Consider the following 56137-nt stretch of genomic DNA (forward strand, 5'->3'; position numbering starts at 1 on the left):
GGCGGGCAGATTCTTCGCCTCCTTCGTCATCGACACCGACCCCGCCGCCGACCAGGCACGCATGCCCGAAACCGACCGCACCATCGGCATCGACCTCGGCCTCACGCACTTCATCGTCCTCTCGGACGGCACGAAGATCGACTCCCCGCGCTTCCTGCGGCGGGCGGAGAAGAAGCTGAAGAAGGCCCACAAGGATCTGTCCCGCAAGCAGAAGGGGTCCAAGAACCGGGCCAAGGCCCGCCTGAAGGTCGCCCGCGCCCACGCCAAGGTCGCTGACGCGCGCCATGAGTTCCACCACCAGCTCTCCACGGAACTGATCTGCGAGAACCAAGCAATCGCCGTGGAGGACCTGTCGGTGAAAGGACTCGCGCGCACCAGGCTGGCCAAGTCCGTGCACGACGCCGGATGGGCATCGTTCATCAGCATGCTGGAGTACAAGGCGCAACGGTACGGCCGCACCCTGGTCACCATCGGCCGCTTCACACCGACCTCCCAGACCTGCTCCACCTGCGGCGCCGTGGACGGCCCCAAACCCCTGAACGTCCGGGCATGGACCTGTGCCGCCTGCGGCACCGTCCACGACCGGGACACCAACGCCGCACTCAACGTCAAAACGGCCGCCGGACTGGCGGTGTCAGCCTGCGGAGCGCCGGTAAGACCAGGAGCAATCCCGGCACAGCGCGAAGAAACAGGAAGCCACGGATTCCCGACCGGAAACCGTGCCGCCTAGCGGCACGGCAACCGGTAGAGAAGGCCAGAATCCTCGTCCTTCAGGACGAGGAGCATGTCAATTCTTCACGTCGCCGGTGAAGATCGACGTCTCCGACTCGTAGTCGGGCGCCACCTCGACCTGGAGGAACGTCTCACCCTTGGGGAGTTCGCAGCCCCACGCCACCGAGAGGGACCGGCCGGCGAGGACGCTGGTGTCGGGCAGGCCGTCGAGTCCGTCGTCGTAGATGGCCTCGCCTTCCTTGCCCTCGTCGCCGTAGGCGCAGTTGACGGTCATCTGGCCGGCGTCGAACTTCTTGCCGGAGTTGTTGACGATCTTGATCGTGAACTTGGCGTACGGGGTGTTCTCGGGGGACGCGTAGTCGCTGGAGACCGCGCGGGAGAACTTGGCGAGGCTGATCTCGATGTCGTTGTCGTAGACGATCGTGTCGTCGAACGTGTAGGAGTCGTCGCCGGAATCCTCGGCGGGCTCCTCGGTGGCTTCGTCGGACGCGGTGTCCGAGACCGTGTCACCGGTCTCGGCCGGCACCGTCTCGGTGACGGTCACGGTCGGCGCGGCCTCGGCCTTGTCGTCGCCGCCGAGACCGGCGGTGACGACGGCGCCGAGGACGGCACCGACCACCGCCGCGCCCGCGGCGATGAGGATCGCGTTGATCTTCTTCTGCTGCGGCTGCGGCGGTTGCGGCGGCAGATAGCCGGGCGTCGGCGGCGGCGTGTACTCCGGCATGGGCGGCGGAGTGGTGTGGTGGCTCATGGTCCCCCCAGGGATGGTGCTGTTGCGTTTTCAATCATCACCTGTGGGACGCCTGTTGTGGAGGTGTCGTAATGAAAACGTGCTGATGGAGCGGCTATTCCGTGCGCAGGGCCGTCGCGGTACGGGCCTTGGCCGCCCAGCCCGCCGGGAGCAGCGCGCCGAGCAGTGCGATGGCGAGGCCGCCCAGTCCGAGCAGGATCAGCTCCGTGGGCGCGTACACGTCGAGCACGGACCGTGGCAGTCCGGTACCCACGGTCTCCGCTATCTTCGGCAGCACATAGCCGTGCAGCGCGTATCCGGCGGGTACACCGGCGAGGCCGCCGAGCACGCCGATCCCGGCCACCGAGGCGAGCACGAGGCTGACGGCCTGCCGGGGTGTCATACCGAGCGCCTTGCAGACGCCGAGGTCGTGGACGCGTTCCCGGGTGTCGAGGACCACGGAGTTGAGGACGCCGAGCCCGGCCACGGAGACGAGCATGAGGGTGAGGAGTGCGGCCATCGCGTTGAGGACGATGAGGAGGTTGTCCTGTCCGGAGGGGGCGTTGGCGAAGGCGTCGCCGCCGAGGGGCCGCACGGCCGCGGCGAGTGTCTCGGCGTACGCGGCCGGGGTGACCCCGTCCTTCACGTCGACCCGGAACATGGTGGGCTGCACGGCCGGGAAGTCGGCCATGTCCGCGTGGATCTCCAGGACGTCGTCGGAGGTGTCGAAGGCCTCTCCGACGATCTTCAGCGTGGCCGACTCCTTGCCCGCGGTCACACGTACGGTGTCGCCGATCCCGGTGCCGGTGGTGTCGAGGAACTGGGTGGACACCACGACCTGGCCCGGTCCGGTGACCCAGTGGCCGTCGATCATCGCGTAGCTGCCGGAGCGCGAGTCGCCGTCGTAGAGGGTGACCCGGACGGTGCCGGACACCCCGGGCACGGTGGCGTCCTCCTGGGCCACGCCGTAGTACGCGGCGGTGCCCTCCTGCGCCTTGACGGCGGCGCGTATCTGCGCCGGGTCGGCCGGCGCGGGGGCGGGGTTGTTCTCGGCGGGGACGCGTTCGCCGCGGCCGACGGTGGGGCCGCCGGCGAAGACGCTGACGTCGTTGCGGCTCTCGGGGTCCCCGGCCTCCGACACTTTGTTCAGGGAGGACGTCAGTCCCAGCGCGAACGTCGCCGCGACCGTGCCGAAGGCCACGGCGAGGAGCATCGCGAGAGTGCGGACGGGGTGGGCGAAGGGGCTCGCCAGTCCGTAGGTCACCGCGCGCGGCAGCGGCAGCCGGCCCGCCGCCCGGTGCGCCCACTGACCGCGTCCGGTGCGGGGTGCGCGGCCGACGGCGATGGCCTCGACGGTCCGCAGCCGCCCGGCCCGCAGCGCGGGGACGAGGGCCGCGATCCCCACGACGAGCAGGGCGCCGCCCGCCACCAGGACGTCCACCCACCACGCGACCGTCAGCGAGACGGTGCCGTAGACGGTCTCGGTGTCCTCCAGGAGCGGCAGGGCCATCAGGTTGCCCAGGACGACACCGAGGGCGATACCGGCGCCGGCCGGGACGAGGGCCTGGGCGACGTAGGCGCGGACGACTTCGGAGGGGGTGAAGCCGAGGGCCTTCAGGATGCCGATCCTGCGCAGACCGGTCCCGACAGCACCGCTGATGACACTGCCGACGATGATCACCGACATGACGATGCCGAGCACACCGAAGGCGATCAGGAACGGGATCGTCGGGGCCGCACTCTGGTCGGCGGCGCGCTTGGTGTCCAGGTAGGACTCGGAGGCGAGGAGCGCACCGGCCGGGACGGCGTCCGTGAGCTTCTTGCGGGCCGCGGCGATCTCGCCCTTGCTGCCGGCCGAGTCGAAGCGGTACAGCATCTGACGTGTGAGCGGGCTTTCCGGCCCGGCAAGTGACGTCACCTGGGCGGGAGTTGCCCATGCCTGTGCCGTCCGGCCGACGGACAGGGCGAAGCCGACGACGGTGAGCGTGGGGCTGTTGTCGGCGTCCGAGGCCCTGAGGGTGGAGCCCAGGGCGAGGGCGGGGCCCTGGAAGGACTCCGCGAGCACGATCTCGCCGGTTCGCGTCGGCCACCGGCCCGACTTGAGTTCCAGCCGGTCCACGTCGGTGGCCGGGTCGGACCGGCCGACGAGGGTCATCGACGGCAGGTGCCGCCCCTGGTCGTCCACCGCGTTGACGGTGGTGGACGGGTAGGGCCCCGCGGTCCCGGTGACGCCGTCGAGGCGGCCGGTGGCCTCCAGCTGGGCCGTGCTCACCTTGGCGGGGTCGTAGTCCACGGTGAGATGGGCCCCGTTCTGCCGGGCGAAGGCGCGGTCGAAGGGGGCGCTGGTGGCGACCATCAGGGATCCCGCGACCACCGCCGAGGCCACGGCCATCATCGTGGCCAGTGCGATCACGACCGTCTGGACACGGCGTCGGCCGACCCCCGAGCGTACGACCCGGGTGAGGGCGCTCATCGCACGGCCTCCGTCCGGGTGTCGAGGGCGAGGTGGCCGTCGACCAGGTGGATCGTGCGGCTCGCGCAGGCCTCGGCGAGGGCCAGGTCGTGGGTGACGAGGACGATGGTCTGTCCGCCGCGGTGCAGATCGACGAGGAGCTGGCGGACGTCCTGGCCCGAGGCGCTGTCGAGGGCGCCGGTCGGTTCGTCGGCGAGGAGCAGGGCGGGCCGGTTGACCAACGCCCGTGCCACGGCGACCCGTTGGCGTTCGCCTCCGGAGAGCCGGCCGGGGTAGGCGCGGGCGTGCTTCTGGATGCCGAGCACCTCCATCAGCTCCCCGGCGCGGGCGGCCGCCTTGCGTCGGGCGGTGCCGGTGAGCTGGGCGGGGAGCTGGATGTTGTCGGCGACAGTGAGGTCGTCGAGGAGGTTGAAGAACTGGAAGACCATGCCGATCTGTTCGCGGCGGAAGCGGGCCAGGGCGTGCTCGCTGAGCTGGTCGATGCGGCGGCCCGCGACGGTGACGGTCCCGGTGGTGGGCTTGTCGAGGCCCGCGACGAGGTTCAGCAGGGTGGACTTGCCGCTGCCGGAGGGGCCGGTGACGGCGAGGGCCTCCCCGGGGGCGACGCCGAGGTCGATCGGACCGAGCGCGGGGGCGCCGGAACTGTCGTAACGCTTGGCCACGCCCGCCAGTTCGATCAGATGGGTCATGGGAGTCCGTCCTCGCGGTCTGAGTGGTGGTGAGGGCTTCTGGCTCAGCGAAGGTAGGGGCGTGGCCCGGTGCCCCGCGTCGGCCGGGGCACCGACTTCCGGCCCTCCGCCCGAAGGACCCGGGCACGGGTCATCCCTGCGAAGTACGCCTGGAGGACAGGTCGTCGACCGCGCAGAGGGACGCGGGTTCAGCGGGGGCGACCCCACAATGTGCCGATGGAGACCGTGAACCGTTGGCTGCGTCAGGTGTGCGCGGCGGTGCGGCCGGAGCCGAGGCGTGCCCCGCTGTCGCGGCGGGCGGTCGGTGTCGATGTCGTCCTGGCGGTGCTGCTGACCGTGGTCGCGCTGGTCGTGGCGGCGCGCTATCCGGGCGACGGTCCGGCCAGCTTCGGGAAGTCGGAGTTCAGTGCGCCGGACGTGCCCAGGCCTCCCGTGCCGCCGGGACCACGGTTCGTCCCGGAGGAGCCGTCCTCCCCGCCCTGGCCGCTGATCGTGCTGTCGGCGCTGCCGCTGGCCGTCCGGCGCAGGTATCCGCTCGCCGCGTTCGCGGTGCTGATGACCGCGGTGCTGGGCATCGGCGACGACGCCTCCTGGATCAATGTGCTGACCTGTGTCATCGCCGCGTACAGCGCCGTCATGCACAGCCGGCACCGGACGGTGGCGACGGCCGCGATGGTCTTCGCTGCGGTGCTGGCCGGCTTCGCGTTCCGGGAGACCGAGCCCATCCTGCCGGGCTGGTCGAGCCCCGCGGTGGTGCTGCTGATCGCGGGGGTGGTGGCCGGTCTCGTCCGGTACTGGCGGCGGCGTCTGTCGGCCGACCGCGAGCGGCTCGCGCAGCTGGAACGGGACCAGGAGGAGGCGACGCGCCGGGCCGTGGAGGAGGAACGGGCGCGCATCGCGGCCGAGTTGCACGATGTGGTGACCCACAATGTGAGCGTGATGGTCATCCAGGCGGGCGCGGCGCGCAAGGTGATGGACGTGGCGCCGGAGCGGTCGAAGGCGGCGCTGCTGGCGGTCGAGGCGGGCGGCCGGGCCGCGATGGCCGAACTCCGCCATGTGATGGGCCTGTTGGCGGCCCCCGACCTGGACCAGCCCGACGCCCTGGAGCCCCAGCCCGGCCTGGCCCGGCTGGACGCGCTGATCGTTCGGGTACGCGCCGCCGGAACCCCGGTGGGCGTCGCGGTGTCCCTCCCGCCGGACCCGTTGCCGCCCGGCATCGACCTGACGGCGTACCGCGTCGTGCAGGAGGCGCTGACCAACACGATCAAGCACGCACCGGGCGCCGAGGCCTCGGTCACGATCGGCTATGCCGAGGAGGTCCTGCAGATCGAGATCACCGACACCGGAGCGGTCCGGGACGCTGCGCCGGCGGAGGGCAACGGCCGCGGGCTGATCGGACTGCGCGAGCGACTCGCGGTGTACGGCGGTGAGTTGACGGCCGGGCCGACCCTGGCGGGCGGCTATCGCGTCAAGGCTCTCCTCCCCTGGCGGTCGGCATGAACGGGCCGAAGCTGCGTGCCGTCATCGCCGACGACCAGGCTCTCGTGCGGACCGGCTTCGGGATGATCCTCGCCGCGGACGGCATCGAGGTGACGGCCGAGGCCGCCGACGGGGCGGAGGCCGTCGCCGCGGTCCGGGACACCCGCCCCGACGTGGTCCTCATGGACATCCGGATGCCGGGGATGGACGGCATCGAGGCCACCCGCCGCATCCTGACCGACGAGCGCGCGGACGGCACCCGGGTCATCATCCTCACCACCTACGACCTCGACCACTACGTGTACGCCGCGCTCACCGCCGGTGCCAGCGGCTTCCTGCTCAAGGACGTCACACCGGAACATCTGGTGGCCGCCGTACGCCTGGTGCAGTCCGGCGACGCCCTGCTCGCCCCCGCGATCACCCGCCGTCTGATCGAGCGCTTCGCCCATCGCGAGGAGGCCCGCCCGGCACCCGGCCCGCACCGCGACCTGTCCGGCCTGACACCGCGCGAGCTGGAGGTGCTGCGCCTGCTGGCGACGGGACTGAGCAACGCCGAGCTCGCCGACCGGCTCTTCCTCAGCCAGACCACGGTCAAGACCCACATCGGCCGCATCCTGTCCAAGCTGGACCTGCGGGACCGGGTCCAGGCGGTCGTCCTCGCCTACGAGACGGGGCTGATCACTCCCGGCGGAGCCGACTGAGGAACCGGCCGGCCGAAAACCCGGAGGTCATTCCCGGGGCCGCCGGTTACCGTTGAGCCATGAAGGTCATGGAGCACACCCACACCGCAGCCGCGCGAGCGACCAGCTCCCCGGCTGCCCACGCCTGACCTCACCTCTCCCCCGGCGGCCGGAAACGGACCGCCGGTGCAGCGCGCGCCACCCCTCTGGATTCCGGCGGTTCTTTCCGGTCCCACGACCCGAAGGAACACCGCCATGAACACCGACCGCACCCTGCGCACCTTCACGGACTTCTACGTCGAGCGCGGCCACCATCTGATCACCGGCAGCACCCTGCTCCCACCCTCCTCGGACCCGGTGCTGTTCACCACGTCCGGCATGCACCCCCTCACCCCGTACCTGGAAGGCCGCCCGCATCCGCACGGCCGCCGACTGGTCGACGTACAGCGCTGTCTGCGCACCACCGATCTCGACGAGATCGGGGACCGGACGCATCTCACGGTCTTCGAGATGCTCGGTTCGTGGTCGCTGGGCGACTACGACCACTCGCAGAGCCTGCGCTGGGGGTACGAGCTCCTGCGCGACGGATTCGGCATCCCTGACGGGGAGTTGTACGTCACGGTCTTCGGCGGCGACGAACAGCTCGGCCCCGACACCGAATCCCTGTCCACCTGGCGCGAGTTGGGCATCCCCGTGGAGGAGACCCGCGAGGACAACTGGTGGTCCAACGGCCCCACCGGACCGTGCGGTCCCGACTCGGAGATCTTCGTCTGGACCGGCGACACCCCGCCGGAGGGCACCCCCACGAGTGACCCGCGCTGGGTCGAGGTCTGGAACCACGTCGACATGCGCTACCGACGCCATGACGACGGCCGCCTCGAACCCCTCTCACAGCGCAACATCGACACGGGCATGGGCCTGGAACGCCTGCTGACCGTCCTGCAGGGCCGCGATTCGGTCTACGACACCGACCTGTTCGAACCCTGGATGCGCCTGCTCCCGCCCCTGTGGGACCTCGACGAGCCGTCACTGCGGCTGGTCTGCGACCACCTGCGCTCCGGGATCGTCGTCATCGGCGACGGCGTACGGCCGTCCAACACCGGGCGCGGCTACGTCCTGCGCCGCATCGTCCGCCGCCTCCTGACCACCCTGTGGCGGCACGACCCCACCCGCACCCTCGGCGACCTGCCGCCGGAGCTGATCGAGCACACGGTGGACCACTTCCGGCTGCCCGGCGGAACCGGCCCGGTCCTCGATGTGCTCCTCGACGAGGAGCGCCGCTTCGGCGAACTCCTCGTCCGGGGCCGCCGCATCCTCTCCGGCCCGCGGTACCAGGGGCAGTTGAGCGAGCAGGACTACCACTACCTGCACGACACCCACGGCCTGCCCCGTGAGCTGGTGGTGAGCCTGCACGAGGTGAGCTGACCCCAGGTCAGATGTCGCGCTGCTCCAGGGGTTTGGTGGCCGGCCCCTGCACGACGTTCCCGTCCGGGTCGAAGCGGGAGCCGTGGCAGGGGCACTCCCAGGTGCGTTCGGCCGCGTTGAAGGCGACGAGACAGCCGAGGTGGGTGCAGCGCGCGGACACCGCGTGGAGCTGCCCGTCCTCGTCGCGGTGGACGGCGCGGCGATGACCGCCGGTCCCGATCACCGCGCCCTCCCCGGGTGCGATCTCCTCGACCGTAAGACCCGGGGTGCGGGGCATCCGGTCACCGACGAAGTGCCGGGCGACCTGCGCCTGGTGCTTGAGGAACGCCGGCGCCTCGCGCACGGCCGGGCCGATACGGCGGGGGTCGTACAGGTCGGCCCAGGGCAGCTTGTGGCCGGCGATCAGCTCCGCGAGGAGCCGGCCCGCCATGATGCCGCCGCTCATTCCCCAGCCGCCGAAGCCGGTGGCGACGTAGGTGTGCCGGCTGCCCGCGTGGAACGGGCCGACGAGCGGCACGCCGTCGGTGGAGTCGTTGTCCTGGGTGGCCCAGCGGTGAGTGAAGTCGAGCTCGCCGAAGTGCCCGGTCGCCCAGGCGGCGAGCCGGTCGAAGCGTTCCCGCACATCGGCGGTGCCCGGTGTGAAGTGCTCCCCGGTGACGATCAGCAGCCGCCTGCCGTCCTGGTACGGGGCGGTGCGCACGGAGCGGGTGCCCTCCTCGGGCGTGATGTACATGCCGTGCGGATCGCGGTCGGCCGGGATCGGCGCGGCCACGACGAGCTCGCGGCGCGGGGAGAGCCGGGTGAAGAGCAGCGCACGGTCGAAGATCGGGTAGTGGGTGGCGACGACGACGTCCGTGGCCGTGACCGTGGAGCCGTTCTCCGTGGTCAGGCGGCAGGGTTCGCCCTCCTTGAGGCCGACGACCCGGGTGCCCTCGTGGATGCGTCCGCCGTGCCGCAGCAGGTCCTCGGCGAGGGCGAGAAGGTATTTGCGCGGGTGGAACTGGGCCTGCTCGGTCACCCGTACCGCGCCCGCGACGGGGAACGGCAGGCCGGTCCCGGTCACGTACTCGGCGGGCAGCCCGGCCTCACGGGCGGCGTCCGCCTCCGCCTTCAGCTCCTCGACGTCCGAGCCGTCCTGGGCGTAGGTGAAGGCGGCCGTCTCCTCCCAGTCGCAGTCGATGCCGAGCTCGTCCGCGAGGGCGGCGGCCTGGCGGATGGCCTCGCTCTGGGAGCGCGCGTAGAGGTGGGCGGCCTCGGCGCCGCGGGTACGGTTCAGCCGCGCGTACACGAGGGTGTGGAGCGCGCTGAGCTTGGCGGTGGTGTGGCCGGTCACCCCGGCGGCGATCCGCCCCGCCTCCAGGAGCGCCACACTGCGGCCGGCGCGGGCCAGCTCCCACGCCGTGCTGAGCCCCGCGATGCCCGCGCCGACGACGGCGACGTCGACCGTGCGGTCACCCGTCAGGTGCGGGTGGGGCTCGGCCGGGGGTGCCGTCTCGATCCAGTAGGACTTCGGAACGTCTTCGTATGTGCTCACCGGGACCGAGTCCCCCTTGCGCGCAGGACGACGCATACGGCGTTATCCGCCTCGGGTGCGGGGCACTCGGGTGCCGCGGCGGTGCCCGTTCCGGAACCGCCTGGACCGGCCGGAGGTGGAGAAGATGGGGCATGGTGGAAACGTCATCGACGAGCTGGTGACCGATCACCGCGAGGTCGAGGAGCTCTTCGGCAAGATCGAGGGCCTGCCCTCCGGTGACAAGGACCGCAAGGTGTACGCCGACCAGGTCACGATGGAGCTGGTGCGGCACTCGGTGGCCGAGGAGGCCTATCTCTACCCGGCCGTACGGGAGCATCTGGCGAACGGGAACACCGTCGCCGACCGGGAGATCGAGGACCACTCCAAGGCCGAGCAGCTGATGAAGGACCTGGAGTCCTGTGAGCCGGGGGACGCGGAGTTCGACCGGATCGCCGGTGAGCTGATGGCTGAGGTCCGCTCCCACATCGCCGACGAGGAACAGAACCTGTTCCCGCAGCTGCGTGCGGTCTGCCCGCCGGAGACGCTGAACGAGCTGGGCGAGAAGGTCCGCATGGCGAAGAAGGTGGCGCCCACGCGTCCGCACCCCTCGACCCCGTCCACGCCGCCCGCGAACAAGCTGCTGGCGCCGGGCGTCGGCATGGTCGACCGGCTGCGGGACGCGCTGACGGGCCGCGGCAAGAAGGACTGACGGTCACCGCACTCAGGCGACGAGCGTCTGTCCCGGCTTGAGCAGATCCAGCAGCCGGGCGTGATGCAGTTCCGCCACGGGCGCGACCAGGTCGGGATGGCGCAGGAGAGGCGCCGCCCGCCGGTCGTGCTCGTCCGGTGCGACCAGTCGCCGGAACTCCGCCGGCACCCCGGCGAGATGGTCGCTCTCGCCGACGGCCGCGACGGCGAGCCGGGCCAGTTCCGGGACGGTGAGCAGGGACACGGCCCAGCTGGCGACGACCTCGTCGACCCAGGTGCGCCAGGCGCCGTCGTCCCCGTTCGCGCTCCCTTCCCCGCCCCCGTCGACGCCGGTGATCCAGTCGAGCCGCGCCGAGCCGCCGGGCCCCGCCATCTCGACGAGGCCGGCGTCCATCGCCGTCGGGTAGCGCAGCCATGCCGCGACCGTGACCGCCTGCCGCGCCTGCACCTCGCACAAGGCTGCCGCGAGGGCTCCGCCGGACGCGGGATAGGCGCAGGTCAGCCACTGGGTGGTGGCCGCGATGACCGGGGAGAGAGCTGCTAGCACTGCCGAACCGTCCGGATTGCCGTGTCAGGGGGATGCGGAAACGGTAGCCCACATGAAGGTCAGCGCTGCTCCTGGAGGCGGGCGAAGAGCGGCTTCGCCTCCGGGAGCGTGCCGCCGACGGAGGTCACCTGACCGGAGATCCGTGCGGCCGCCCCGGGGACGAAGGGCCGCAGTTCCTCCCCGAGGACCCGGCACGCCGTGACCAGCGCGGCGAGGACCGCGTCGAGGCGTTCGGCCGCGCCGGCGTTGCCCTGGCGCTGCGCCCTGGCCAGTTCCCAGGGGCGGGTCGCGTCGATGCAGCGGTTGGCCTCCTCCACGATCTCCCAGGCCGCGTCGACGGCCCGGCGGAAGTCGTACGAGGCCAGCGCGGCATCGATCCGTCCGGGTGCGTCGCGGCACACGTCGAGCAGCGTCGCCACGGCGAACCGGTCCGCGCCGAGACCGGGGACCGTGCCGCCGCGGTAGCGGTGGACCATCGTGACGATCCGGTGGACCAGGTTCCCCAGTCCGCCCGCGAAGTCCGCGTCGGCGCGGGCGATCAGCCGCTCGACGGTGAAGTCGGCGTCCCCGACCCGCGGTACGTCCCGCAGCAGCCACCAGCGGACCGCGTCCGTGCCGTGGGCGGCGGCCAGCGCCACCGGGTCCACGGCCGTCCCGTTCCCGGACTTGCTGATCTTGCGGCCGCCGACGGTCAGATAGTCGTGGACGAGGATGTCGGTGGGCAGCGGCAGTCCCGCCGACAGCAGCATGGCCGGCCAGTACACCGCGTGGAACCGCACCACTCCCTTGCCCACCAGGTGGGTACGACGGCCCCTGGCCGCCCACCATCGTCCGTACGCCGGATCGTCGCTGCCGTAGCCGAGGCTGGTGATGTAGTTGCCGAGGGCGTCCCACCACACGTAGACGACCTGGTCGGGGTCGTCGGGCACCGGGATGCCCCAGCCGCGGGCGCGGGTGTGGGAGCGGGAGACGGAGAAGTCGTGCAGTCCGCCGGCGATGAGGGAGAGGACCTCGTTGCGGCGAGCGGCTGGTTCGATGCGCAGGGTGCCGTCGGAGATCAGCTCGTGGAGGCGGTCGGTGTAGCGGGACAGCCGGAAGAACCAGTTCTCCTCCGCGACGAGCCGGGGCTCGGTGCCGTGCTCGGCGCAGCGGCCGTCGACCAGCTCCTCCGGGGTGTAGAACTGCTCGCAGCCGACGCAGTACAGGCCTTCGTACTCCTTGCGGTAGAGGTCGCCCGCCGCCGCGCAGCGACGCCACAGCCGCTCCACACCGGCGCGGTGCCGTGGGTCACTGCTGGTGCGGATGAAGTCGTCCAGGGACAGGGCGAGCGGTTCGCGCAGCGCCGCGAACGCGTCGGCGTTGCGGTCGACGAATTCCCGCACGTCGACGCCCGCGGCGTCGGCGGCCAGCACGTTCTTCAGGGAGTTGTCGTCCGTGCCGCTCAGCAGACGTACGTCATGGCCGCGTCGGCGATGGTGCCGGGCCAGGGTGTCCGCCTGCACCAGCTCCAGGGCGAAGCCCAGATGCGGGCGGGCGTTGACGTACGGAATGGTCGTGGTGATGTAGTGGCGTGGTGTCGTCATGGGTCCTCCTGCCGGTGAGGGGACCTGCTCCGCTCCACGCGTCGAGGCCCCTTCCCGGGGCCTCGGTATCGGTGCGCGTCCGCGCTCAGCAGCCCCTGTGCGGGGGCATCATCCGGTGCTGAGTCGAAGGCGTGATCATGTGGACGAGGGTAGCGCCGGACTGCGGCGGCGGGCACCTCATTTGTTCGGGACGTGCTTCGCCGACGCGCGCGGCGGCGCCCCGGCCTATGCCTCGACCGGTGCGTAGAAGTGCGCGCGGACCCGGTGCAGCCATGCCTCCACCGGCGCCTCGTCCGGGCGGTCGGGCAGTACCGTGCGGGTCTCGTCGAACGCCTTCTCGTAGTACGCGAGCAACGGGCGCGCCACGGAGGCGTCGGCGGCGACGCGCTCACCGAACTCCCGGTATTCCTGCGGGTTCTCGACGCGGAGCGTGAGTCGGCCGGTGGTGTACAGCTCCAGCCCCTGGTGGCACAGCCGCTTGAGATGGCGGGCGTGCTTCGCGGTGCGTCTGTGGGTGTCGCCGGCGGTGTGGTCGCGGTTCTCCAGGCGGCGGAACTGCTGTGTGGCATAGCCGAGATAGGCGTCCCGGACCCGCTTGGCGCTCAGGAACGACGTACGCACGCCGATGAGTTCGTCGCCGAGCGGGGTGCGCACCTCGTACAACTCGTCCGGGAGCCAGGCGAGTTCCATGGCGGTCGGGTTGCAGCTCAGGGCGAGGCGGCACCACTTGGCGGCCTCGTGCAGGGTGCTGTCCGGGTGGGTGGTGACGTGGGACTCCTTCGGGCCGTGCAGGCCGTGCAGGGCCTCGGTGGGAGCGGCGAACATGCCGAGACGGTCCACGTCCGAGCCCGCGTGGGCGAGGCCGTAGGCGGTGGAGCCGACGATGCCGGACAGCAGTACGTTGGCGACGGTCACGGTCGGCCACCTTTCCTGTCGGGCTCCGTGCCGCTTCATTGTGCTGACCTGCGGGGATGAGGTCACGCGGTTTTCTGCGCGGCCGCCTCTGGCCGGGAGGCGGCGAAGGGGCCTCCCGTGCACGGTCTGTCGGTGCCCTCGGCTAATCTGTGCCGCCGGAACCGAGGGGAGACACGAGAGTGCTGGTCAGGGCGGGGAATGCGGGGCGTCGGATGGCTTGTGCGGCCATGCTGGCGGGGGTTTTGGCGGGCTGCTCCGAGTCGACGGAGAAGGGGGACGCCACGTCGGCCTCGAAAGCGTCCTCGAAGGCGTCCGCGAGCGCGTCGGCGGCGGGCGGCGTCGAGAGCGGTGGCTCCGTCGGGGCGGCCGGGTCCGCGTGCGAGCTGCCCGTCGGCTTCGACATCGCCGAGAAGTGGAAGGCGGAGGCCGTCGACAACGCTCCCTCCGGCACCGGGCAGGCGGAGGACGAGCTCGCCGACCTGGTCCTCACCCAGGGACCGGTCAGCCTCGTGTGCGAGATCGACGCCAAGCCGGCGGGCAACATCGGCTTCCTCCGGGCCTGGACCGGCAAGCCCGGCGGCGCCGACGCCCGCACCGTGTTGGAGGAGTACGTCGCGGACGAGCCCGGCGCGAAGGTGAGCAAGGAGCGGTTCAGCACGTTCAAGGCGGGAGACCTCGCGGGCGTGGAGGTGAAGTACCTCACCACCGTCGAGTTCCTGGACGAGACGAAGGAGAACAGCGCACTCGCGGTCGTCACCCCCGACGGTCCGGTCGTCCTGCACCTCGGCGGATTGGACTCCGACGAGCATCAGGGGATGCTCCCGGCGTTCGAGCTCGCGAAGAAGACGCTGCACACGGTCTGAGCAAGCGAAAAAAGGGACAAGGTGCAACCTTTTATTCAAGGCGGTTGTCTCACCAGATAACAGGCACATGAACATCCTGGGGGACGTCATGCGACGAAGCAGAACGACATGGGCCACCGTCGCTCTCATGGGTGCGACGCTCGGCGTGGCCGCCGTACCCGCGCAGGCGAGCACCACCTGCCCCACCGGCTGGGGCAGCCTCGCCAAGAGCCGTGCCGTCGGCACGGCGGACCCGGTGACCGACGTCAGGACCGGCCGGCACACCTGCTACGACCGGCTGGTCGTGGACGTCCCGGGCGCCGGCAAGGACAGCCTCGGCTACTACGTCCACTACGTCGACCGGCTCCACCAGGACGGCTCGGGCCGGCTCATACCGGTCGCCGGCGGTGCCGTCCTGGAGGTGCGGGTGGCGGCACCCGCCTACGACCCCGAGACCGGCGCCCCCACCTATCCCGCCCGGTCGGGCCGCCCCCTGCCCGGCGTCGACCTCGACGGATACCGCACCTTCCGGGACGCCCGGTTCGCCGGCAGCTTCGAAGGAGACACCCAGCTCGGTCTCGGCGTACGCGCCCGGCTGCCGTTCCGGGTCCTGCGGGTGGACGGCCGGGTCGTGGTGGACGTGGCCCACTCATGGACCGCCAAGCCCTGACGTCACACGCGGCAGGCCGACGGGTCGACCCGGCCATGAGGGTTCACTCGTCGGCCTCACGCCGCAGGAACCAGAGGATCGCGGCGACGGCCACCAGCCACAGGGCCGTCACCGCGACCGGACCGCCGATCAGTTCGCCGTAGTGGTAGGCCGGGATCGCGAAGACCATGGCCGACCAGGCCGCCAGGAACCACAGCGAGAACGAGCCCGGCAACTCCCCTCGCGCCCGGCGCACGACAGCGATCCCGGCGGCAACTCCGTAGAGCCCCGCGGCGAGTTCGGCGAGTCCGGTCGCCGTGGAGAACCCGGCTTCCGCCGTGCCCTCGACCACGGCCGCCAGCTCCAAGGCGCCCACCAGCACCACGAACGCGCCCAGCAGCACGGCCCCCGTCCCGTAGACCCGTCGCCACAGGGCGCGGCGACGCCGCCGGATCTCCTGGTACGTCAGTCCCTCGTTCCGGCGCCGCTCGGCAGCCCGTCGGGACCTGCGCGCTGCCTGCAGCCGGGCCCTCCTCGTACGGATCGCACGCCGTCGGCGCCGCTCGGCCGTGTCTCCCCGAAGCATCGGCACAGTCCCCCCGTCGTCCCCATAGGCAGAGACCCCGGGCCGTGCCGTGATTCAGGCCGGGACGGTCACGAAACCCTCCACCGCCCTGGTCAGTTCCTCCGGTTTCTCGACGGGGAGTTCGTGGCCCGCGTCGATGACCCGGACCATGGCGTCCGGATAGGCCTTCGCCATGCGCAGCATCTGCTTCAGCGGGAGCTGGATGTCGTGGTAGCCGTGCACCATCAGCGTGGGCACCTGGATCTCACCGACCCGGTCCAGGACGTCGAAGGCGCGCATGGCCCCGTACAGGGTCATGACGACCTCGCGCGGGGTGTCCGCCGAGGATCTGACGTAGGCGCGGATCTCCTCGCGCGGGTGGCCGGGGGCGAAGGCGCGCTGGATGTTGGCGGCGACGAAGACCTTGAACGGGGCGAGCGTGGAGGCCGCCATCAGCAGGCCCCGCCCCCGGCTGTAGGTCATGCGGCCGATCGAGTTCACCAGCACCATGCGTGCGACGCGGTCGGGGTGGGCCAGGGCGATGGTCTGCGCGATCATCCCGCCCATGGAGTGTCCGACGAGCACGCAGCGCTCGATCTCCAGATGGTCGAGGAGGGCGAGGACGTCCTCCGCCAGTTCCGCGATCGTCCCGACCCCGGCCCCGGTGCTGTCGCCGTGTCCGCGCAGATCGAGGCGGACGACCCGGCGCTTCTTTGCGAAGTGCTCGACCTGGTGGTCCCAGCGGTGCCGGTTCGCCGTCCAGCCGTGGACGAACACCAGGGGCACGCTCGCGCTGTCGCGGGGGCCCTCGTCGTCGTACGTCAGCACTGCGCCGTCGACTTCGAGCTGCGGCATGACGGCCTCCTGGGGCACGATCCGGTTACTGGCCGGTAGGGTAGCCGCCGAACCACGCCCGGGCCAGAGCCGGCAGGGTCCCTTCGGCAGGACCCTCCAGCTCCCGCAGATACCAGGCCAGATTGCTGTAGACGTGCAGCAGGGTGTAGGCGAGCGCCTGGGACGGATCGACGCGGTGTCCGTACGCCGTCGTCAGCCGGTCGAGCAGATGCGGGTCGCCCCGCGTGACGAACAGCCCTACGCCCACGAAGTCATAGGCCGCGTCCCCGATCATGGCGGGCTCGAAGTCGAAGAGGCCGGTCAGACGCCAGCCGTCGGGGTCGACCAGGAAGTGCTGCCGCATGACCTCGGTGTGCAGGAGTGAGCGGCGTGGGGCGCGCGGCAGGGGGACCGAGGCCAGGAAGTCCGGGATCTGTTCCAGCCAGGAGTCCGCGAGTCCGTGACGGTGTTGCCGCGCCACGGCGTTCTCGCACTGCCGGTCGAGGAAGGCACCCCAGTCGCCCGGGCCGAGGACGTCCTCCAGGGGTGCGGGGTCGAGCGAGTGGAGGACGGCGAGGGCCTCGCCGATCTCGGTGACGATCCGTTCCCGGTCGGGCCGCGGGATGCGGTCCCAGACGTGGGCGAGGTTCTCCCCGGGCAGCCGGGACATCAGGACGTACCGCCAGCCGTTCTCGTACGGCCCGAAGCCGTCCACGCGGGGTGTCGGTACCGGGAGCAGTCCGTGCAGGTGGGTCAGGACCCGGCCTTCGGTGACGCCGTCCTGGGCGGCGGAGGTCGGGAAGAGCTTGAGGACCTGGCCGTCGCCGACCGCGTAGACGGGCTGCGAGCCGTCGGGGAAGCGGGTCAGGGGTGCGCCGGCGAGTCCGAGGCGTGCGCAGAGGTCCTCCGCGCCTGCCCGCATCAGCTTCTCGTCCTCGACGACCGTGTTCCACTCTTCGTCGGTCTCCACCACGGGCAGCATGATCGCGACCGTAGGCCGACAAGCGGCGGCCGGGCAACCGGTTTTGGAGATGCGTGGTGCCCGGCCGGACACCCCCGGCCGGGCACCCGCACGAACCTGCGGTCAGCCGCCGCTCAGCCGCGCGCGCAGCAGTTCCTTGCCGAGTTCGGCGCCCTTGCGGCTGTCCGCCTGCGCCTTGCGGAACAGGTCTGCGACCTGGGTGTCCTTGCTCCGCTCGGCGTCCTGGATGTACGTGTCCAGGCGCAGCGCGTTGTTCAGGCACGCCTCCACGTACCAGATGAGGTTGTAGTCCTTGTCCGGCGTACCGGTCACGCCGCCGGTCTCCGTACTGCTGGTCATGCGGGCCTCCTCCAGCGGTTGTCGTTCCGGGGCCGCCCGAGTACCCGTCCTGCGCAGGTCAATCAGCCGACGTCCCACAGGAAGCGGTGCGTGTGGATGCCGAAGTACGGGAACGACCGGACCTCGCTCACCCCCTCGACGTTGCGTACGACGTCGTTGACGAAGTCGAGCAGGTCGCGCGGGCCGGGGGCGACCACCTCGACGAACAGGTCGAAGCCGCCGGAGGTGAGCACCGAGTAGACGACCTCGTCGCGCCGGGCGAGTTCGTCGGCGACGGCGCGCGGGTCGCCGTCCACGCCGATGCCGAGCAGGGCCATCGCCTGGCCGCCCATGGCCATCGGATCGGTGACGCCGACGACCTGGACCGCCTTGGAGTCCAGGAGGCGTTGCAGGCGCTGGCGGGCGGCCGACGCCGACAGTCCGACCTTGGGGCCGAGGTCGGCGTAGGCGATCCGGCCGTCGGTCTGGAGCTCGCGCAGGATGGCCCGGTCGATCTCGTCCACGTGGTTCCTTTCGAGGGCTCTCATCCGGCCAGTTCGGCCAGGGCGGCGGCGAAGAGCCCGGTGTGGGTGTCCACGTCCGCCTCGGTGGTGTCCGGGCACATCAGCGCCATGTTGTGGAAGGGGGTCAGCAGGATGCCCCGGTTGGCGAGGTAGATGTGCAGGAAGTCCTCCAGCTCGGCGTCGCCCGCGGCTTCGGACGCGGTGCCGGTGCGGGGTGCCGGGGAGGCGAAGCGGTACTCGGTGCGGGCGCCGAGCCTGCTCACCGACCAGGGCAGGGCATGGGCGTCGATGCCGGCCTGCACCCCGGCCTCGAACCGCTCCGCCAGCTTCGCCATCCGGCCGAACGCCTCGTCGGTCAGGACGTGTTCGAGCGTGGCGCGCATCGCCGCGACCGAGAGCGCGTTGCCGGCGAGAGTGCCGCCGACGCCGCCCATGTCGACGAGGTCGAGGTCGTCGCGGCCGAGCAGCCGGTCCGCGAGTTCGGCGGACAGTCCGTACGCCCCGGCCGGGATGCCGCCGCCGATCGCCTTGCCGACGGTCAGCAGGTCGGGCTCCAGATCCCAGGCCGCTGTGCAGCCGCCGGGGCCCGCGGAGAGGGTGTGCGTCTCGTCGTTGATGAGCAAGGTGCCGTACTGCCGGGTCAGCGCTCGCACGCCGGCCAGATATCCGGGCTCGGGCAGCACGATGCCGATGTTGGTGAGCGCGGGTTCCATGAGGACGGCGGCGACATCGCCGTGGGCCAGTTCGCGCTCCAGCTGCTGAAGGTCGTTGAACTCGGCGACCCGGCTGGTGAGGGTGACATCGCAGGGGGCGCCCACGTTGCCGGGGCGGGCGACGCCGTGCCCGTCCGGTCCGACGACGATGAGGGACTCGTCGACACTGCCGTGGTAGCTGTAGCTGTTCACCAGGATCTTCGGGCGGCCGGTGACGGCACGGGCGAGCCGGATCGCCCAGCGGTTGGCGTCGGTCGCCGTCAGCGAGAAGCTCCAGCGGGCGAGCCCGAAGCGGCGGGTGAGCTCCGCGCCGACCCACTCCGCGTCCTCGGTCGGCAGCATCGCCGTGGCCCCGCCCTGCTCGGCGAACCGGCGCTGGACCGCTTCGGCGACCGGTGCGGGAGAGTGTCCGGCCATCGCGCCGGTGTCGCCGAGGCAGAAGTCGATGTACTCGTGCCCGTCGATGTCGGTGACCCGGGCGCCGCGGGCCGTGTCGAGGTAGCGGGGGAAGGGCCCGGCCGTCTTGTTCATCCAGGTCATCGGCACCCGCCCGAAGAGGTGTCCGGCACGCGCGTAGGCCTCCTTCGAACGCGGGCAGCGCCGCTCGGCCTCGGCCCTCTCGTGGGTCAGGAGGTGTTGCAGTCGGGTGCGGTCCATGAGTTCTCCGAGCGGGTGAGCGACTGGAAGCGCGGCCACTTCACTCTAAGGCGATGGATTCGAGCGTCAAGACGATGGAATCAATCGTCCACCTGAGTCGGTGGGGACACGCGTCCCGGAGGGAACTTTCGATCAACCGTGCGGGGCGGGGCGATGACGGTGTGTACTGTCCTGCGAGCGCCTCGCGACTCGGCCTCGGACTCCCCCCTGCCCATTTCCCCTGACCACTCCCCCTACCGACTCCCCTGGACACCGATTCGATGATCGAATTACCGGACCTTGCCGCCGGCGGTCTCGCCGTCGGCACACTGTCCGCGCTCGCCCTCGGCGGCGGCCTGCTGCGGGCCCGGCGCCAACTGAGCAGGCAGCGCACGGAGACGGAGGAACTCCGCTCCCGACTCGACGGCCTGTTACCGGCGTTGACGGCGGAGGTCGAGCACCTGACGACCCAGCGCGTGCCCGGCGTGGCACGGCAACTGGCTCATCCGCACGTGACGGTGCCGGGTCCGCTGCAGACACTGCCCGCCGGCACCCCGTTGGGCATCGCCCTCGAAGGCGTACTGCTGGGACTGCGCACCGAACTCGCCGCACAGCGCACCCGCATCGACGCGGCCGCGCAGGCCGGTATGCGGGGTGCCACCCGGGACATCCAGGCGGCGCTCTACCGGCTGCAGGACGCCCTGCGTCAGCTGCAACAACGGTACGACGAGCCCGAGTTGGCGCAGATCCTCTTCCAACTCGACCACGAGAACGAGCAGTCGCTGCGCCGGGCACAGGTCGCCGCCGTGGTGTGCGGCGCCTGGGTGGGGCTCGCCCGGCAGGAATCGCATCTGGTGGAGGCGGTGACGGGCGGCCAGTCGCGGCTCGCGGGCTATCACCGGGTGCGGGTCCACAACCATCTGGAGCCCGGCACCGCCCTCGTCTCGCACGCCGTCGAGCCGGTCGCCATCATCGTCGCCGAACTCCTCGACAACGCCCTGCGCCACTCCGCGCCCGACACCGATGTCGTGGTCAACCTGGAACACGTCCACCACGGTGTCTGCGTCACCGTCGACGACGCGGGCGTGGGCATGACGCAGGACGAACGGGCCCGCGCCCAGCACACGGTGGCCGGCACCGAGCCGATCCTGCTCACCGACCTCGGCGACCCGCCGCGGATGGGCCTCGCCGCGATCGGCCGGCTGACCCGGCAGTTCGACCTGAGCGTGGACCTCTCCTCGCCGTCCCCGTACGGCGGTGTCCGGGCCGTGCTCAGGGTCGAGAGCCGGCTGCTCAGCCGTATCGACACCGCCGAGCGGCCACCCGCGGTCAGCGCTCCCCGCTCGACACGCGAGGTCCCGGCGGAGGCATCCCACGGATACGGCCCCGCGGACGACGACCCGACCGCCACCGGGCACCACGACGAACTGCCGCGCCGCCGGCGCCGTACGCGGGTCACCGCGCCGCGGACGCCCGCGGCCGAGGTCCCGGCGCGCCGGCCGGAGGATGCCGCCGCCGCGCTCGGCGCGCTGCAGTCCGGCACCGCCAAGGCCCGGGCGGACGGGGCAGCGATCGACATGGCAGCGAACGAGACCGACCACGAAGGAGGAGCGGCGCGATGACCAGCCGCGAGGCAGGCGACACGGCGTGGGTGCTGGCACCGATCCTCGAGGTGCCACAGGTCGTGGCAGCCGTCCTGCTCACCCGGGACGGTCTGGTGACGGGGTACACCGACGCCCTGTCACAGCCCTCGGCCGAACGGGTGGCCGCGATCACCAGCACGGTGCAGGGCGCGTGCCGTACCGCCGCGGCCGCGTTCGCGGACCGGGAGCGGGCCGAGATCCGGCAGGTCGTCATCGAGTCGGACCACGGCTACGTCCTCATCGTGCCCACGGACCACGGCACTTGTGTGGCCGCCTACGGTACCGGTGAGGTGCGGCTGGACCTGCTCGCGCACCGCGTCCACTCGCAGGTGGCGCGGCTCGGCGAGAAGGCGATGTCGGCCGCGCCCCGAGGGAGCGACGACGGCGCTCCGGCATGACCGGGCGTCCCCTGGTCCCGGCGTATCTGTCGACCGGCGGCACCGCCCGCTCCAGCCGCCCGCACCTGGAGCGGCTGTCCGTCCTCACCCGCGGCGCACGAGCGGCGCCCGCCGGTCTCCCGGCCGCCGAACTCGCCCTGCTGGAAGCCCTCGACGACGGTTCGCTGACGGTGGTGGAGGCCGCGGCCCTGCTGCGGCTGCCGGTCTCCGCCGTCCGTGTCCTGGCCGGTGCCCTGCTGGACCGGGGGCTGCTGGCCGCCCGCGCCCCGGTCCCGCCCGCCGAACGGTTCGACCCCGACCTGCTGAAGAGAGTGGCCGATGGCCTCCGCGCCCTCAAGCACGACTAGCCGCGCGCCCGGCACGACCGGCCGCGTCCATCTGCCCGACTCCGCCCGCGACCTGGTGAAGATCCTGGTCGCGGGCCCCTTCGGGGTCGGCAAGACCACCCTGATCGACTCGGTGTCCGAGATCGTGCCGCTGCACACCGAGGAACGGCTCACCGAGGCCTCCGCGCAGGTGGACGATCTGGAGGGAGTGCGCGACAAGTCGACGACCACCGTCGCCATCGACTTCGGGCGGATCAGCCTGCCGGACGGAATCGTGCTGTACCTCTTCGGCACCCCGGGACAGGAACGCTTCCGGTCCCTGTGGGACGACATCGCCTACGGGGCCCTCGGCGCCCTCGTCCTGGTCGACTCCCGTCGGATCGACGCGTCGTTCGACGTGCTCGGCCTGGTGGAGGAGAGCGGACTGCCGTACACGGTCGCGTTCAACGCCTTCCCGGACGCGCCGGACCATCACACCGAGGAGCAGCTGCGCGCCGCGCTCGACCTGGAGCCGGACACGCCGCTGGTCACGTGCGACGCGCGGGACGCGAACTCCTCGATCGACGCGCTGCTCACGCTCGTCGAACACCTCATCGACCGCCACCCCTCGGAGAGCCGGTGACCACCCATCCCCCCGCCCAGGAGACCTTCTCCCGTTCCGCGCCGGTGCGGCTGTGGGAGGACGGCTTCGCACAGGACCCCTACCGCTACTACGCGGCCCTGCGCGACCAAGGCCCGGTCGGCTGGGCCGAGTTGGCGCCGGGGGTGCCCGCCTACGTCGTCACGGACCGGCGGGCCGCCCTCGAACTGCTGCAGGACACGGAGACGTTCTCGCACGACCCGCGGCCCTGGGAGACGACGGTCGCCGCCGACTCGCCCGTGCTCGGCATGATGCGCTGGCGGCCCAACTCGCTGTTCGCGGACGGCGCCGCCCATGTCCGCTACCGCACCTCGCTGATCGAGACCTTCGACCTGATCGAGCCGCACGATCTGCGGGCGCGGGTGCACCGCGCGGTGCATGTGCTGGTGAGCCGGTTCGGGCCGAAGGGCGAGGCCGATCTGGTGGGCGAGTTCGCCCGGCCGCTGATGGCGCTGGTGTTCAACAGCCTCTTCGGGCTGCCGGACAACCAGAGCGAGCGGCTCGAACGGGCGCTCGGCAAGATGATGGAGGGCGGCGACCAAGCGGCGGCGGGCGAGGCGGAGTTCGGCGGCTACGTCCTGGAGCTGATCGCCGCCAAGGCGCAGCGGCGGGGCGACGACCTGCCGAGCCGGCTCCTGGACCACCCGGCGGGGCTGACGTCCCAGGAGGTCGCCTGGCAGGTGTTCCTCACCCTCGGGGCGGGGCACGAGCCGACGGCCAATCTGGTGTCGAACGCGCTGTCCCGCATCCTCGGCAATCCCCTCTACTACTCCACACTCACCAGCGGCGCCCGCCCGGTGATGGACGCCGTGGTCGAAGTGCTGCGCCACGAGACCCCGTTGGCGAACTACGGCATCCATTACGCACGCGAGTCCGTGACCTTCCACGGCGCGTGGATCAGGGCGGCGGTGCCGGTGGTGGTCTCCTACGGGGCGCTCGCGCACTTCGCCGAGCAGCAGGCCGTCAGCGGGCGCCATCCCAAGGACGCCTCGCATCTGTCCTGGTCGGCGGGCCCGCACGCCTGCCCCGTCAAGCAACACACGCTGCTCATCGCCACCGAGGCCGTCGAACGGCTCACCCAGTGGCTGCCCGACCTCGATCCCGTCCTGCCGCGCGAGCGACTGAGCTGGCGGCCCGGCCCGTTCCACCGCTCGTTGACGGCGCTGCCCGTCCGGTTCAGCCCCCGCTCCCCCGACCAGCCTGGAGATCCGTCGTGACCGTCACCGACCGCATCGTCCTCGACCCGTTCGGCGCGGACATCGCCGCCGAGAGCGCCCGGCTGCGCGCCCTCGGCCCGATCGTGCCCGTGGAACTGCCCGGCGGCATCCCGGCCTGGGCGCCCACGGGCTACGACACCCTGAAGGAACTCATCCTCGACCCGCAGGTCAGCAAGGACCCCCGGCTGCACTGGCGGCTCTGGCCCGAGCTCGGCGAACACCCCTCGTGGGGCTGGGTCCTGGGCTGGATCGGCGTGGTCAACATGCTCTCCACGTACGGCGCCGACCACACCCGCCTGCGCAGACTGGTGGCCCCGAGCTTCACCCACCGGCGCACCGAGGCGATGCGCACACGGGTGGAGGCAATCACCGCGCAGCTCCTCGACGCGGTCGCCGCCGACGACGCCGAGGTGGTCGACCTCAGGGCCGCCCTCGCCCATCCCCTGCCGATGCGGATCATCTGCGAACTCTTCGGTGTCCCGGACGAGTTGGTGGACGACACCGCGCGGCTCATCGCGGCCATCATGGACACCTCCGACCCCTCTGCGGAGCACGCGGCGTCCGTGCAGCGGCAGATCGGCACGGTACTGCCCGCGCTGATCGCCCACCGCAGCGAGCAGCCCGGCGACGATCTGACGACCGAGCTGATCCGGGTACGGGACGAGGACGGGGACCGGCTCAGCGACGAGGAGCTGCTGTACACGCTGCTGCTGGTCATCGGGGCGGGGTTCGAGACCACGGTCAACCTCATAGGCAACGCGGTCGTCGCCCTGCTGCGGCATCCGGAGCAGCTGGCGGCGGTGCGCTCGGGGGAGATCGGCTGGGACGCCGTCGTCGACGAGACGCTGCGCTGTCATCCGTCCATCGCCCAGCTGCCGTTGCGGTTCGCGGTCAGTGACCTCACGGTCGGCGAGGTCACGGTTCCGGCCGGGGACGCGATCATCACGACGTACGCGGCCGCCGGGCTCGATCCCGCGCACTACGGGCCGGACGCGGATGTCTTCGACGCCGGGCGCGGGGCGGACGACCATCTGGCGTTCGGGATCGGTGTGCACCGGTGCATCGGGGCCCCGCTCGCCCGGGTGGAGGCGCTGACGGCGCTGCCCGCGCTCTTCGACCGCTTCCCCGAGCTGTCCTTGGCGGTCGGGGAGGAGGAGTTGCGGCAGGTGCCGTCGTTCATCGCGTTCGGCTGGCAGGAGGTGCCGGTGCGGCTGCGGGGCTGACCATGCGAACAGGGGCGCGACCGGTCCCCCGTTCCGGTCGTGCCCCTGCGACGCGTCGAACTTACGTGAACGAAACACCGGTTGTGAACCGTGTTCATGCCCGGTGCGCGGCCCGGAGGACTCACCTGTGCACAGGTGAGTCCGAATGGCGTGCTTTCTACGCGGTGAGGCGGGGCAATTCCAGCTCTCCCGTCGCCAAATGGGCCAGGACGACCTCGTACAGGTCGCTGCCCGTGGCCAGAAGTTGGCGTTCCAGGACGGGTTCCGCGCTGCGCACATGGTCGCGCACGGTCTGCGCGTGGACGCCGAGGACCTGCGCGGCCCGTTCCGAGTTCCCGCCGACGGCGATCCAGGTGCGCAGGGTGCGGCGCAGATCTCGTGTGTCCGTGTCGAGGCGCCCGAGGACGTCCTGGGCCCAGATGCGCAGCGCGGGCCCCGAGAGCAGTTCCCACAGCGCCACGGGCGGAGCCTGCGGTACGGCGGGGCCTTGTCCCATGCCGACCTGGGCGTTGAGTGCCAGGTGGACCAGGGCGCGGACGGTGAGGTCGGAGAAGTCCGTGCCCAGCAGTCCCTCCACGCGTTCCATGCGGGCGCGGACGGTGTTGCGGCTGACACCGAGGACCTTGGCCGCGCTGACGGCGGTGAACTCCAGGCCCAGGCGGGTGGTGGCGAGGAGTTCGGCGTGGGTGTGGTGGGCCAGGGTGTCGAGGGGGCGCAGCAGCCGGTTCGTCCAGCCGTGCAGGAGGGTGGGGTCCAGCAGCCGTTCGGGGTGGGTGCGTTCGGCGTAGACGGCCGCGTTGTCCGGCCGGAAGCGCGCCACCGCGAGGGCGCTGACGGCCTGTCCGTACGCCGTGGCCGTCCGGGCAAGGCTCTGCCGGGCGCTGCCGCCTATGCAGGTGCCGGGGCGGTCTTCGATGAACGACCGCAGCTCCCGGGCGGCCGACTCGTCGGGGGCCACGACGATCACGTGCCGGTCCATGGCCGGACAGCGCACGACGAGGGCCTGTTCGTCGGTCGCCGCCAGGCACTCCTCGGCCAGCCGGTCGCGCTCCTCGACGCTGCCCTCGACGACGTAGACACAGGCCGAGTCGGTGTCGAGCAGGCCGGGCCACAGGCCGGCGGCGACCCGGCGTGCCGAGACGATGTCCTCCACCATGAGCAGCTGCAGGATCGCCAGCCGCAGATCGGCCGTCGCCCGGGCGAGACGGCGTCCCGCGGCGGTCGTCTCGTGGGCTCTGAGCAGGAGTTCGACGACCTGCGCGGTGTGCGTCACCATGTCGGCGGCCCGTCGGTCGAACGGCGTGTCCCGGCACACCGCCAGTACGCCGGCCGCCGCCGAGTGCGGCTGCGCCACCCGGACGAGGCGCTGGTGGCGGCCCTCGCCCTCCCAGGCGGCGGAGGCGATCCGGCCGCTGACGAGGTCGGCGACGAGGTGCTCGTCGACCGGGATGCGGGTTCCGGCGAGGAGGGTGCCGCTGTCGTCCTGGAGCGCGGCCGTCCCGTCCACGCCGTCCGCGAGCCAGGCGACGATCCGGCGGACGTCCCGCCCGGTGGGCCGCAGATGGTCGAGGAGTTCCGCCGCCCACAACGCGTCGGCGCCCGTCGTCCGGCCGTCTTCTCTCCCCGTCACTCGGCCCTTCTCCCCTTCTCCTCGTACGTCGTGTCGACCTCGGCACAGTGGTCCCGGGACGTTACCTCACCCGTGGCCGAGGGTCTTCCCGCACCTGAGAGGCGTACGGCCGCGGCCTGCGTTGCCGTCGCCCCGGAACGGCATAAGCTCGGCGGATGGCGAAGTACTTCGACGTGCACCCCGACAACCCCCAGCTGCGCACCATCTCCCAGGTCGCCGACAGCGTCCGGGACGGGGCGCTCATCGCGTATCCGACGGACTCCTGCTACGCCCTCGGCTGCCGGCTGGGCAGCCGTGACGGCATCGACCGGATCCGGTCGATCCGCCGCCTGGACGACCGGCACCACTTCACCCTCGTCTGCCAGGACTTCGCGCAGCTCGGCCAGTTCGTCCGGGTCGACAACGACGTGTTCCGCGCGATCAAGGCATCGACGCCGGGCAGTTACACCTTCATCCTCCCCGCGACGCGGGAGGTGCCGCGGATGCTGCAGCACCCCAAGAAGAAGACGGTGGGCGTGCGCATCCCCGACCATGTCGTCACGCACGCGCTGCTCACCGAGCTCGGCGAGCCGCTGCTGTCCAGCACGCTCCTCCTGCCCGACGAGGACGAGCCGATGACCCAGGGCTGGGAGATCAAGGACCGTCTCGACCATGTGCTGGACGCGGTGGTCGACTCCGGCGAGTGCGGCACCGAGCCGACGACGGTCATCGACTTCTCGAACGGCGAGGCGGAGATCATCCGGCACGGAGCGGGTGACACGAGCCGGTTCGAATAGGGCCCGAGGGGGTGTCGCGGCCCGGTTGGATGGTACGTGAAACGATATTCGCGGCCCCCGACTCCCCGGGCCGGCGAACTGCTCGCCGTCACTTGCGCAGAGAGGCACGCCCCATGACCTCCGTACAGGGAACAGCCGTGGACATCCCCACCGAGGACGGTGTCGCCGACGCCTACCTCGCCCACCCCGCCGACGGCCTTCCCCGCCCGGGAGTCCTGCTCTACCAGGACGCCTTCGGCCTGCGTCCTCATCTGAGGTCGATGGCCGACCGGCTCGCCGAGGCCGGTCACACGGTCCTGGTGCCCAACGTGTTCTACCGGCACGGACGCACACCGGTCTTCGACCTGCCCGAGTTCATCGACACCGACTCCCGGCCGGACCTGTGGGACCGGATCGTTCCGGTCATGCAGTCGCTGACCCCCCAGCTCGCGATGCGCGACGCGGGCGCCTACCTGGGGTGGCTGGCCGAGAGCCCGCTCGTCGCCGACGGTCCGGTGGCGCTGACCGGCTACTGCATGGGCGCCCGGCTCTCCCTGCTCACGGCCGGCACCTACCCGGACCGGGTCGCGGCCGCGGCCGGTTTCCACGGCGGGCGCCTGGCGACCGACACCCCGGACAGCCCGCACCTGGTGGCCGAACACATCACCGCCGAGCTGTACTTCGGCCATGCCGACGAGGATCCCTCCCTGCCGCCCGAGCAGATCCGGCTGCTGGAGGACACCCTCACCAAGGCGGGCGTACGGCATCGCTGCGAGGTCTACCCGGGCGCACACCACGGCTTCACCCAGGCCGACACCGCCGCGTACCACGCCGAGGGGGACGAGCGGCACTGGGCGGCGCTGCTCGACCTGTTGAAGCGCACCTTCTGAAGGCGGGGCCGGCGCCCTCGGGTGCCGGCCCGCAACGCTGCTGACCGACACACGAGTTCCGTCCATCTCATTGACATGGCCGCGTCGCGGCGCAACTCTGAGAGCGCTCTCAAATCAGGTACGGACCAACCCCTCCCCCGATCCCCCCACACGGAGGTGGAGAGTGCTCGGACGACTCAGGCACCGACTTCTCGCCACGGCAGCGGCGGCCGCCCTGCTCGGCGGCCTGCTCACCCTCGGCACCTCGCAGCCCGCGAGCGGCGCGGTGCCCGCCACGATCCCCCTGAAGCTGACCAACAACTCCGGCCGCGGTGACGCGGTGTACGTATACAACCTCGGCACCGACCTCGCGACGGGCCGGCAGGGCTGGGCCGACGCGAACGGCACCTTCCACGCGTGGCCCGCGGGCGGCAACCCGCCCACACCCGCCCCGGACGCCTCCATCGCGGGCCCGGCCACCGGCCGGTCGGCCACGATCCGGATCCCCAAGTTCTCGGGCCGCATCTACTTCTCCTACGGCCAGAAGCTCGACTTCCGGCTCACCACCGGTGGCCTGGTGCAGCCGGCCGTGCAGAATCCGAGCGACCCGAACCGGAACATCCTCTTCAACTGGTCCGAGTACACGCTCAACGACTCGGGCCTGTGGCTCAACAGCACCCAGGTCGACATGTTCTCCGCCCCCTACGCGGTGGGCGTCCAGCGCTCCGACGGCAGCACGGTCAGCACGGGCCACCTCAAGTCCGGCGGCTACAACGCCGTCCTGGGCGCGCTGCGCGGCCAGTCGGGCGGCTGGGCGGGACTGATCCAGACCCGCCCGGACGGCACCGCGCTGCGGGCGCTCTCCCCCGCCTACGGCCTGGAGACCGGGGCGCTGCCCGCCTCGGTCCTGGACGACTACATCAACCGGGTCTGGCAGAAGTACGCGACGTCGACCCTCACCGTGACCCCGTTCGCCGACCAGCCGAACACCAAGTACTACGGCCGGGTCTCCGGCGGGGTCATGAACTTCACCAACACCTCCGGCGCCGTCGTCACCTCCTTCCAGAAGCCGGACGCGAGCAGTGTGTTCGGCTGCCACAGGCTCCTCGACGCCCCCAACGACGCGGTGCGCGGCCCGATCTCCCGCACCCTGTGCGCGGGCTTCAACCGCTCCACGCTCCTGACCAACCCCAACCAGCCGGACACCTCGGCGGCCGCCTTCTACCAGGACGCGGTGACGAACCACTACGCCCGGGTCATCCACTCCCAGATGGCCGACGGCAAGGCGTACGCGTTCGCCTTCGACGACGTGGGCAACCACGAGTCCCTGGTGCACGACGGGAATCCGCAACAGGCGTATCTGACGCTGGACCCCTTCAGCTGACGCACCCTTCAATACACCCCTCGGGCACGCCCTTTGCCGAGATGATCACCGCGTCTAGGGTTCGGCACATGAACCCGCAGACGTACCTCTCCGAAATGTTCTCCCTGGACGGCCGGGTCGCCCTGGTGACCGGCGGCAGTTCCGGCATCGGCCGGGCGATCGCCGGGGCGCTCGCCCGGGCCGGGGCGAGTGTCGTGGTCGCGGCCCGCAAGGAGGCCGAACTGGCCGCCACCGTCGACGAGTTGACGGCGGAGGGCGGCCGGGCGGCCTGGGTGAGCGGTGATCTGAGCACCCGTGAGGGGGTGCGTACGGCGGCGGAGGCGGCGGTCGCGGTGTTCGGCGAGCCCGACATCCTCGTCAACAGCGCCGGCATCAATCTGCGGCCCCCGCTGGGCGAACTGGGCGAGGACGTCTGGGACACCACGATGGCGGTGAACCTTGAGGCGCCGTTCCTGCTGGGCCAGCGGTTCGGCCCCGGCATGGCAGGGCGCGGCTTCGGGCGGATCATCCACATCACCTCCCAGCAGGCGCACCGCGCCTTCGTGCAGAGCGGCGCCTACGGGGTGTCCAAGGGCGCCCTGGAGTCCCTGGCCCGTTCACAGGCCGAGGCCTGGTCGTCGTACGGCGTCACCTGCAACACGCTCGTGCCGGGCTTCGTGATGACGCCGCTCAACGAACGGCTGGCCTCCGACCCGGAGAAGGTGGCGGCGCTGGCCGCACGGACGATGGTCGGGCGCAACGGTCTGGCGGAGGACTTCGCGGGTGCGGCGGTGTTCCTGGCGAGCGGCGCCTCCGCTTACATCACAGGGCAGGCGCTCTTCGTGGACGGCGGGCTGTCGGTCCACTGAGCCGCGCTCACGGGCCCGGGACGCCGAAGGGGGCCGCGTAACGGACGGTGCCGCCCGGCAGGGGGTGTGCGGGGTCCAGGGCGAGGGCCATCATGGCGTCGTCCGGGACGTCGAGGGTGATGCGGATGCCGTGCGCCGAGGCCCTGCCGAAGCCGAAGCGCGGGTAGTACGACGGGTGCCCGAGGACGGTGACGAAGCGCTCTCCCTTGTCCTCGGCGGCCCGGAGCGCGGCCCGGACGGCCGCCGAACCGGCGCCGGTGTTCTGATGGTCGGGCAGTACGGCGACGGGGCCCAGGCACAGGGCCGGGGTGTCGTCGATGTGGCAGCGGGTCAGCAGTGCGTGGCCGACGACCTTGCCGTCCGCGTCGGTGACGACGAGGGACAGGCCGTCGATCCAGGCCGGGTCGGTACGGAGGGCCTCGACGAGGTCGGCTTCCAGCGGGGTGTCGAAGGCCGCCAGGTCGATCGCGCGGACGGCGGCGGTGTCGGCGCCGGTCTCGACGCGGGTGTTCCAGTCGGTGGGCAAGCTGATGCTCCTGGCGGTGTGGGGGGCGGGTCGGGCCGTCGCCCGGAAGGTGACGGGGGCCGGGGGCCGTCCCGGCGGTCAAGAACCCGAGCGGAACCGGTCACGCCCTGAAGGGGGGCGGGGCTGTACATATCAGCGGCTCCGCTGCGGTACGCGACCAGCCACGACGGCGCCGCAGCCGACCGACAACCCCTCCCTGCACCTCCAGCGGAGCGCTCAGCTCCGGCGGCTCAGTCTCGCCGCCAGATGGTGCTGCAACGGTTGGCCGACGGCCGCGAGGTCGTGGACGAAGGTGAGCGTGTCGCTGCCGGCCAGGGTGTAGCGGCGGCGGGTGGCGGTGACCTCCTTGGCGGTAGGGGTGAGTGCCACGTCATGCGTGGACAGGTCGACCACGCCGTCCGCCGCCTGCCCGACCGCGATCTCCGCGATCCCGGTCGGCTGGGTGATCAGCGCCTCGACCCGCCCGTCCGGCTGCAACCGCCACCAGCCGCTCTCCCGCGCGGCCGGCCGCAGGGGTGCCCCTTCTGCGTCGAGCAGCCAGGCCCGGGCCTCGTAGTGGAGGAAGGGCCGCCCGTCGTGGCTGAACGTGACCTGCTGCGCGTAGGTGAAGCCCTCGGCGAGCGTCGGGTACTCGCCCTCCCCCCGCCCGTGCCATGTGCCGAGGAACCCGAGCACGGGCGCGAGCAGCGCGTGCGGTGCGGGCTTGTCGTCGGGGCTGTGGCCGTCGGGGTAGGGGAATTCCATGCGCGCTCCTCGGGTCGTACCGGTGCCGCACGAGAGCCTAGGCGCCCGCCGCCCGACAGCTCGTCCCCACGCGCCGAAAACCGGCTGAGCGGCCCCCGTCCCGTGCCCGACTCCGGACCATTCGACCCGGGAGGCGGTGCGACATGGCGGAGCCCGTGATGTACGTCGAGATGATCTGCGACGAGCAACCGTACGACACCGTGCTCACCGCGGTGGGCGAGATGGTCGCGGCCGGTGCGGTGGCGTCGGTGCGGTCCCGGCAGTGGAGGGGCGTTGCCTCCTAGGACATCGGTGTCACTCGCGTTGTTCATGGCTGGATCTCGACGTTCCGTGACCAAAGTGAACCGTTGGTGGTTCAGATTTCATCTGTTACTGCCGGTAGATGCTTGCTTTACCCGGTCCTTACCCCGTAGACCTTCCTCCATCAGCAGCCGTGACTCTGGGGGGAGTTGGCTTTTATGGAAGGCACGGTTGACGGGTTCCGCTACGGCGCGGTGACGCCGGTGGCCGCCTATCTCATGGCATGCCTGGGAGGTGCGCTGGGACTGCGCTGCATTGTCCGGTCCCTGCTCAACGACCAGTCGTGGAAGCCCGGTTGGCTGGCGCTGGGCGCCGCGTCGATCGGCTCCGGCATCTGGACGATGCACTTCATCGCGATGATCGGCTTCCAGGTGGAGGAGACGCGGATCCGCTACGACGCGTCGCTCACCGTCCTCAGTCTCGCCGTGGCGATCGCCGTGGTCGGCATCGGTGTGTTCATCGTGGGCTACCGCGGCGCCGGTACCGGCAATCTGGCCCTGGCGGGCACCGTCACAGGGCTCGGCGTCGCCGCCATGCACTACCTCGGCATGTACGCGATGCGCCTCAACGGCGAGATCAACTATGACGCGTTGACCGTCACCCTGTCGATCGTGATCGCGGTCGTCGCCGCCTCCGCGGCCCTGTGGGCGGCCGTCACCATCCGGGGTTTCCTGGCGAGCCTCGGGGCGAGCCTCGTCATGGGTGTGGCCGTGTCCGGCATGCACTACACGGCGATGGCGGCCGTCAGCGTCCATGTGCACGGCACATCCGGCAGCTCCTGGGCCGGCGACTCGCCGTCCTCGCTGCTTCTGCCGATGCTCCTCGGACCGATCATCTTCCTCGTACTGGCCGGTGTGGTCGTGATGTTCGACCCGCTGCTGGTCCTCGGCGACGGCGACTGGAACCGCGGCACCGCGCACCGGCGTTCGGCCGCGGCCCGCGTCGAGGAGCCGCCCGCCCCGCGGCACAGCTCGGTCTTCGACACCCCGCCGGCCCCCGTGCGGGCCCGCCAGCACCCGTACGAGGCGTCGCAGCGCACCGGGGAGTGGTAAGTCGACAGCGGTCAAGTCTCGTGGCGTTGAGGGGCGGCGGGGCACGACCGGTACTCCCCCCGCTCGGCCGTCCCCAGATCGTTGTTACGGTGCACCGGTGTCTGACTCTTCACGCGATACCGCCGAAGGCGCCGGCTGGGGCACCGCAGAACGCGGCGATTACGAACGGCTGATGCCGCCCAAGGTCGAGAAGCTCTCGTGGCTCGACCCGAGGACCCTGTGGGCCGCCCGTAACGGCGTGCTGGCCTCCTGGTTCGGGGACCCGACGGGCCGGACCCGCGGCCGCTGGGTGGCACAGCGGGCGGCGGGCGGCGCACCCGCCGACAAGGTGATCCGGCGGGACGACCCGGACCGGTTCTCCTTCCTGGTGATCGGTGACACCGGCGAGGGCGACGCGTCTCAGTACTCCGTCGTGCCGGGGTTTCTGAAGGTCGGTAAGGACACCAGTTTCGCGGTCCTCGCCAGTGACGTGATCTACCCGGTCGGCAGCGCGGACGACTACGGCACGAAGTTCTTCCGCCCGTACCAGGACTACCCGGCGCCCATCTACGCGATACCGGGCAACCACGACTGGTACGAGGACCTGGGCGCCTTCATGCGCGTCTTCTGCGACGACGCCCCGCCGCTCACCCCCGAGCCCGCGCCCCGCCCGCTCAGCCCGGCATGGCTGCGCTCCCTGCTCTGGCACCGCCCGAGGCCCGACGACGGCCAACACCTCGACGCGGCACGGCGGTTGAGACAGGACCCTGCCCAACAGGGCGTCCAGCCGGGTCCGTACTGGGCGATCGACGCCGGACCGGTGCGGATCATCGGCATCGACACCGGGCTGCTGGGCACCGTCGACGCCGAACAGGGCGCCTGGCTGCGCGAGGTGTCACAGGGGCCGCGCCCGAAGATCCTCGTCACCGGCTCGCCCCTCTACGTGGACGCGAAGTACGAGCCGTGCGCGATCGAAGGCGGCGGCACCGTCGACGACATCGTCCGCGACCCGGCGCATCACTACGTGGCCGCGATAGGCGGCGACATCCACAACTACCAGCGCTATCCGGTCGACGTGGACGGCCGCACCATCCAGTACGTCGTCGCGGGAGGCGGCGGAGCCTTCATGCACGCCACCCACACCATCCCGCACGTCTCCGTCGCGAACGTCACCGAGCGGGACTTCCGCTGCTATCCGCTGCGCGGCGACTCCCTCGCCTTCTACAGCAAGCTCTACGGGCGCCGGCTGCGCCTGCGCCGCTTCTTCACCCTCACCGAGGCCGAGGCGGCAGCCGTGATCGCCGAACGTCTGGGAATGCCCCTCACCCGCACTCCGGGCGAGCCCGCGCGCATCACGTTCCGCACCCGCATCGTCGCCAGTCTGCTGGGCGCCGGGACCCGGACCACCAAGTTCCGCCTCCCGGTCCGCAAGATCTACACCCAGCTGTTCTCCCCGAGCTCGGCGACCCACAGCCCGCCGTTCTTCAAGAGCTTCCTGCGTCTGGACGTCAGCCCGGAGTCGATCCGGCTGCGCTGCCACGCCGCCACCGGCAATCGCGCACAGGAGCTGGACCCGCCGGTCGAGGACGAGGTCGTCATTCCGCTGACCTGATCCTGACCAGGGTGGGGGAACACTTCTCGCGCCGTCCCGGTTGGCACGGCTGTACTACTTGATAGATCAAGCAAGCCTGGAGGAGCCCATGCCGCCCACCCCACGCCCCCTGCGCAAGCTGGGCTTCCTGACCATCGGCCTCTTCGACGAGTCCGACCCGGGCCGCGGTCACGAGTCCACGCTGGAGATCATCGAGCTGGGCGAGCGGCTCGGCTTCGACAGCGCCTGGCTGCGCCACCGCCATCTGCAGTACGGCATCTCCTCCCCGGTGGCGATCATGGCGGCGGCCTCCCAGCGCACGAGCCGCATCGAGCTCGGCACCGCGGTCATCCCGCTCGGCTGGGAGAACCCGCTGCGGCTCGCGGAGGACCTGGCGACGGTCGATCTGCTGTCCGGCGGGCGCATCAACCCGGGCGTGAGCGTGGGCCCGCCCATGCACTACGACCAGGTCAAGGAGGCGCTGTACCCGGACACCGCCGACGTCGAGGACTTCTCGTACGAGCGGGTGCGGCGCCTGCTGGACTTCGTGCGCGGCAAGCCGGCCACCGACTTCAGCGGGGTGGAGGGCTTCGAGGTCTTCTCGGATCGGGTGCAACCGCACTCCCCCGGTCTGGGCCGCCGCCTGTGGTACGGCGGCGGCAGCCTGAGCTCGGCGCGCTGGGCGGGCGAGCACGGCATGAACTTCCTGACCAGCAGCGTCGTCAAGGCCGAGAACCCGGGCGAGACCACGGACTTCGCGGAGATCCAGCTGTCCCACATCCGCGCCTTCCGCGCCGCCCACCCCGACGGCGAGGCCGCCCGCGTCTCCCAGGGGCTCGTCGTCATCCCCACCGACTCGGCCACGCCGGCACAGCGCGCGAAGTACGAGGAGTACGCCGCGAAGCGCACCCCCCGTACCACGTCACCGCAGGGCCCCGCCCGTCTGCTGTTCGCGCCGGACATCGTCGGCACCTCGGCGGAGATCGCCGAACGGCTCCACGCACACGCGGCGTTCCGTGAGATCGACGAGGTCGCGTTCGCACTGCCGTTCACCTTCGAGCACGAGGACTACGTCCAGATCCTCACCGACATGGCGACCGAGCTGGGCCCGGCCCTGGGCCGGCGGCCGTCCGCCTGAACGAGGAGCACCGGCCCCGACGCCCCCTGCCGCGGGCCCGCTGAGCGGCAGGCCCGCCGGCTCAAGATGTCGATGTGAGTTCCGCGGGGATCTTGTCAGGTGCGGGCGTGTCCTTCTGGAGGCTGCTCCCCTCGACATCGAGATCGGGCAGCAGCCGGTCCAGCCAGCCCGGGAGCCACCAAGCCCGTCGTCCGGCCAGGGCCAGAACAGCGGGGACCAGGGTCAGGCGTACGGCGAAGGCATCGATCGCCACGCCGACGGCCAGAGCGAAGGCGATGGGCTTGATCAAGGCGTCGTCCAGGGGGAAGAAGCCCGCGAAGACAGTGATCATGATCAGCGCGGCAGCGGTGACGACGCGGAAACTGTGCTGGGCGCCATCGACGATCGACTGCCGGGCCCGGCCCGAGTGGGTCCATTCCTCTCGTATCCCGGAGACGAGGAACACCTCGTAGTCCATGGCGAGTCCGAAGAGGACGCCGATGAGGATGATCGGCAGGAAGCTGACGACCGGACCGGTGTGCGGAACGCCGAGGACATCCGCGAGCCAGCCCCACTGGAAGAGAGCGACGACCAGGCCGAGTGAGGCGCCCACGGAGAGCAGGAATCCGGCCGCGGCCTTGAGCGGGACGACGAGCGAACGGAACACCGTCATCAGCAGGATCAGGCTGAGTCCGACGACGATGGCGACGAACGGGAGCAGGGAGTCTCCCAGCCGCGTGGAGACGTCGATGTTGACGGCGGTGGTGCCGGTGACGGCGACAGCGGCGCCGGTGGCGGTGCGCAGGTCGGATGCGCTGTCGCGGATGTCCCGGACGAGTTGGTCGGTGCGCACACTGTCGGGACCGGTCTCGGGGATGACGGTGATGACGGTCTGGCCGGGGTCGTGGGTGGGCTGGGGCGGGAGTACCGCCTTGACGCCCCTGAAGTCGCCCAGCCGCTGGGCGACTTGAGCGGCCGCCTGGTCGCTGTTGCCGTCGTGGGTCCGGGTCAGGATGAGAAGCGGGCCGTTGAAGCCGGGGCCGAACTTGTCGCTGACGGTGTCGTACGCCGCCCGTTGGGTCGAACCCTTCGCGGCCGAGCTGTTGTCGGGCAGGGCCAGCCGCAGGTCGGCGGCGGGCAGGGCGAGGGCGAGGAGGACACCCGCGGTGCCGAGGACCGCGAGCAGGGGCCTGGCGACGACACCCTTGACCCAGCGGGCGCCGAGTGACGGCTTGCCGACGGTCTCCTCGGCGTCGGTGGCACGGAGTGCGGCGCCGCTGCCGGCCTTGGGGGCGAGCTTCGCTCCGGCGAAACCGGCGAGTGCGGGCAGCAGGGTGATCGAGGCGAGGACCGCTACGAGGACGGCTCCGGCGGCGCCCAAGCCCATCGTGGTCAGAAAGGGGATGCCTATGACGCTCAACGCGGCAAGGGCGATGATCACGGTGCCGCCGGCGAAGACGACCGCGCTGCCCGCGGTGCCGTTGGCGAGAGCTATGGACTCCTGGGGACCGGTGCCACGAGCGAGTTGCTGGCGGTGGCGGGAGACGATGAACAGGGCGTAGTCGATGCCGACGGCCAGCCCCAGCATCAGCGCGAGGGTGACGGCCGTCGAGGAGATGCCGGCCACAGGCGTCAGAGCCAGCAGGCCGGTGAGTCCGACCGCGACCCCTGCCAGGGCGGGCAGCAGCGCCATGCCGGCGGCGAGCAGGGAGCCGAAGGTGAGCACGAGGACGAGGACGGCGACGATCACGCCGATGACCTCCGAGGCGCCTACGTGCACACCCTTGCTGCTGAACACCGAGCCGCCCACCGACGCCGTGAGTCCTTGGCGTTCGGCGGTCTTCGCCACGTCCTGGAGAGCGTTGACGGAGGCGCTGCTCACCTCGGCGTTCTGCACGGAGTACTGCACCTGAACGATGGCCGTGGTCCGATCCGCCGAGACGGCCCCGGAGGTCAGCGGATCCACCACCGCGCTGACCTGTGGTGCCCTGTCCGCGGCGGCCACGGCCTGAGCGATCGCCGTGGTGTAGGGCGGCTCGGAGACGTGGTGCCCCTCGGGGGATGTGAGAACGATCTGGGCGTTCGCGCCGGACGCCTGCGGCAGGGTCGAGCGCAGGGTGTCCAGCGCTCGCTGCGACTCGGTGCCGGGTACGGAGAAGCGGTCGTCGAGCTTGCCGCCGAAGAGGCCGACGCAGGTGATGAGCGCGGCGAGGACGGCGAGCCAGACGCCGAGGACCAGCTTTCGGTGCTGGTAGGCGCGGTGGCCCAGACGGTGGAGCAGGACGGCCATGACGGGCTCCTGAGCGTGAAGGGAAACAGGGGCGGGAGGAGGGCGACCTCCGCTTGAGCGCCAGACTTTATCAAGTGCTCAAGTCAATCGACTAGGTCTGCCGGGTGACATGAATCACCCACCCCTGCAATCCACTTGAACAGCAGCGACATACGCATTCACCCAACTGAATAACTCGACCTTGTCACTCGACAATGTCGTGTGTATGGTCATGGTCGCACCGACTCCCCCCGCCTGGACATCACCGAGGAGTGACCATGAACGACCACTGGAACCACAGGACCGACGTCGTCGTGATCGGCGCAGGTCTCGCCGGCCTGAGCGCGGCGCGGGACCTCGTGGCGGCCGGCAAGTCGGTCGCCGTACTGGAGGCACGCGACCGGGTGGGCGGGCGTCTGCTCAACCACCACCTGGGCGACGGTCAGATCACAGAGATCGGCGGCCAGTTCGTGGGCCCCACCCAGGACCGCATCCTGGCGTTGGCCAAGGACGTCGGCGTCGACACCTACCAGGCCGAGGTCCCGGGCGAGAACGTCTATGTGCACGACGGCCGGGCCAAGCGCTTCTCCGGGCACACTCCCCCGGACCTGCTCGCCCTTCCCGACATGGGTCTCGCGCTGGCCCGCATCGGCAAGGAGGCCGCCAGGATCGACCCGGCGGCGCCCTGGAAGGCGCCGAAGGCGCTGGAACTCGACGGCATGACGTACGAGACGTGGCTGCGCAAGGCCGAGATCACCGGCGGCGCCGTCGACCTGGTCAACATCTTCCTCAACTCCGCCTACGGCGGCGAGGCACGTGACGCGTCCGCGCTGTTCAGCCTCTGGTACGTGGCCACGTTCGGCGACGAGACGCACCCGGGCACCATGGAACGAGGCACGGGGACCGCCGGAGGCGCCCAGGACAGCCGGTTCGTCGGTGGTTCACAGCTTGTCGCCCAGCGGCTGGCGGTCGAACTCGACGGACGGGTCCATCTGTCGGCGCCGGTGCGGCGCGTCACCCAGGACTCCACCGGCGTCACCGTCATCTCGGACGCGGGTGTGTGGCACGCCGAGCAGGTGATCGTCGCCATACCGCCGCTGCTGGCCTCACGGATCGTGTGGGATCCGCTGCTGCCGCCGCAGCAGGACCAGCTGTTCCAGCGGCTTCCGTTCGGCACTCTCATGAAGTGTGTGGCCGTCTACGACAGGCCGTTCTGGCGGGAGGAGGGCCTCTCGGGCATGGGCCTGCTGCGAGGCGGCTCGCCGCTCCGCGAGATGTTCGACAACACCCCGCCGGACGGCGGACCGGGCGTCCTCATGGGCTTCCTCGGCGGCAAGGAATGGCGCAAGTGGGCACACCGGCCGGCCGGTGAACGCCGCGGTGCCGTGCTGCGCTCCTTCGCCCAGGTCGTCGGGGAGCGCGCCTTCGAGACGGTCGACTACGTCGAGCAGGACTGGACGGCCGAGCAGTGGACCCAGGGCGGCCCCACCTCGGTCGCCGCTCCCGGCGTGCTCACCTCCTACGGCGAGTGGATGGGCCGCGCCTTCGGCCGGGTCCACTGGGCGGGCGCCGAGTTCTCCCCGTACTGGAACGGCTTCATGGACGGCGCGGTCCGCTCCGGCCAGGACGCCGCCGCCGAACTGCTGGGACAGAACTGACCAACCACCAACCACCAACCACCGACCGCGAGGACTTCTGCCATGAACACGTACACCGTCACCGAAACAGCCGTCATCGACGCCCCCGTGGAACGGGTCTGGGAGGTCATCTCCCGCACCGACCGCTACGCGGAGTGGGTCGCCGGAGCGATCGAGGTCACCGACCACCACGGCGTGGCCGCCCTCGGCAAGACCTACGCCGAACGCAACCGCACCGTCGGGCCACTGCGCACCAACTCGGTGTGGACGGTCAAGGAGATCGACCCGCTCAGGCGCCGCGTCGACACCGGCACCGGTTTCGCCCCCTTGCAGGACGTGACCAGCATCTTCGAACTCCGTCCGATACCCGGACCGGACGGCGGCCCCGGGGCGACGGAGATGATCTACCAGGTGGAGTACGCCATCGGGCTCGGTCCGATCGGGACACTCATCAACGGCTTCCAGGAGCCCGGCATGCGGGCAGGGATGCGGACGTCCATGGCCAATCTCGACCGGCTGATCCGCTCCGAGGACTCGTCGCTCGCCCGGTGAGGTGAGTTCTGCACTGGTCTGCGGCGGTCCCCTTCGGACCGCCGTCGGCCAGTCCGCATCCCCGGACCGACCTTGTCGACCGACCCGTTCGAAAGACTCAGTCGAATAGAATGTCCTCATGGCTCACGTGACCGCGGCGGAACGCCGCCCCCAGTTGATCAAAGCAGCGATCGATCTCATGACCCGGGAGGGCGTCGCCGCCGGCAGCACCCGGGCCATCGCCGCCGAGCTGGGTGTCGCCCAGGCGACCGTGCACTACACCTTCGGCACGAAGGAAGAGCTGTACCGGGCCGTCATGGAACAGCTCACCGAGGACCTGGTCTCCCAGGTCGAGCGGGCCGCACCCGCGCAGGGGAACTTCGAGGAGTCCGTCTCCACACTCGTCGAAGCACTCTGGCGGACCGTACTGGAGCAGCCGGAGTCCTATCAGCTGCTGACCGAGCTGACCCTGTTCGCTCTGCGCACCCCGCACCTCAACGATGCCCTGGACAACCACTTGGGCGGCATCTCAGCCGTGACCTCCAAGCTCATCGAGCAAGCCGCCGACCGCACCGGTCACCGTCTGCGCCAACCCACCGGGATCACCGCGCGGTTCTTCCTCGCCGCCTTCGACGGTATGAGCATGCAGCACCTGTCGATGCCCGACGACGCGGCCGAACGGGCCTGCCTCAAGGCGCTCGTGTCAGCTGTGGTGGCCATGGCCTGACACCCGTGCAGACCGGACGGCACACCTCGCCGTAGACCGGCGGGGAGTTCTTCACCAGCGCCCCGCCTCGGTGCCCACGATCGGCTCCGACGGCTTGCCGTTCACGCCCACCGGGACGTCTCCGGTGAGCATCACCCGGTGCATGGTCCGGGGGAAACCGAGGTGGGCGTTGTCGCTGGGCGCCAGATGGATGGTGGCCCGGTTGTCCCAGAAGGCCACGCTGCCCGGCTCCCAGCGGAAGCGGACCGTGTACTCGGGGCGGACCGCCTGCTCCAGGAGCATGTCCAGGACGGCCGTGCTCTCGGCGCGGGAGAGGTCGGCGATCTGCTCGACGTAGTAGCCGTTGACGTAGAGGATCCGCTCCCCCGTCTCCGGGTGGACCCGCACCAGCGGGTGCAGCGAGGCGACCTGGTGGTCCAGCAGATGGCGGACGTACGCGTCGTCGCCGGGCCGGGACCGGTAGCCGACGCCGAGCCGGTGCTCGACGCGCAGCCCGTCCACGAACTCCCGTACCGGGGCGGAGAGTCCGGCGTAGGCGGCGGCCAGGTTGGACCAGGTGGTGTCGCCGCCGTAGGGCGGTACGGTCTCGGCGCGCAGGATGGTCGCGGCCGGCGGGTCGATCCGGGCGCCGTGGTCGCAGTGCCAGCCGCGCAGCAGGGTGTGGCGGCGGCTCTGGAGCCACTCCTCGTGCTCCATGCCGAACTTCCCGCCCAGCTCCAGCCGGTCGGCGGTCGTCTCGACCTCGGGGTGGTCCGGCGGTGAGGCGCCGCCCCGCTTGCGCAGCACCACCGGCTCGCCGAACCGGCGGGCGAAGGCCACGTGTCCGGTGTGGTCCAGCCGTTGGTCCCGGAAGAACACCACCTTCCAGCGCAGTACGGCGGCCCGGATCGCGGCGACCACGGCGTCGTCGAGTTCCTCGGCCAGGTCGACGCCCGTGATCTCCGCCCCGATGTGCCCGGCGGCCGGTTTCACCTCGATCCCCGGGAAGTGCTGCGCCTGCGTCATGCCCGTGTTCGTCGTCATCCGTGCTCCGTTGGTCGTCCGCGGCTGCTGAATGAAGATCGTGTCAGCGATCACGGCTGCCGGCGACAGGGCCTCGACAGGACCGCCGCCACCAGCTCTTCCACGGAGCGACCGCTCGTGTCGATGCGGCACAGGCCGTGCGCGTCGACGGACTCCACCATCAGCTGCTGGAAACGCAGGCTGCGGGCGAGGAACTTGTCCACGAGGTCCCTCCGCTCCTCGCCCCGCGCGGACCGCCGTACGCGCGCGCTCAGCACCGCGTCGTCCGCCGTGAACCAGACCGAGTTCGTGTGCGGCACGGTCAGCCCGGCGACCCGGCCGGGCCACAGGGCGGAGCCCTCCAGCACCAGACCCGGCCCTTCGCCCCTCACCTGCTCGGCGATCAGCTCCTCGATGCGCGGCCACAGGCGGTCGTAGTGGTCACGGACCGATCGGATCAGCTCGTCGACGGCGAGCGTCCCGTAGTGCTCGGCGACATGCGGCGGCACCTCGCGCTCCGGTGTCCGCCAGGGCCGGCCGGGGTGCCGGGCCAGCAGGTCTGTCGGGCGGTACGCGAAGCCCAGCCGGGCCGCGATCGCCTTGGCCACCGTGGACTTGCCGGTGTGGGAGGTTCCGCCGATCAGTACTGCGCGCATGTCATCGATCATGCACACCCTTGGGTGCGGTACGGCGGTGAACGGGACCGCCGGGCGCGTACCACCCGGCCTTCTTGCGCACCGCCGGGGAGGGGTCCTCGTCGCGCGCGTGGACCAACGCGCCCACGGCGTCCGCGTCCTGGTGCACCCACAGCCCGAGCAGCTCCGCCGCCCCCATGCGGACTCGCGGGTCCTCGTCCTCGTGGAGCAGGCGGACCGCACGCGGCAGCAGCCGTCCGCGGTCGGGACGGCAGCTGTCCGCGTCCGGCTTGCAGCGCAGGCAGGACAGGGCGTGCAGGGCGGCCACGCGCACCCTGGCGTCGGGGTCGTCGAGCCGTGCGGCCAGCTCGTCCGAGGCCTCCGGCACCAGGAGTTCGTCCAGCAGCAGGCAGCACTGCTCGCGCACGCGCGGGTCGGTGTGGACCAGCCCCCGCCTGATGGCCGGGAGGGCCGCCGGGCCCCGCCGCAGCAGCGCGCGGAAGGCGTCCGGGCGGCGCGGCTCGCTGCCCAGCGCGTCGACGAGAACGCTGTCTTCGACGGTCACAGGCCGAGTGTGCGCGTCCGAGCGCGGCGGCCCAACTCCTTTTCCCCGACGGCCGGGTTGAACGCCTCACACGGTGAACTCCCGTATCACCACGTCCCGGAAGACCGCCGTTCCGTCGATGGTGAAGAGCGCGATCCCGGTGTCGATCAGATACGGGAAGACCTCCGACGAGTGCACGTACCGGCCGTCGTCCACGAACATCTCGACGGAGGTGCGGTCGACCAGGATCCGCAGTTTCACGGTGCGGGCGGCCGGGTCGAAGGGGCTGTGGCTCTCCTGCCAGCGGCCGGAGGCGTCGGGGTTGACGGTGGTGCGGCGGTTGAGGAAGGCGTAGTCGCCGTAGATTCCGGCGTCGATGTGGCGGCCCGCGTCGGGCGAGCGGCGCACCTGCAGGCCCGCGCCCTTGAGCTGGTCCCAGGTGATCTCACAGGTGAGCTCGTATGCCGTGCCCTTGTAGTCCAGGACGCGGGTGCCGCTCACCTCCAGGTCGCCGAGGTTCACCGTCCGCGAGACGTAGGAGTCCAGCGCGGGGACCGGACGCGAGGCGAGATAGTGACCGCCGGAGGGCGCGCGTTTCAGGGTGATCTCGCGGACGATCGAGTCGGTGCCGTTGAAGCCGTCGGTGTCGATCGTGGGCGTGGTGTTCGCGTAGTCCCAGTTGTTGAGCCAACCGATCGCGTACCGGGCGCCCTCGTCGCGCGTGCCGTCGGCGGCCCGCTTCTCGAAGGTGACGGCGCCGTACCAGTCCCAGCCGTGGTCGAGCCACTGCGGGGCGCTCGCGTCGGCCGTGAAGGTCGTACCGTCGAAGGAGCCGGTCCAGTAGGCGTAGGTGTTGGGCAGCCCGGCCCCCTTGGCGTTGGCGCTCACCCCCAGCACCCACTTCGCCGTACCGTCGTCCGCGGTGATGCGGAACAGGTCGGGGCACTCCAGGACGCCGATGCCGTCCTTGATGAATCCGCCGACGTAGGTCCAGGACTTCAGGTTCGTCGAGTGGTAGAAGCCGACCTTGTTGTTCTCGGCCAGGGCCATCACCCACCGGCCGCGTTCCTCGTCGCGGATCACCTTCGGGTCGCGGAAGTCGCGCACGCCGGGGTTGGGCAGGACCGGGGCGGTGCCGTACGGGCTGAAGGTGCGTCCGCCGTCGGTGGACCGGTACAGGAACTGCTCCTGACGGTCGGTGCCGCCGCCGGGGGACATCGTGACCAGGACGATCACCGCGCCGGGGCCGAAGCCCGCGGTGTTGCCGGTGTCGACGACGGCCGAGCCCGACCAGACGTCGCCGTTGACGGTGGTGTCCTTGGGCACCGCGATCCCCCGGTCGGTGAAGGAGACCAGGTCCCGGCTGGTGGCCAGCCGCCAGGCGGTCCCCGCCTCGGTGCCACCGGTGAGGTAGTCCGGGTTGTAGAGGTAGTAGTAGTGGTACTCGCCGTCGATCCACACCGGTCGCTGCGGATCGTTCTTCCACTGGTCGGGGACCGTGAAGTGGTAGGCGGCACGGTAACTCGCGCACGCGGCGGCCGGCTTGGGTTTCGCCGCGGCCGGTCCCGCGGTGACCGCCGGCAGCAGCACGCCCGCCGCGCCGGCCGTCGACCCCGCGAACAGCGCTCTCCTGGACAACCCACGCATCACACATGTTCCTCTCGTCAAAGACGTCTCGGACGCCGGAAAGGGCGGCTCATGGGTCCAGGACTCTGGGACCTAACTCGTTAAAGGTCAAGGGGTGCACGACCCTTGACAGCACCGTGCGCCGCTTCCCATCATCTGGGTCGTCAACCCTGAACTAACACGAGTTAGGCCCGTTGATGACCGACTCGCACCTCACCCGCCGCACACTGCTGCGGTACGGCGCCTATGGCGCGGGCGCCGCGGCGCTCGCCGGCACCGCCGCCAGCTGGGACCGGCTCACCGGAGCCGACATCCCCGGCCGCGACGACGGCTCGCTCGTCGTCGCCACCCTCGGTCCCGCCTACGGACCCGAGGCCGTCCGCACCCTCACCGAGGGCTTCAAACAGCTCCACCCCGACATCAAGCTCCGCATCAACGCCGTGCAGGCCGTCGACTGGTCGGACTTCTTCGCGAAGATCCTCACCCAGATCGCGGCGGGCACGGCCCCCGATCTCGTGTACGTCGCCACCGAGGGCGTCCAGTTGTTCGCGCAGCGCCTCGGAGTCCCGCTGGACGACTGGGTCAAGCGGGACGCCGAGGAGCTGCGGGAGTACTTCGCCGACGTCCACCCCTCGCTGGTGGAGTCGATGATGTACGAGGGGAGCCTCTACCAGCTGCCGGTCGAGTTCAACGCGGCCGACATGTACCTCAACAACCAGGTCCTGCAGCGCGCCGGCGCGGACTTCCCCGCCGCCGACTGGACCCGCGACGACTTCACCACGCTGCTGCGGGACATGAAGAAGTCCAGCGGTTCGCAGTTCACGCCGTACTTCTGGACCAACCGGCTGTGGGGCGGTGTGGTGCCGTGGCTGTTCGCCAACGGGACCAATCTGCTCGCGGAGTCCAAGGCGCCCGGCGGGGCGTGGCTGTGGGACTCCTTCTACCCGGCCGCCGACCGGCAGGGCCGCGGGGGCGGGTTCCGGTGGACGACCCCGCAGGCCACCGATGAGCGGGTGGAGGAGGCCTACGACTATCTCGCCTCCCTCATCCAGGAGGACCTGTGCACCCGCCCCGAGGGCGGCAACGGCCAGAACCTGATCGGTGTGTTCTCCACCGGCCGGGTCGGCGTCACGCCCGCGGGCGGCTTCTGGGCGGGCGGACTGCACCTGGCCGGCATGGAGGCCGACAGCTTCGACGTGCAGTACTTCCCGCGCTGGCGCACCCAGCGCATGCAGTTCGGCGCCGCCGGCTACGCGCTGCTGCGCACCTCCAAGCGGCAGGACGAGGCCTGGGAGTTCATCAAGTACGCCGCCCGCCGGGACACCCTGATGCGGCTGTTCCAGACCAACCAGACCACCCCGGCCCGCCGTTCGATGCTGACCGCCGACCGCTACCGGGAGATCGGCCCGAAGCACTGGCAGGTCTTCTACGACACCCTCGACAAGTTCCCCGACACCGGCCCCATCCCCGCCCCGCCGCAGGTGGCCGAGGTCGAACAGGTGCTGCTCAAGCACACCGGCACCGCGCTGGCCTCCCGGCGGTCGGTGGCCCCCGCGCTGCGGCGGATGCAGGGCGATCTGGAGAAGGCCATGGAGCGTGACGTATGACGAGCACTCAGACAGCCACACCGGTACGGACGTTCACACCACCACCGGCCCCCGCGCGCCGGTCGGCCCGCGACCGGGGCACCCGGCTCCTCGCCACGCTCTTCCTGGCGCCCACCGTCGTCGGCATCGTCGTCTTCACGGTCGTGCCGATCGTCGGCTCGGTGGTGCTGAGCCTCTTCCACTGGAACGTGATCGACGACCCGAGCTTCGCCGGGAGCGCCAACTACCGCGAGGTGTTCGGGGATTCGACCGTGCTGGTCTCCTTCCGCAACACGCTCGTGTTCATGGTGCTCGCGGTGGCGCTGCAACTGCTGATCGCGCTGGTGCTGGCGCTCGCGGTCAACGGCCGGATGCCCATGTGGCTGCGGTCGGTGTTCCGTTCGGCCTTCTTCCCGCTGGTGCTGTCCGCCGCGTCGATCTCGGTGGTGATGAAGTACCTGTTCAACCAGGACTTCGGGGTCGTCAACTGGCTCCTCGGCACGGTCGGGATCGCGCCGGTGCCCTGGCTGACGTCGGAGAACGCGGCGATGGCGACGGTCGTCCTGGTCTATGTGTGGCAGCAGTTCGGGTTCTCGTTCCTGCTCTTCGTGGGCGGCCTGAACAACATCCCCAAAGAGATCCACGAGGCCTCCTCCCTGGACGGCGCGACCGGACTGCGCAAACACCTGAGCATCACCCTGCCGCTGCTCTCCCCCACCCTGCTGGTCGCGTCGGTGGTCGGGATCATCAACGCGCTCCAGGTCTTCGAGCAGCCGTACGTCCTCACCAACGGCGGGCCCGGTGACTCGACCCGGACCGTGGTGATGGTGATCTACGAGAGCGCGTTCGAACAGCTCCGCTTCGGTGAGGCATCGGCGGTGGGTGTGCTGCTGTTCGTGCTGATCATGGCGGTCACCGCCCTCCAGTTCCGGCTCAGCCGGCGTTTCGTCCACTACCAGTGAGCCGGGTGAGTCCTCCATGAGCCAAGCGACTTCGACCGTGAGCCGAGCGCGCCACCAGCTCGCGCCGTGGGCGCGGATCGCCGCACTGGCGGTGTGCGCCCTGCTGACCCTGGGGCCGGTCATCTGGACCGTCTCCACCTCGTTGCGCACCCCGGCGGAATCCTTCGATCTGCCACCGAAGATCATTCCGACGAGTCCGACCGTGGAGTCGTACCGCGGGGTCTTCGACCAGATCGACGTGTGGCTGCTCGCGCTGAACTCCACCCTGGTGACCGCCCTGATCGCGGTCGGCCAGATGATCACCGCGGGCCTCGCCGGTTACGCCTTCGCCCGCCTCGAATTCCGGTTCAAGAAGCCGCTGTTCGGGCTGGTCCTGGCGACGATGATGGTGCCGTTGCAGGTGACCATCGTGCCGGTGTTCCTGGTGCTGAAGTCGATGGGGCTGACCGACACGCTCCTCGGCCTGATCATCCCGGCCTTCCCGACCGCCTTCGGCACCTTCCTGATGCGCCAGTACTTCCTGGGCATGCCGAAGGATCTCGGTGAGGCTGCGATGCTCGACGGCTGCGGGCCCTGGCGGATCTTCCGGTCCGTGTACGCGCCGCTGGCCGCGCCGGGCCTGGCGATCGTCGGTGTGCTGGCCTTCAACTACCACTGGAACGAGTTCTTCCGCCCACTGATCCTGGAGACCTCGGGCCAGAACTACACCCTCCCCCTCGGCCTGGTCTCCCTCCAGGGCAACCTCGGCACCGGCTCGATCTCGGTCGTGCTCGCCGGTGTCGTGCTCTCCATGCTCCCCGCCGTCGCCGTGTTCCTCGTCGGCCAGCGCCCTCTTCGTGAGGGCATCACCTCCGCAGGAGTCAACCGTTGAGCACCGCCCCCTCCGGCCATCCCGCCGCCCCCCGGTTCCGGGTCCGTCCGCCCGCGAACTGGATCAACGACCCGAACGGGCCGTTCCGTTGGCGGAACCGCTACCACCTGTTCTTCCAGCACAACCCGGATGCCCCGGTCCACGCGAACGTCCACTGGGGCCATGTCTCCAGCCCCGACCTCGCGCACTGGGAGCACCATCCGATCGCCCTCACCCCGACCCCGGGCGGCCCGGACGAGTCCGGCTGCTGGTCGGGGTGCGTGGTCGACGACGGGGGCGTGCCGACCGCCGTCTACACCGGCGTCGACCGCCATCACACCGGGCTCGGCTCGATCTGCCTGGCGCGGGCCCTGGTCCCGGACGACGAGACGCTCACCGACTGGAAACCGCTGCCCACGCCCGTGGTGGCCGGCCCGCCCGCCGGTCTGGACGTGGTGATGTTCCGCGACCCGTTCGTCTTCCGCAGCGAGGGCCGACGCCTGGCCCTGGTGGGCGCGGGGCACGCCGACGGCACGCCGTCGGTGCTGCTGTACGACTGCGACGACCTCACCGACTGGCGGTTCGCCGGAGTGCTGCTCGACGGCAACGACCCGGTCGCGGCCGACGCGTTCGGGGACAAGGCCGTCGGCTGGGAGTGCCCTCAGCTGTACTCGACGGCGAGCGGGGAGTGGGTGCTCGTGGTCTCGCTGTGGGACGGGGACCCGTGCGCCACCGGATATCTGACGGGCCGTCTCCAGCCCGACGACGAGGGGGGATTGCGCTTCGAGGCGCGCACCGGCGGACTCCTCGACCACGGACGCGACTTCTACGCTCCGGCCGTGCTCCAGGAGCCGGACCGGGTGTTGCTGTGGGGCTGGTCCTGGGAGGCCCGCGAGCAGAGTGAGGCCGATCGCGCCGGGTGGGCCGGGGTGCTCAGCGCGCCGAGGGTCGTCGGCGTCCATCCGGACGGAGCCCTGAGCGTCGTACCGGCTCCGGAGCTCGAACTGCTGCGGGCGGCCGAGCCGTTCGGCACGGCGCCGGGGCGTGCCACGCCGCTGCCGGAGGCGTACGACCTGACCGTGACCGTGTCGACGCGGACCACGGTGAGTCTGCTGCGGTCGGCGTCAGGTGCGGAGCTGACGGTGCTGCTCGACCCGGACGGGGGCACCGTGACGCTGGACCGCTCGGACTGGCCGCGGGCCCGGCCGGACGGGCCGGCGCCGATCGTGGTGCGGGCGCCCGCCGAAAAGGTGCGGATTCTCGTCGACGGGTCGCTGTTCGAGCTGTTCGTCGGTGACCGGGCCTCGGTCACCGAGCGGGTCTACCGCCGGCCGGACGATGTGGCCGAGCTGGTCGTCACCGGTTCCGGGGCCGGGGTCACCGGCTGGGAGCTGGTCCCACCGACGCCCGACTGATCACCGGGCAGGCGAGGCGTCGTACCGTCGCGGGCGGTGTCCTGCCGGTGTCGATGGAGTCGAGGAGGAGCCGTGCGGCGGCCTCGCCCATCGCCCGGTGGGGCAGCGCGACGGTGGTGAGGGCCGGGGTGAGGTGGGCGGCCATGTGTTCCTGGTCGTCGTAGCCGACCACCGACAACTGCTCCGGGACGGCGATGCCGAGGCGGGTCGCGGCGTGCAGGACGCCTGCCGCGACCCGGTCGTTGTAGCAGAAGACTCCCGTGGGCCGCTGATCCGGGGAGGCGCCTTCGAGGATCCGCAGCGCGCCTTCGTATCCGCCCGAGATCTCGCCGCCCGTGCGCAGCACATGGTCCTTCGGGACGGTGATCCCCTCGGCGCGCAGCGCGTCCCGGAAGCCGCGCAGCCGCTCGGCGGAGGCGATGTCGTCCTGCCCGCCGATCATCGCGACGCGGCGGTGCCCCTCGTCCAGCAGCAGCCGGGCCGCCGTACGGCCGCCCGCGCGCTCGGCGGGGATGACGGCGGGCAGCGAGTCGTCCTCGGGCACGCAGTTGGCGAGGACGGAGTGGGTGCGGTGCAGCCCCTCGGGGACGCGGACCCGGCGCAGGGACATGGCCGCGTAGATGATGCCGTCCACCCGCCGGTCCAGGAGCTCGGCGACGGCCGCGTCCTCCTTGGCCAGGTCGCCTCCGGAGTCGATGGTCAGGACGAGGTGCTCGCTGTCCCAGGCGGTCTCCATCGCCCCGCGCAGCAGCCGGCCGGCGAAGGGCGAGGAGGCGATCTCGTCGGTGACCAGGCCGATCACGGCCGTACGGCGGCGGCGCAGCCCGCGGGCCACGGGGTCGGGGCGGTAGCCGAGGCGGGCGGCGGCCTGGCGGATGCGTTCCTGGGTGGCGGGCGAGAGGTTGCCCTCGGCGCGGCCGTTGAACACGAAGGAGACCGCGGTGTGCGAGACACCCGCGAGCCGGGCGACGTCCTTCGACGTGGGACGCGTGCCCTTGCCCTGCTTCTCCTCGGTGCCGCCCATGCCGCCCGCCGCCCTCATCCCCCAGCCGTCCGGTTGATCACGGCTCACCCTATCCGCGAGGCTGGGGGCACGACACAGCCGAGGGAAGGTCCGACGGTGATCAGCATCCCCGCACACACGCTCAACGACGGTACGAGGTTCCCGGCCATCGGCCTGGGCACCTGGCCCATGGACGACGCGGAGGCCGAGCGCGCGGTGGCCGAGGCCCTGCGTCTGGGGTACCGCCTGGTCGACTCGGCCACGAACTACGGCAACGAGGCCGGCGTCGGCCTCGGCGTCACCCGCAGCGGCGTCCCCCGCGAGGACGTCGTGGTGACCACCAAGCTCCCGGGCCGGCACCACGGCTACGAGGAGACCCTCGCCTCGTTCGAGGAGTCCCGGCGGCGGCTCGGTCTGGAGTACGTGGACCTCTATCTCATCCACTGGCCGCTGCCCCGCGTCGACAAGTACGTCGACTCCTGGCGGGCCATGATCAAGCTGCGCGAGGACGGTCTCGTGCGGTCGATCGGCGTCTCCAACTTCACGGCGGAGCACATCGAACGGCTGGAGAAGGAGACCGGCGTCCTGCCCGCCGTCAACCAGGTCGAGCTGCACCCCTTCTTCCCTCAGGAGGAACTGCGCGCCTTCCACGCCGCCAAGGGCGTCCTCACCGAGAGCTGGAGCCCCCTGGCCCCCGGCTCCGGGCTGTCGGACGACCCGGTGGTCGCCGGCATCGCCGAGGCGCACGGGGTGACGCCCGGCCAGGTGGTGCTGCGCTGGCACACCCAGCTCGGCGCGGTGCCGATCCCCAAGTCGGCGGATCCGGAGCGGCAGCGCGCGAACCTGGACGTCTTCGGCTTCGAGCTGGACCCGGCCCAGCTGGCGGCGGTCTCCGACCGGGCCCATGGGCGCAGGGGCGGGGATCCGGAGGTGCACGAGGAGTTCTGAGCGGCGTGGAGTCCTGAGGGGCAGGTCGTTCCTGAAGGGCAGGTCGTTCCTGAAGGGCAGGTCGGGATAACCGGAATCCGGCCCGAACTGCCCTTCTCTGCCTCTATGTTCGCTGCGGGAACATCATCGATCTTCCGCTCCAGCGTCAGGAGGCCCCGTATGCGCACCTCGCTCCGCGTCGGCATATCCGGGGTGGTGGCCGCGGCCACCACCCTCACCTGCACCACCGTCGCCCAGGCGACACCGCCGGGCCCGGGTGTGACCGCCAAGCTGATCAGCCAGGTCACCATCGGGGACACCGACTACACCCTCAGAGAGGTCACCGTTCCGCCCGGCGAGGCCACCGGCTGGCACTACCACGACGGCGTCGTGTACGGGTATGTGAAGCAGGGCACGCTGACGCACTATCACTCCGACTGCGCCGTGGACGGGATCTATACGAAGGGCAAGGTCGTACGGGAGCCGGGCGGGCCCAGCGATGTGCACCTCGGCCGGAACCTGGGTGACACGCCGCTGGTGCTGGAGGTGCTGTACGTGCTGCCGCACGGCTCGCCGTTCTCCGAGGACGTGCCGAACCCGGGCTGCCCCTTCCAGTAACCGTCGTCTTCGCGTGCTCAGTCGTCTTCGCGTGCTCACTGCGGGGGCAGCGGCTGTTCGGCCCAGATCGTCTTGCCGGAGCCGGTCTGTCTGCTGCCCCAGCGCTGGGTGAGCTGGGCGACCAGCAGCAGACCGCGCCCGCCCTCGTCGTAGGCGTGGGCGCGGCGCAGGTGCGGTGAGGTCGAACTGCCGTCGGAGACCTCGCAGATGAGGGTGCGGTCGCGGATCAGTCGGAGCTGGATGGGCGGGGCGCCGTAGCGGATCGCGTTGGTGACCAGTTCGCTGACGACGAGTTCGGTGACGAAGGCGGCCTCCTCCAGGCCCCATGCGGTGAGTTGCATGGTGGCGGCCTGCCGGGCGTCGGCCACCCGGGCGGGGTCGGGGGTGATGTCCCAGGTGGCGACCTGGTCCGTGCCCAGCGCCCGGGTGCGGGCGAGCAGGAGGGCCACGTCGTCGCCGGGCTCCTCGGGGAGCACGGCCTTCAGGACGGTGTCGCACAGGGCGTCGAGACTGCCGGCGGGTGCGGTGAGGGCGCGGCAGAGTTCGTCGGTGGCGTGGTCGATGTCGCGGTCGCGGTCCTCGATCAGGCCGTCGGTGTAGAGCGCGACGACGGCGCCTTCGGGCAGCTCGACCTCGGTGGCCTCGAAGGGCAGCCCGCCGACGCCGAGCGGGGGTCCCGCGGTCACGGGGACGAGTTCCGCGGTGCCGTCGGGCAGGACCAGGGCGGGCGGCGGATGCCCGGCGGCGGCCAGGGACAGACGGCGCGAGACGGGGTCGTAGACGGCATAGAGGCAGGTCGCGCCGAGTTCGGCGACGTCGTCGTCGCCGTCGTGGGCCGCGAGGTGGGTGACCAGGTCGTCGAGGTGGGTGAGGAGTTCGTCGGGCGGCAGGTCCACGTCGGCGAGGGTGCGGACGGCCGTGCACAGTCGGCCCATGGTCGCCGAGGAGGTGATGCCGTGCCCGACGACGTCGCCGACGACGAGGGCGACCCGGCTGCCGGAGAGCGGGATGACGTCGAACCAGTCGCCGCCGATGCCGGCGAGGGAACCGCAGGGCAGATAGCGGTGGGCGACCTCGACGGCGGCCTGTCCGGGCAGTCCCTTCGGCAGCAGGCTGTGCTGGAGGGCCAGCGCGGTCGTGCGCTCGCGGGCGAAGCGGCGGGAGTTGTCGATGCAGACGGCGGCACGGCTGGCCAGTTCCTCGGCGAGCGCGGCGTCGTCGGGGACGTAGGGGTCGGCGGCCGCGATGCGGACGGTGACGGCGACGCCCAGGGTGATCCCGCGGGCCTTGAGCGGCACGGCCAGCATCGAGTGGGTGCCCTCACGGTAGGGACGTCCCGCGGGGGCTCGGGCGTTGCGCTCGCGGACCCAGCGGTCGAAGGACGGCTCGCCGGCCATGCCGAGCACGGCACGGCCCTCGCGCAGGGCCCGGGCGGGCGGGGAGTACGGCGGGTAGACGTCCAGCGCGCCGAGACGGACGGCCGCCTCGGGGGTGCCCTCGTGGGCGGAGCCGTGGGCGACGCGGCGCAGGACCACGTCCTGGGGCATCGCGCTGGGCGGTTCGTCCGGGCCGAGGACCCATTCGAGGAGGTCGACGCTGACGAAGTCGGCGAACCGCGGGACCACGAGCGAGACCAGTTCCTCGGCGGTGCGGACCACGTCGAGGGTGGTGCCGATGGCGTCCGCGGCCTCGTTGAGCAGCGCCAGGCGCCGGCGGGCCCAGTGCTGCTCGGTGCTGTCGAAGGCGGCCAGGGCGACGCCGACCACCTCGTCGAGGGCGTTGCGCACCGGCCACATCTCGATGTTCCAGGCGTGGTGGCGGTTGCCGGACGGGGCGCGTGTGTAGCTCTCGTAGTGGACGGGCTCGCCGGTCTCGGCGACCTCCCGCACATGCCGGTGGAAGCCCCGGTTGTAGTCGGCGTCCTCCAGGGTCTCCGGGAGGGACCGGCCGAGCAGTGCCTCCTCCGGCATCCCCATCACCTGGCAGGCGGCGTCGTTGAGCCGCAGACAGCGCTGCTGCGGGTCGAAGACCGACATCGACAGGGAGGCCTGCTGGAAGGCCTGCCCGGCGAGGGTCGGCTCCGCCCCGCCGGGCTGCTCGGTGGTGATCACGAAGCCGCCGGGCGATCCGTCCGGGCCCAGCACCTCGCACGCCCGCAGCGGGAGGGCGACACGGGTGCCGTCCCGGTGCCGTACGACGACCGTGCCGGCCCGGGCCGCCATGGCGTCGGGCGACGGGTCCTCGGCGAGCAGTGCGCGCACGGGAAGTCCCACGGCCTCCTCGGCCGGGTATCCGGTCAGTCGCCGGGCACCGTCGCTCCACCCCGTCACCATGCCGAGGGCGTCGACGACCGCCGCGGCGGAGGCGTGCTCCATATCGTCCAGGATGGTCCCTTTGCCGCACCGCAACAACCTCGGTACGGCTACCAGGACTCGTACGTCACTTGCGGTGGGCGCGCAGGGCGTCCAGGGCCCGGTCGGCGTGGGTGTTCATGCGCAGTTCGCTGCGCACGACCTCCAGGACGGTGCGGTCCTCGGCGATGACGAAGGTGACCCGCTTGGTCGGCGCCATCGAGAACCCGCGCTTGACACCGAACCGCTCCCGGATCGTCCCGTCCGCGTCGGACAGCAGCGGCATCCCGAGCGCGTGCTTGCCGGAGAACTCCTGCTGGCGCTCCACGGTGTCGCCGCTGACACCGACGGGGCGCGCGCCGACAGCGGCGAACTCGGCGGCGAGGTCGCGGAAGTGACAGGCCTCGGCGGTGCAGCCGGCGGTCAGTGCGGCGGGGTAGAAGAACAGGACGATCGGTCCGTCCGCGAGCAGCGAGGTCAGGCTGCGGGGCGTCCCGGTCTCGTCGGGCAGCTCGAAGTCCTCGATCCGGTCCCCGGCCTCTATCCGTGCGCTCATGCCTGGCCCTCCGTGTTCCGTGCGATGTTGCGGGCCCACAGGACGAGGGGCACCTGAAGCGGCAGCCGGGCGATCGCGGCGGCCTTCTGCGGGGTGGGGCGGTGACGCCAGTCGACGGCCATCTTCACGTTCGCCGGGAACACCCCGACGAAGAAGGCGGCGGAGGCCAGCGCCGCGGCCTTCCGTGTACGGGGCGCCACGAGACCTGCGGCCAGCGCGAACTCGGCGACGCCGCTCGCATAGGTCCAGGTCCTGGGCGATCCCGGCAGGAACTTCGGGATGGTCGCGTCGAACGAGCGTGGCGCGGTGAAGTGGGTGACCCCCACGCCGGCCAGCAGACCGGCCAGCAGCAGGGGTGAGCGTTGGGACCGGGGCACGGATCCTCCTATGGGGGGCTTGCCGCGCGATATTACTGGACGGTACAAGCAGGTCGTACGGCGGCCTGTCCGCCTGCTGCGAAAGGCGGTTGTGGGCTTTGGGCGTGCGGCCGGACGAACGCCGGAAGACCTCGATGCCGATCGCTCTGCCCCTGGTGGGGCGGCTGCTGCTGTGCGGGGTGCGCGAGCTGGACGCGGACGGTCGGGCGGTGGGCGCCGGTTCCGTCTCGTCGTCGACGGCGTAGGAGAGGAAGTCGTCGACCATGCGGTGGAAGAGGGTGGCGAGCCGGCCCAGCTCCTCCGGCGACCACTCGGCCAGGGCGAGCCGCATGCCCCGCGCGCCGGTGTCCCGGCCCCGGTCGACGGCCTGCCGGCCGGCTTCGGTGGGATCGATGCGCTGGGCGCGGCGGTCCTCGGGGTCCGCGCGGGTGACGTATCCCGTCTTCTGCGGCTGCTGCACCGTGCGGGGCATGTGCGAGGCCTCCACGCCGAGCCGGTTGGCCAGCTCCCCCGGGCGCAGCGGCTCGGCGTCGGCGACCTGCCGCAGCAGCGCCACGGCGGCGCGGTCCAGTGGCACTCCGGCCAGGGCCATCAGCCGCTCGTGCTGCCGGGCACGGGTGCCCAGGCAGGTGATGCGGGTCAGCGCTCGCGTGCGTGTGCGCGGAGTACCGCCGCTTCAGACTGTCACCTCCACGGCCTCGGCCCAGCTCGCTCCCGTGGCGATGGCCTGGCGCCACCGCCG

At 71.2% G+C, this 56137-nt stretch carries 56 protein-coding genes and 1 pseudogene (1 of these 57 cut by a window edge); 30 read left to right on the forward strand and 27 right to left on the reverse strand.

The features are described 5' to 3' along the window. On the forward strand, nucleotides 1-730 hold a 730-nt coding region (locus PH203_RS45945), incomplete at its 5' end, for an RNA-guided endonuclease TnpB family protein (RefSeq protein ID WP_289928529.1). A gap of 57 nt (nucleotides 731-787) precedes the next feature. Here the strand turns inward: PH203_RS45945 and PH203_RS45950 are convergent. The 3 genes from PH203_RS45950 to PH203_RS45960 form a co-directional block, all read right to left on the reverse strand. After that, a complete protein-coding gene (locus PH203_RS45950) occupies nucleotides 788-1483 on the reverse strand; it encodes a hypothetical protein (RefSeq protein ID WP_289928531.1) in 696 nt (231 codons plus the stop codon). A 94-nt stretch (nucleotides 1484-1577) separates the two neighbouring features. Further along, a complete protein-coding gene (locus PH203_RS45955) occupies nucleotides 1578-3935 on the reverse strand; it encodes an FtsX-like permease family protein (protein WP_289928532.1) in 2358 nt (785 codons plus the stop codon). After that, a complete protein-coding gene (locus tag PH203_RS45960) occupies nucleotides 3932-4624 on the reverse strand; it encodes an ABC transporter ATP-binding protein (protein ID WP_289928534.1) in 693 nt (230 codons plus the stop codon). The genes PH203_RS45955 and PH203_RS45960 overlap by 4 nt, the downstream gene beginning before the upstream one ends. 216 nt (nucleotides 4625-4840) lie before the next feature. Here PH203_RS45960 and PH203_RS45965 point away from each other — a divergent pair, with 216 nt between their 5' ends. The 3 genes from PH203_RS45965 (at nucleotide 4841) to PH203_RS45975 (ending at nucleotide 8208) form a co-directional block, all read left to right on the forward strand. After that, the gene (locus PH203_RS45965; RefSeq protein WP_289928536.1) at nucleotides 4841-6124 is read left to right on the forward strand and encodes a histidine kinase; all 1284 of its coding nucleotides are present in this window, start codon (nucleotides 4841-4843) and stop codon (nucleotides 6122-6124) included. Further along, nucleotides 6121-6804: a response regulator transcription factor gene (locus PH203_RS45970; protein ID WP_289928538.1), complete on the forward strand. Its 684-nt coding sequence runs from the start codon at nucleotides 6121-6123 to the stop codon at nucleotides 6802-6804. Before PH203_RS45965 ends, PH203_RS45970 begins: the two co-directional genes overlap by 4 nt. Before the next feature lie 234 nt (nucleotides 6805-7038). Further along, a complete protein-coding gene (locus PH203_RS45975; protein WP_289928540.1) occupies nucleotides 7039-8208 on the forward strand; it encodes an alanine--tRNA ligase-related protein in 1170 nt (389 codons plus the stop codon). A gap of 7 nt (nucleotides 8209-8215) precedes the next feature. Here PH203_RS45975 and PH203_RS45980 read toward each other — a convergent pair whose 3' ends face one another. Further along, the gene (locus PH203_RS45980; protein WP_289928542.1) at nucleotides 8216-9742 is read right to left on the reverse strand and encodes an FAD-dependent oxidoreductase; all 1527 of its coding nucleotides are present in this window, start codon (nucleotides 9740-9742) and stop codon (nucleotides 8216-8218) included. 124 nt (nucleotides 9743-9866) lie between these two features. On the opposite strand from PH203_RS45980, the gene PH203_RS45985 reads away from it, so the two are divergent. Next, the gene (locus tag PH203_RS45985) at nucleotides 9867-10430 is read left to right on the forward strand and encodes a hemerythrin domain-containing protein (RefSeq protein ID WP_289928543.1); all 564 of its coding nucleotides are present in this window, start codon (nucleotides 9867-9869) and stop codon (nucleotides 10428-10430) included. 12 nt (nucleotides 10431-10442) lie between these two features. On the opposite strand, the gene PH203_RS45990 is transcribed toward PH203_RS45985, so the two are convergent. From PH203_RS45990 to PH203_RS46000, 3 genes are all read right to left on the reverse strand, one after another. Further along, nucleotides 10443-10976 carry a hypothetical protein gene (locus PH203_RS45990; protein WP_289928545.1) on the reverse strand — a complete coding sequence of 178 codons (534 nt, stop codon included), beginning with the start codon at nucleotides 10974-10976 and terminating at the stop codon, nucleotides 10443-10445. 59 nt (nucleotides 10977-11035) lie between these two features. Then, nucleotides 11036-12559: a methionine--tRNA ligase gene (locus PH203_RS45995; RefSeq protein WP_289928547.1), complete on the reverse strand. Its 1524-nt coding sequence runs from the start codon at nucleotides 12557-12559 to the stop codon at nucleotides 11036-11038. A 225-nt stretch (nucleotides 12560-12784) separates the two neighbouring features. After that, nucleotides 12785-13474 (reverse strand): nucleotidyltransferase domain-containing protein, encoded by a 690-nt coding sequence (locus PH203_RS46000; protein ID WP_289928548.1) that lies wholly within the window; start codon nucleotides 13472-13474, stop codon nucleotides 12785-12787. 212 nt (nucleotides 13475-13686) lie between these two features. Here PH203_RS46000 and PH203_RS46005 point away from each other — a divergent pair, with 212 nt between their 5' ends. Continuing rightward, nucleotides 13687-14337: a lipoprotein gene (locus PH203_RS46005; RefSeq protein ID WP_289928550.1), complete on the forward strand. Its 651-nt coding sequence runs from the start codon at nucleotides 13687-13689 to the stop codon at nucleotides 14335-14337. Between the two features lie 127 nt (nucleotides 14338-14464). Continuing rightward, nucleotides 14465-14986, forward strand: a complete 522-nt coding sequence (locus tag PH203_RS46010; protein WP_289928551.1) for a hypothetical protein — start codon at nucleotides 14465-14467, stop codon at nucleotides 14984-14986. A gap of 43 nt (nucleotides 14987-15029) precedes the next feature. Here PH203_RS46010 and PH203_RS46015 read toward each other — a convergent pair whose 3' ends face one another. From PH203_RS46015 to PH203_RS46040, 6 genes are all read right to left on the reverse strand, one after another. Further along, a complete protein-coding gene (locus tag PH203_RS46015; protein ID WP_289928553.1) occupies nucleotides 15030-15551 on the reverse strand; it encodes a hypothetical protein in 522 nt (173 codons plus the stop codon). A gap of 54 nt (nucleotides 15552-15605) precedes the next feature. Continuing rightward, nucleotides 15606-16385, reverse strand: a complete 780-nt coding sequence (locus PH203_RS46020; protein WP_289928555.1) for an alpha/beta fold hydrolase — start codon at nucleotides 16383-16385, stop codon at nucleotides 15606-15608. 25 nt (nucleotides 16386-16410) lie between these two features. Beyond that, nucleotides 16411-17346 carry an aminoglycoside phosphotransferase family protein gene (locus PH203_RS46025; protein ID WP_289928558.1) on the reverse strand — a complete coding sequence of 312 codons (936 nt, stop codon included), beginning with the start codon at nucleotides 17344-17346 and terminating at the stop codon, nucleotides 16411-16413. 102 nt (nucleotides 17347-17448) lie between these two features. Further along, entirely contained in the window at nucleotides 17449-17685 is a 237-nt protein-coding gene (locus PH203_RS46030; protein ID WP_289928560.1) for a hypothetical protein, read from the reverse strand. 62 nt (nucleotides 17686-17747) lie between these two features. Then, entirely contained in the window at nucleotides 17748-18188 is a 441-nt protein-coding gene (locus PH203_RS46035) for an Lrp/AsnC family transcriptional regulator (RefSeq protein WP_289928561.1), read from the reverse strand. A 20-nt stretch (nucleotides 18189-18208) separates the two neighbouring features. Next, nucleotides 18209-19558 carry a transaminase gene (locus PH203_RS46040; RefSeq protein WP_289928562.1) on the reverse strand — a complete coding sequence of 450 codons (1350 nt, stop codon included), beginning with the start codon at nucleotides 19556-19558 and terminating at the stop codon, nucleotides 18209-18211. Between the two features lie 260 nt (nucleotides 19559-19818). On the opposite strand from PH203_RS46040, the gene PH203_RS46045 reads away from it, so the two are divergent. Genes PH203_RS46045 through PH203_RS46070 form a run of 6 tightly spaced genes read left to right on the forward strand, consistent with a single transcriptional unit; the run spans nucleotide 19819 to nucleotide 24984 of the window. Then, the gene (locus PH203_RS46045) at nucleotides 19819-21159 is read left to right on the forward strand and encodes an ATP-binding protein (protein ID WP_289928564.1); all 1341 of its coding nucleotides are present in this window, start codon (nucleotides 19819-19821) and stop codon (nucleotides 21157-21159) included. After that, complete coding sequence (locus PH203_RS46050; RefSeq protein WP_289928566.1) at nucleotides 21156-21578, forward strand: roadblock/LC7 domain-containing protein; 423 nt, start codon at nucleotides 21156-21158, stop codon at nucleotides 21576-21578. Before PH203_RS46045 ends, PH203_RS46050 begins: the two co-directional genes overlap by 4 nt. Next, on the forward strand, nucleotides 21575-21925 hold the full coding sequence (locus PH203_RS46055; protein ID WP_289928569.1) for a DUF742 domain-containing protein: 351 nt from the start codon (nucleotides 21575-21577) through the stop codon (nucleotides 21923-21925). The genes PH203_RS46050 and PH203_RS46055 overlap by 4 nt, the downstream gene beginning before the upstream one ends. Beyond that, nucleotides 21897-22526, forward strand: a complete 630-nt coding sequence (locus PH203_RS46060; protein ID WP_289928570.1) for an ATP/GTP-binding protein — start codon at nucleotides 21897-21899, stop codon at nucleotides 22524-22526. The genes PH203_RS46055 and PH203_RS46060 overlap by 29 nt, the downstream gene beginning before the upstream one ends. Then, a complete protein-coding gene (locus tag PH203_RS46065; protein ID WP_289928573.1) occupies nucleotides 22523-23761 on the forward strand; it encodes a cytochrome P450 in 1239 nt (412 codons plus the stop codon). The genes PH203_RS46060 and PH203_RS46065 overlap by 4 nt, the downstream gene beginning before the upstream one ends. Further along, nucleotides 23758-24984 carry a cytochrome P450 gene (locus PH203_RS46070; protein WP_289928577.1) on the forward strand — a complete coding sequence of 409 codons (1227 nt, stop codon included), beginning with the start codon at nucleotides 23758-23760 and terminating at the stop codon, nucleotides 24982-24984. Before PH203_RS46065 ends, PH203_RS46070 begins: the two co-directional genes overlap by 4 nt. A 157-nt stretch (nucleotides 24985-25141) precedes the next feature. On the opposite strand, the gene PH203_RS46075 is transcribed toward PH203_RS46070, so the two are convergent. Beyond that, a complete protein-coding gene (locus tag PH203_RS46075) occupies nucleotides 25142-26614 on the reverse strand; it encodes a helix-turn-helix domain-containing protein (RefSeq protein ID WP_289928579.1) in 1473 nt (490 codons plus the stop codon). A gap of 155 nt (nucleotides 26615-26769) precedes the next feature. Between PH203_RS46075 and PH203_RS46080 the strand changes: the two genes are divergently transcribed. The 4 genes from PH203_RS46080 to PH203_RS46095 all read left to right on the forward strand — a co-directional run bounded on the left by PH203_RS46080 (nucleotide 26770) and on the right by PH203_RS46095 (nucleotide 30470). Beyond that, complete coding sequence (locus tag PH203_RS46080; RefSeq protein WP_289928582.1) at nucleotides 26770-27390, forward strand: L-threonylcarbamoyladenylate synthase; 621 nt, start codon at nucleotides 26770-26772, stop codon at nucleotides 27388-27390. Between the two features lie 113 nt (nucleotides 27391-27503). Next, a complete protein-coding gene (locus PH203_RS46085; RefSeq protein WP_289928584.1) occupies nucleotides 27504-28259 on the forward strand; it encodes a dienelactone hydrolase family protein in 756 nt (251 codons plus the stop codon). A gap of 163 nt (nucleotides 28260-28422) precedes the next feature. After that, a complete protein-coding gene (locus PH203_RS46090) occupies nucleotides 28423-29622 on the forward strand; it encodes a glycoside hydrolase family 64 protein (RefSeq protein WP_289928585.1) in 1200 nt (399 codons plus the stop codon). Between the two features lie 68 nt (nucleotides 29623-29690). Beyond that, the gene (locus PH203_RS46095) at nucleotides 29691-30470 is read left to right on the forward strand and encodes an SDR family oxidoreductase (protein ID WP_289928588.1); all 780 of its coding nucleotides are present in this window, start codon (nucleotides 29691-29693) and stop codon (nucleotides 30468-30470) included. A gap of 7 nt (nucleotides 30471-30477) precedes the next feature. On the opposite strand, the gene PH203_RS46100 is transcribed toward PH203_RS46095, so the two are convergent. Further along, a complete protein-coding gene (locus PH203_RS46100; RefSeq protein WP_289928593.1) occupies nucleotides 30478-30996 on the reverse strand; it encodes an N-acetyltransferase in 519 nt (172 codons plus the stop codon). A gap of 216 nt (nucleotides 30997-31212) precedes the next feature. Further along, a complete protein-coding gene (locus PH203_RS46105; RefSeq protein ID WP_289928595.1) occupies nucleotides 31213-31740 on the reverse strand; it encodes an FABP family protein in 528 nt (175 codons plus the stop codon). Nucleotides 31741-31883: 143 nt separating this feature from the next. Between PH203_RS46105 and PH203_RS46110 the strand changes: the two genes are divergently transcribed. The 4 genes from PH203_RS46110 to PH203_RS46125 all read left to right on the forward strand — a co-directional run bounded on the left by PH203_RS46110 (nucleotide 31884) and on the right by PH203_RS46125 (nucleotide 35800). After that, nucleotides 31884-32024 (forward strand): hypothetical protein, encoded by a 141-nt coding sequence (locus PH203_RS46110; RefSeq protein ID WP_289928597.1) that lies wholly within the window; start codon nucleotides 31884-31886, stop codon nucleotides 32022-32024. Between the two features lie 174 nt (nucleotides 32025-32198). Further along, nucleotides 32199-33092, forward strand: a complete 894-nt coding sequence (locus tag PH203_RS46115) for an MHYT domain-containing protein (protein WP_289928599.1) — start codon at nucleotides 32199-32201, stop codon at nucleotides 33090-33092. 97 nt (nucleotides 33093-33189) lie between these two features. Then, a complete protein-coding gene (locus PH203_RS46120; RefSeq protein WP_289928602.1) occupies nucleotides 33190-34683 on the forward strand; it encodes a metallophosphoesterase in 1494 nt (497 codons plus the stop codon). A gap of 88 nt (nucleotides 34684-34771) precedes the next feature. Continuing rightward, nucleotides 34772-35800: an LLM class flavin-dependent oxidoreductase gene (locus PH203_RS46125; protein WP_289928603.1), complete on the forward strand. Its 1029-nt coding sequence runs from the start codon at nucleotides 34772-34774 to the stop codon at nucleotides 35798-35800. A 61-nt stretch (nucleotides 35801-35861) separates the two neighbouring features. Here the strand turns inward: PH203_RS46125 and PH203_RS46130 are convergent, their stop codons facing one another. Beyond that, nucleotides 35862-38069, reverse strand: coding sequence for an MMPL family transporter (locus PH203_RS46130; protein ID WP_289928604.1), 2208 nt, complete (start codon nucleotides 38067-38069; stop codon nucleotides 35862-35864). A 257-nt stretch (nucleotides 38070-38326) separates the two neighbouring features. On the opposite strand from PH203_RS46130, the gene PH203_RS46135 reads away from it, so the two are divergent. From PH203_RS46135 to PH203_RS46145, 3 genes are all read left to right on the forward strand, one after another. Further along, a complete protein-coding gene (locus PH203_RS46135; protein ID WP_289928606.1) occupies nucleotides 38327-39706 on the forward strand; it encodes an FAD-dependent oxidoreductase in 1380 nt (459 codons plus the stop codon). Nucleotides 39707-39748: 42 nt separating this feature from the next. Then, nucleotides 39749-40237 (forward strand): SRPBCC family protein, encoded by a 489-nt coding sequence (locus PH203_RS46140; RefSeq protein ID WP_289928608.1) that lies wholly within the window; start codon nucleotides 39749-39751, stop codon nucleotides 40235-40237. 118 nt (nucleotides 40238-40355) lie between these two features. Next, nucleotides 40356-40943, forward strand: coding sequence for a TetR/AcrR family transcriptional regulator (locus PH203_RS46145; protein WP_289928610.1), 588 nt, complete (start codon nucleotides 40356-40358; stop codon nucleotides 40941-40943). A gap of 51 nt (nucleotides 40944-40994) precedes the next feature. On the opposite strand, the gene PH203_RS46150 is transcribed toward PH203_RS46145, so the two are convergent. From PH203_RS46150 to PH203_RS46165, 4 genes are all read right to left on the reverse strand, one after another. Then, nucleotides 40995-41966, reverse strand: a complete 972-nt coding sequence (locus PH203_RS46150; protein WP_289928612.1) for a TauD/TfdA family dioxygenase — start codon at nucleotides 41964-41966, stop codon at nucleotides 40995-40997. Between the two features lie 50 nt (nucleotides 41967-42016). Continuing rightward, the gene (locus PH203_RS46155) at nucleotides 42017-42601 is read right to left on the reverse strand and encodes a hypothetical protein (RefSeq protein WP_289928613.1); all 585 of its coding nucleotides are present in this window, start codon (nucleotides 42599-42601) and stop codon (nucleotides 42017-42019) included. Between the two features lies 1 nt (nucleotide 42602). Continuing rightward, nucleotides 42603-43145, reverse strand: a complete 543-nt coding sequence (locus PH203_RS46160) for a HEAT repeat domain-containing protein (protein ID WP_289928614.1) — start codon at nucleotides 43143-43145, stop codon at nucleotides 42603-42605. Nucleotides 43146-43211: 66 nt separating this feature from the next. Further along, nucleotides 43212-44771 carry a glycoside hydrolase family 32 protein gene (locus PH203_RS46165; RefSeq protein WP_289928616.1) on the reverse strand — a complete coding sequence of 520 codons (1560 nt, stop codon included), beginning with the start codon at nucleotides 44769-44771 and terminating at the stop codon, nucleotides 43212-43214. Between the two features lie 176 nt (nucleotides 44772-44947). On the opposite strand from PH203_RS46165, the gene PH203_RS46170 reads away from it, so the two are divergent. Genes PH203_RS46170 through PH203_RS46185 form a run of 4 tightly spaced genes read left to right on the forward strand, consistent with a single transcriptional unit; the run spans nucleotide 44948 to nucleotide 49563 of the window. After that, nucleotides 44948-46357, forward strand: a complete 1410-nt coding sequence (locus PH203_RS46170) for an extracellular solute-binding protein (RefSeq protein WP_289928617.1) — start codon at nucleotides 44948-44950, stop codon at nucleotides 46355-46357. Then, nucleotides 46354-47298, forward strand: coding sequence for a sugar ABC transporter permease (locus PH203_RS46175; RefSeq protein ID WP_289928619.1), 945 nt, complete (start codon nucleotides 46354-46356; stop codon nucleotides 47296-47298). Before PH203_RS46170 ends, PH203_RS46175 begins: the two co-directional genes overlap by 4 nt. A gap of 16 nt (nucleotides 47299-47314) precedes the next feature. Then, on the forward strand, nucleotides 47315-48169 hold the full coding sequence (locus PH203_RS46180) for a carbohydrate ABC transporter permease (protein WP_289928620.1): 855 nt from the start codon (nucleotides 47315-47317) through the stop codon (nucleotides 48167-48169). Further along, the gene (locus PH203_RS46185) at nucleotides 48166-49563 is read left to right on the forward strand and encodes a glycoside hydrolase family 32 protein (protein ID WP_289928621.1); all 1398 of its coding nucleotides are present in this window, start codon (nucleotides 48166-48168) and stop codon (nucleotides 49561-49563) included. Before PH203_RS46180 ends, PH203_RS46185 begins: the two co-directional genes overlap by 4 nt. Here PH203_RS46185 and PH203_RS46190 read toward each other — a convergent pair. Further along, entirely contained in the window at nucleotides 49526-50587 is a 1062-nt protein-coding gene (locus PH203_RS46190; protein ID WP_289928653.1) for a LacI family DNA-binding transcriptional regulator, read from the reverse strand. The two genes, PH203_RS46185 and PH203_RS46190, sit on opposite strands and share 38 nt — an antisense overlap. A 96-nt stretch (nucleotides 50588-50683) precedes the next feature. On the opposite strand from PH203_RS46190, the gene PH203_RS46195 reads away from it, so the two are divergent. Both PH203_RS46195 and PH203_RS46200 read left to right on the forward strand, forming a co-directional pair. After that, a complete protein-coding gene (locus PH203_RS46195) occupies nucleotides 50684-51514 on the forward strand; it encodes an aldo/keto reductase (RefSeq protein ID WP_289928622.1) in 831 nt (276 codons plus the stop codon). A gap of 159 nt (nucleotides 51515-51673) precedes the next feature. After that, complete coding sequence (locus PH203_RS46200; RefSeq protein WP_289928623.1) at nucleotides 51674-52111, forward strand: cupin domain-containing protein; 438 nt, start codon at nucleotides 51674-51676, stop codon at nucleotides 52109-52111. Between the two features lie 35 nt (nucleotides 52112-52146). Here PH203_RS46200 and PH203_RS46205 read toward each other — a convergent pair whose 3' ends face one another. From PH203_RS46205 to PH203_RS46225, 5 genes and pseudogenes are all read right to left on the reverse strand, one after another. Next, a complete protein-coding gene (locus tag PH203_RS46205; protein ID WP_289928624.1) occupies nucleotides 52147-54486 on the reverse strand; it encodes a SpoIIE family protein phosphatase in 2340 nt (779 codons plus the stop codon). A 64-nt stretch (nucleotides 54487-54550) separates the two neighbouring features. Next, entirely contained in the window at nucleotides 54551-55018 is a 468-nt protein-coding gene (locus PH203_RS46210) for a peroxiredoxin (RefSeq protein WP_289928625.1), read from the reverse strand. Continuing rightward, nucleotides 55015-55395 carry a DoxX family protein gene (locus PH203_RS46215; RefSeq protein ID WP_289928626.1) on the reverse strand — a complete coding sequence of 127 codons (381 nt, stop codon included), beginning with the start codon at nucleotides 55393-55395 and terminating at the stop codon, nucleotides 55015-55017. Before PH203_RS46215 ends, PH203_RS46210 begins: the two co-directional genes overlap by 4 nt. A gap of 196 nt (nucleotides 55396-55591) precedes the next feature. After that, nucleotides 55592-56038, reverse strand: a pseudogene (locus PH203_RS46220) (MarR family transcriptional regulator); the annotation flags it as partial. A 33-nt stretch (nucleotides 56039-56071) separates the two neighbouring features. Beyond that, nucleotides 56072-56137 carry the final stretch of an FAD-dependent oxidoreductase gene (locus PH203_RS46225; protein WP_289928627.1) on the reverse strand. Its footprint extends 1104 nt past the window's final position, so 66 of the gene's 1170 nt are visible here — the last part of the coding sequence; its start codon lies beyond the right edge, outside the window — the gene reads right to left on this strand; its stop codon occupies nucleotides 56072-56074.

The organism is Streptomyces sp. S.PB5 (genome assembly GCF_030403745.1).
Taxonomy (GTDB): Bacteria; Actinomycetota; Actinomycetes; order Streptomycetales; family Streptomycetaceae; genus Streptomyces.

Coding starts and splice junctions, on each gene's coding strand:
- PH203_RS46010 (WP_289928551.1), top strand. CDS start 14,465: ATGGGTGCGACGCTCGGCGTGGCCGCCGTACCCGCGCAGGCGAGCACC.
- PH203_RS46200 (WP_289928623.1), top strand. CDS start 51,674: ATGCGCACCTCGCTCCGCGTCGGCATATCCGGGGTGGTGGCCGCGGCC.
- PH203_RS45965 (WP_289928536.1), top strand. CDS start 4,841: ATGGAGACCGTGAACCGTTGGCTGCGTCAGGTGTGCGCGGCGGTGCGG.
- PH203_RS45955 (WP_289928532.1), bottom strand. CDS start 3,935: ATGAGCGCCCTCACCCGGGTCGTACGCTCGGGGGTCGGCCGACGCCGT.
- PH203_RS46050 (WP_289928566.1), top strand. CDS start 21,156: ATGACCAGCCGCGAGGCAGGCGACACGGCGTGGGTGCTGGCACCGATC.
- PH203_RS46030 (WP_289928560.1), bottom strand. CDS start 17,685: ATGACCAGCAGTACGGAGACCGGCGGCGTGACCGGTACGCCGGACAAG.
- PH203_RS46085 (WP_289928584.1), top strand. CDS start 27,504: ATGACCTCCGTACAGGGAACAGCCGTGGACATCCCCACCGAGGACGGT.
- PH203_RS46150 (WP_289928612.1), bottom strand. CDS start 41,966: ATGACGACGAACACGGGCATGACGCAGGCGCAGCACTTCCCGGGGATC.
- PH203_RS46045 (WP_289928564.1), top strand. CDS start 19,819: ATGATCGAATTACCGGACCTTGCCGCCGGCGGTCTCGCCGTCGGCACA.
- PH203_RS46140 (WP_289928608.1), top strand. CDS start 39,749: ATGAACACGTACACCGTCACCGAAACAGCCGTCATCGACGCCCCCGTG.
- PH203_RS46205 (WP_289928624.1), bottom strand. CDS start 54,486: ATGGAGCACGCCTCCGCCGCGGCGGTCGTCGACGCCCTCGGCATGGTG.
- PH203_RS46040 (WP_289928562.1), bottom strand. CDS start 19,558: ATGGACCGCACCCGACTGCAACACCTCCTGACCCACGAGAGGGCCGAG.
- PH203_RS46110 (WP_289928597.1), top strand. CDS start 31,884: ATGGCGGAGCCCGTGATGTACGTCGAGATGATCTGCGACGAGCAACCG.
- PH203_RS46020 (WP_289928555.1), bottom strand. CDS start 16,385: ATGCCGCAGCTCGAAGTCGACGGCGCAGTGCTGACGTACGACGACGAG.
- PH203_RS46155 (WP_289928613.1), bottom strand. CDS start 42,601: ATGCGCGCAGTACTGATCGGCGGAACCTCCCACACCGGCAAGTCCACG.
- PH203_RS46095 (WP_289928588.1), top strand. CDS start 29,691: ATGAACCCGCAGACGTACCTCTCCGAAATGTTCTCCCTGGACGGCCGG.
- PH203_RS46175 (WP_289928619.1), top strand. CDS start 46,354: ATGACGAGCACTCAGACAGCCACACCGGTACGGACGTTCACACCACCA.
- PH203_RS46170 (WP_289928617.1), top strand. CDS start 44,948: ATGACCGACTCGCACCTCACCCGCCGCACACTGCTGCGGTACGGCGCC.
- PH203_RS45950 (WP_289928531.1), bottom strand. CDS start 1,483: ATGAGCCACCACACCACTCCGCCGCCCATGCCGGAGTACACGCCGCCG.
- PH203_RS46145 (WP_289928610.1), top strand. CDS start 40,356: ATGGCTCACGTGACCGCGGCGGAACGCCGCCCCCAGTTGATCAAAGCA.
- PH203_RS46060 (WP_289928570.1), top strand. CDS start 21,897: ATGGCCTCCGCGCCCTCAAGCACGACTAGCCGCGCGCCCGGCACGACC.
- PH203_RS46210 (WP_289928625.1), bottom strand. CDS start 55,018: ATGAGCGCACGGATAGAGGCCGGGGACCGGATCGAGGACTTCGAGCTG.
- PH203_RS46190 (WP_289928653.1), bottom strand. CDS start 50,587: ATGGGCGGCACCGAGGAGAAGCAGGGCAAGGGCACGCGTCCCACGTCG.
- PH203_RS46105 (WP_289928595.1), bottom strand. CDS start 31,740: ATGGAATTCCCCTACCCCGACGGCCACAGCCCCGACGACAAGCCCGCA.
- PH203_RS46025 (WP_289928558.1), bottom strand. CDS start 17,346: ATGCTGCCCGTGGTGGAGACCGACGAAGAGTGGAACACGGTCGTCGAG.
- PH203_RS45970 (WP_289928538.1), top strand. CDS start 6,121: ATGAACGGGCCGAAGCTGCGTGCCGTCATCGCCGACGACCAGGCTCTC.
- PH203_RS45985 (WP_289928543.1), top strand. CDS start 9,867: ATGGGGCATGGTGGAAACGTCATCGACGAGCTGGTGACCGATCACCGC.
- PH203_RS46055 (WP_289928569.1), top strand. CDS start 21,575: ATGACCGGGCGTCCCCTGGTCCCGGCGTATCTGTCGACCGGCGGCACC.
- PH203_RS46080 (WP_289928582.1), top strand. CDS start 26,770: ATGGCGAAGTACTTCGACGTGCACCCCGACAACCCCCAGCTGCGCACC.
- PH203_RS46135 (WP_289928606.1), top strand. CDS start 38,327: ATGAACGACCACTGGAACCACAGGACCGACGTCGTCGTGATCGGCGCA.
- PH203_RS46130 (WP_289928604.1), bottom strand. CDS start 38,069: ATGGCCGTCCTGCTCCACCGTCTGGGCCACCGCGCCTACCAGCACCGA.
- PH203_RS46115 (WP_289928599.1), top strand. CDS start 32,199: ATGGAAGGCACGGTTGACGGGTTCCGCTACGGCGCGGTGACGCCGGTG.
- PH203_RS45960 (WP_289928534.1), bottom strand. CDS start 4,624: ATGACCCATCTGATCGAACTGGCGGGCGTGGCCAAGCGTTACGACAGT.
- PH203_RS46015 (WP_289928553.1), bottom strand. CDS start 15,551: ATGCTTCGGGGAGACACGGCCGAGCGGCGCCGACGGCGTGCGATCCGT.
- PH203_RS46005 (WP_289928550.1), top strand. CDS start 13,687: ATGGCTTGTGCGGCCATGCTGGCGGGGGTTTTGGCGGGCTGCTCCGAG.
- PH203_RS46125 (WP_289928603.1), top strand. CDS start 34,772: ATGCCGCCCACCCCACGCCCCCTGCGCAAGCTGGGCTTCCTGACCATC.
- PH203_RS45995 (WP_289928547.1), bottom strand. CDS start 12,559: ATGACGACACCACGCCACTACATCACCACGACCATTCCGTACGTCAAC.
- PH203_RS46180 (WP_289928620.1), top strand. CDS start 47,315: ATGAGCCAAGCGACTTCGACCGTGAGCCGAGCGCGCCACCAGCTCGCG.
- PH203_RS46165 (WP_289928616.1), bottom strand. CDS start 44,771: ATGCGTGGGTTGTCCAGGAGAGCGCTGTTCGCGGGGTCGACGGCCGGC.
- PH203_RS45975 (WP_289928540.1), top strand. CDS start 7,039: ATGAACACCGACCGCACCCTGCGCACCTTCACGGACTTCTACGTCGAG.